Source organism: Cupriavidus lacunae, assembly GCF_003353055.1.
Taxonomy (GTDB): domain Bacteria; phylum Pseudomonadota; class Gammaproteobacteria; order Burkholderiales; family Burkholderiaceae; genus Cupriavidus; species Cupriavidus lacunae.
This window is the reverse complement of sequence record NZ_QKWJ01000001.1, coordinates 339,936-396,818: the sequence shown is the minus strand read 5'-3', so window position 1 is coordinate 396,818 and position 56,883 is coordinate 339,936. Positions and strand designations below refer to the sequence as shown.

Annotated in this window: 51 protein-coding genes (2 of these 51 running past the window's edge); 22 read left to right on the top strand and 29 right to left on the bottom strand. The window is 66.4% G+C overall.

Annotation, left to right across the window (positions count from 1 at the left end):
- A protein-coding gene (locus tag DN412_RS01815; protein ID WP_115012930.1) for an FAD-binding oxidoreductase crosses the window boundary here: on the bottom strand, window positions 1-279 show its 5' portion. It extends 1,152 nt beyond the left edge of the window; 279 of the gene's 1,431 nt are visible here — the first part of the coding sequence; the start codon lies at window positions 277-279; the stop codon falls past the left edge of the window.
- Between the two features lie 321 nt (window positions 280-600).
- Here DN412_RS01815 and DN412_RS01810 point away from each other — a divergent pair, with 321 nt between their 5' ends.
- From DN412_RS01810 to DN412_RS01795, 4 genes are all read left to right on the top strand, one after another.
- Window positions 601-1,155, top strand: coding sequence for a cob(I)yrinic acid a,c-diamide adenosyltransferase (locus DN412_RS01810; RefSeq protein ID WP_115012929.1), 555 nt, complete (start codon window positions 601-603; stop codon window positions 1,153-1,155).
- 200 nt (window positions 1,156-1,355) lie between these two features.
- Window positions 1,356-3,302, top strand: a complete 1,947-nt coding sequence (gene dnaK, locus DN412_RS01805) for a molecular chaperone DnaK (protein ID WP_115012928.1) — start codon at window positions 1,356-1,358, stop codon at window positions 3,300-3,302.
- A gap of 155 nt (window positions 3,303-3,457) precedes the next feature.
- Window positions 3,458-4,594, top strand: coding sequence for a molecular chaperone DnaJ (gene dnaJ / locus DN412_RS01800; protein ID WP_078197789.1), 1,137 nt, complete (start codon window positions 3,458-3,460; stop codon window positions 4,592-4,594).
- Between the two features lie 108 nt (window positions 4,595-4,702).
- Entirely contained in the window at window positions 4,703-6,631 is a 1,929-nt protein-coding gene (locus DN412_RS01795; RefSeq protein WP_115012979.1) for a chorismate-binding protein, read from the top strand.
- A gap of 9 nt (window positions 6,632-6,640) precedes the next feature.
- Here DN412_RS01795 and DN412_RS01790 read toward each other — a convergent pair whose 3' ends face one another.
- From DN412_RS01790 to DN412_RS01750, 9 genes are all read right to left on the bottom strand, one after another.
- Window positions 6,641-7,339, bottom strand: coding sequence for an energy-coupling factor ABC transporter ATP-binding protein (locus tag DN412_RS01790; RefSeq protein WP_115012927.1), 699 nt, complete (start codon window positions 7,337-7,339; stop codon window positions 6,641-6,643).
- A complete protein-coding gene (locus tag DN412_RS01785) occupies window positions 7,336-8,034 on the bottom strand; it encodes an ABC transporter permease (protein WP_115012926.1) in 699 nt (232 codons plus the stop codon). The genes DN412_RS01790 and DN412_RS01785 overlap by 4 nt, the downstream gene beginning before the upstream one ends.
- Window positions 8,035-8,038: 4 nt before the next feature.
- On the bottom strand, window positions 8,039-8,860 hold the full coding sequence (gene panB, locus DN412_RS01780; protein WP_115012925.1) for a 3-methyl-2-oxobutanoate hydroxymethyltransferase: 822 nt from the start codon (window positions 8,858-8,860) through the stop codon (window positions 8,039-8,041).
- A 101-nt stretch (window positions 8,861-8,961) separates the two neighbouring features.
- Window positions 8,962-9,603: a deoxynucleoside kinase gene (locus tag DN412_RS01775; RefSeq protein WP_115012924.1), complete on the bottom strand. Its 642-nt coding sequence runs from the start codon at window positions 9,601-9,603 to the stop codon at window positions 8,962-8,964.
- Window positions 9,604-9,659: 56 nt separating this feature from the next.
- Window positions 9,660-10,199, bottom strand: a complete 540-nt coding sequence (gene folK, locus DN412_RS01770) for a 2-amino-4-hydroxy-6-hydroxymethyldihydropteridine diphosphokinase (protein WP_115012923.1) — start codon at window positions 10,197-10,199, stop codon at window positions 9,660-9,662.
- The gene (pcnB, locus tag DN412_RS01765; protein WP_115012922.1) at window positions 10,200-11,750 is read right to left on the bottom strand and encodes a polynucleotide adenylyltransferase PcnB; all 1,551 of its coding nucleotides are present in this window, start codon (window positions 11,748-11,750) and stop codon (window positions 10,200-10,202) included.
- A gap of 1 nt (window position 11,751) precedes the next feature.
- Entirely contained in the window at window positions 11,752-12,426 is a 675-nt protein-coding gene (locus DN412_RS01760; RefSeq protein ID WP_115012921.1) for a histidinol-phosphatase, read from the bottom strand.
- A gap of 101 nt (window positions 12,427-12,527) precedes the next feature.
- A complete protein-coding gene (gene hda, locus DN412_RS01755; protein WP_078197780.1) occupies window positions 12,528-13,235 on the bottom strand; it encodes a DnaA regulatory inactivator Hda in 708 nt (235 codons plus the stop codon).
- Window positions 13,236-13,279: 44 nt separating this feature from the next.
- Window positions 13,280-14,350: an AI-2E family transporter gene (locus DN412_RS01750; protein ID WP_115012920.1), complete on the bottom strand. Its 1,071-nt coding sequence runs from the start codon at window positions 14,348-14,350 to the stop codon at window positions 13,280-13,282.
- 193 nt (window positions 14,351-14,543) lie between these two features.
- Here DN412_RS01750 and purM point away from each other — a divergent pair, with 193 nt between their 5' ends.
- The 5 genes from purM (at window position 14,544) to DN412_RS01725 (ending at window position 21,723) form a co-directional block, all read left to right on the top strand.
- Window positions 14,544-15,596, top strand: coding sequence for a phosphoribosylformylglycinamidine cyclo-ligase (gene purM, locus DN412_RS01745; RefSeq protein ID WP_115012919.1), 1,053 nt, complete (start codon window positions 14,544-14,546; stop codon window positions 15,594-15,596).
- Between the two features lie 1,132 nt (window positions 15,597-16,728).
- Window positions 16,729-18,060 (top strand): MFS transporter, encoded by a 1,332-nt coding sequence (locus DN412_RS01740; RefSeq protein WP_115012918.1) that lies wholly within the window; start codon window positions 16,729-16,731, stop codon window positions 18,058-18,060.
- A 38-nt stretch (window positions 18,061-18,098) separates the two neighbouring features.
- Window positions 18,099-19,535 carry a dihydropyrimidinase gene (gene hydA / locus DN412_RS01735; RefSeq protein ID WP_115012917.1) on the top strand — a complete coding sequence of 479 codons (1,437 nt, stop codon included), beginning with the start codon at window positions 18,099-18,101 and terminating at the stop codon, window positions 19,533-19,535.
- A gap of 12 nt (window positions 19,536-19,547) precedes the next feature.
- Window positions 19,548-20,969 carry an amidase gene (locus DN412_RS01730; RefSeq protein WP_244222531.1) on the top strand — a complete coding sequence of 474 codons (1,422 nt, stop codon included), beginning with the start codon at window positions 19,548-19,550 and terminating at the stop codon, window positions 20,967-20,969.
- Between the two features lie 10 nt (window positions 20,970-20,979).
- The gene (locus DN412_RS01725) at window positions 20,980-21,723 is read left to right on the top strand and encodes an aspartate/glutamate racemase family protein (protein ID WP_115012915.1); all 744 of its coding nucleotides are present in this window, start codon (window positions 20,980-20,982) and stop codon (window positions 21,721-21,723) included.
- Window positions 21,724-21,761: 38 nt separating this feature from the next.
- Here the strand turns inward: DN412_RS01725 and DN412_RS01720 are convergent, their stop codons facing one another.
- The 4 genes from DN412_RS01720 to mutL form a co-directional block, all read right to left on the bottom strand.
- Window positions 21,762-22,508, bottom strand: a complete 747-nt coding sequence (locus DN412_RS01720; protein ID WP_078197774.1) for a GntR family transcriptional regulator — start codon at window positions 22,506-22,508, stop codon at window positions 21,762-21,764.
- A gap of 100 nt (window positions 22,509-22,608) precedes the next feature.
- Entirely contained in the window at window positions 22,609-23,109 is a 501-nt protein-coding gene (locus DN412_RS01715) for a GNAT family N-acetyltransferase (RefSeq protein ID WP_115012914.1), read from the bottom strand.
- 81 nt (window positions 23,110-23,190) lie between these two features.
- Complete coding sequence (gene miaA / locus DN412_RS01710; RefSeq protein ID WP_115012913.1) at window positions 23,191-24,159, bottom strand: tRNA (adenosine(37)-N6)-dimethylallyltransferase MiaA; 969 nt, start codon at window positions 24,157-24,159, stop codon at window positions 23,191-23,193.
- A 34-nt stretch (window positions 24,160-24,193) separates the two neighbouring features.
- Window positions 24,194-26,182 (bottom strand): DNA mismatch repair endonuclease MutL, encoded by a 1,989-nt coding sequence (gene mutL / locus DN412_RS01705; protein ID WP_115012912.1) that lies wholly within the window; start codon window positions 26,180-26,182, stop codon window positions 24,194-24,196.
- 164 nt (window positions 26,183-26,346) lie between these two features.
- Here mutL and DN412_RS01700 point away from each other — a divergent pair, with 164 nt between their 5' ends.
- Window positions 26,347-27,000, top strand: coding sequence for a VTT domain-containing protein (locus DN412_RS01700; protein WP_115012911.1), 654 nt, complete (start codon window positions 26,347-26,349; stop codon window positions 26,998-27,000).
- Window positions 27,001-27,024: 24 nt separating this feature from the next.
- On the opposite strand, the gene DN412_RS01695 is transcribed toward DN412_RS01700, so the two are convergent.
- Window positions 27,025-27,873, bottom strand: coding sequence for a SirB1 family protein (locus DN412_RS01695; RefSeq protein WP_115012910.1), 849 nt, complete (start codon window positions 27,871-27,873; stop codon window positions 27,025-27,027).
- Window positions 27,874-27,933: 60 nt separating this feature from the next.
- Window positions 27,934-29,484, bottom strand: coding sequence for a murein biosynthesis integral membrane protein MurJ (gene murJ, locus DN412_RS01690; RefSeq protein ID WP_115012909.1), 1,551 nt, complete (start codon window positions 29,482-29,484; stop codon window positions 27,934-27,936).
- 334 nt (window positions 29,485-29,818) lie between these two features.
- Between murJ and rpsT the strand changes: the two genes are divergently transcribed.
- Complete coding sequence (rpsT, locus tag DN412_RS01685) at window positions 29,819-30,085, top strand: 30S ribosomal protein S20 (RefSeq protein ID WP_010815010.1); 267 nt, start codon at window positions 29,819-29,821, stop codon at window positions 30,083-30,085.
- Window positions 30,086-30,198: 113 nt separating this feature from the next.
- Here rpsT and DN412_RS01680 read toward each other — a convergent pair whose 3' ends face one another.
- Window positions 30,199-30,498 (bottom strand): DUF3579 domain-containing protein, encoded by a 300-nt coding sequence (locus DN412_RS01680; protein ID WP_078197768.1) that lies wholly within the window; start codon window positions 30,496-30,498, stop codon window positions 30,199-30,201.
- 1,323 nt (window positions 30,499-31,821) lie between these two features.
- Here DN412_RS01680 and ltrA (DN412_RS01665) point away from each other — a divergent pair.
- From ltrA (DN412_RS01665) to ppnP, 3 genes are all read left to right on the top strand, one after another.
- Entirely contained in the window at window positions 31,822-33,525 is a 1,704-nt protein-coding gene (gene ltrA, locus DN412_RS01665; protein ID WP_115012907.1) for a group II intron reverse transcriptase/maturase, read from the top strand.
- Window positions 33,526-33,720: 195 nt separating this feature from the next.
- A complete protein-coding gene (argF, locus tag DN412_RS01660) occupies window positions 33,721-34,644 on the top strand; it encodes an ornithine carbamoyltransferase (protein WP_078197766.1) in 924 nt (307 codons plus the stop codon).
- A gap of 81 nt (window positions 34,645-34,725) precedes the next feature.
- Window positions 34,726-35,037 (top strand): pyrimidine/purine nucleoside phosphorylase, encoded by a 312-nt coding sequence (gene ppnP / locus DN412_RS01655; protein ID WP_010815007.1) that lies wholly within the window; start codon window positions 34,726-34,728, stop codon window positions 35,035-35,037.
- Window positions 35,038-35,070: 33 nt separating this feature from the next.
- Here ppnP and murB read toward each other — a convergent pair whose 3' ends face one another.
- On the bottom strand, window positions 35,071-36,081 hold the full coding sequence (gene murB, locus DN412_RS01650) for a UDP-N-acetylmuramate dehydrogenase (RefSeq protein WP_115012906.1): 1,011 nt from the start codon (window positions 36,079-36,081) through the stop codon (window positions 35,071-35,073).
- Between the two features lie 125 nt (window positions 36,082-36,206).
- Between murB and DN412_RS01645 the strand changes: the two genes are divergently transcribed.
- The gene (locus DN412_RS01645; RefSeq protein ID WP_115012905.1) at window positions 36,207-36,692 is read left to right on the top strand and encodes a YajQ family cyclic di-GMP-binding protein; all 486 of its coding nucleotides are present in this window, start codon (window positions 36,207-36,209) and stop codon (window positions 36,690-36,692) included.
- A gap of 61 nt (window positions 36,693-36,753) precedes the next feature.
- Here the strand turns inward: DN412_RS01645 and DN412_RS01640 are convergent, their stop codons facing one another.
- The 3 genes from DN412_RS01640 to DN412_RS01630 form a co-directional block, all read right to left on the bottom strand.
- Complete coding sequence (locus DN412_RS01640; protein WP_115012904.1) at window positions 36,754-37,212, bottom strand: DUF192 domain-containing protein; 459 nt, start codon at window positions 37,210-37,212, stop codon at window positions 36,754-36,756.
- Window positions 37,213-37,402: 190 nt separating this feature from the next.
- Window positions 37,403-37,597: a hypothetical protein gene (locus tag DN412_RS01635; protein ID WP_078197762.1), complete on the bottom strand. Its 195-nt coding sequence runs from the start codon at window positions 37,595-37,597 to the stop codon at window positions 37,403-37,405.
- Between the two features lie 85 nt (window positions 37,598-37,682).
- Window positions 37,683-38,366: a pseudouridine synthase gene (locus tag DN412_RS01630; protein WP_115012903.1), complete on the bottom strand. Its 684-nt coding sequence runs from the start codon at window positions 38,364-38,366 to the stop codon at window positions 37,683-37,685.
- A gap of 273 nt (window positions 38,367-38,639) precedes the next feature.
- Between DN412_RS01630 and icd the strand changes: the two genes are divergently transcribed.
- Both icd and DN412_RS01620 read left to right on the top strand, forming a co-directional pair.
- A complete protein-coding gene (gene icd, locus DN412_RS01625; protein ID WP_115012902.1) occupies window positions 38,640-39,890 on the top strand; it encodes an NADP-dependent isocitrate dehydrogenase in 1,251 nt (416 codons plus the stop codon).
- Between the two features lie 148 nt (window positions 39,891-40,038).
- Window positions 40,039-40,500 (top strand): VOC family protein, encoded by a 462-nt coding sequence (locus tag DN412_RS01620; protein ID WP_115012901.1) that lies wholly within the window; start codon window positions 40,039-40,041, stop codon window positions 40,498-40,500.
- Window positions 40,501-40,764: 264 nt separating this feature from the next.
- Here DN412_RS01620 and DN412_RS01615 read toward each other — a convergent pair whose 3' ends face one another.
- Window positions 40,765-40,971, bottom strand: coding sequence for a cold-shock protein (locus DN412_RS01615; protein ID WP_063240199.1), 207 nt, complete (start codon window positions 40,969-40,971; stop codon window positions 40,765-40,767).
- Between the two features lie 514 nt (window positions 40,972-41,485).
- Between DN412_RS01615 and clpS the strand changes: the two genes are divergently transcribed.
- The 4 genes from clpS to DN412_RS01595 all read left to right on the top strand — a co-directional run bounded on the left by clpS (window position 41,486) and on the right by DN412_RS01595 (window position 46,205).
- A complete protein-coding gene (gene clpS / locus DN412_RS01610) occupies window positions 41,486-41,812 on the top strand; it encodes an ATP-dependent Clp protease adapter ClpS (RefSeq protein WP_010814998.1) in 327 nt (108 codons plus the stop codon).
- On the top strand, window positions 41,809-44,103 hold the full coding sequence (gene clpA / locus DN412_RS01605; protein WP_078197758.1) for an ATP-dependent Clp protease ATP-binding subunit ClpA: 2,295 nt from the start codon (window positions 41,809-41,811) through the stop codon (window positions 44,101-44,103). The genes clpS and clpA overlap by 4 nt, the downstream gene beginning before the upstream one ends.
- 174 nt (window positions 44,104-44,277) lie before the next feature.
- Window positions 44,278-45,312 carry a tripartite tricarboxylate transporter substrate binding protein gene (locus DN412_RS01600; RefSeq protein WP_115012978.1) on the top strand — a complete coding sequence of 345 codons (1,035 nt, stop codon included), beginning with the start codon at window positions 44,278-44,280 and terminating at the stop codon, window positions 45,310-45,312.
- A gap of 44 nt (window positions 45,313-45,356) precedes the next feature.
- Entirely contained in the window at window positions 45,357-46,205 is an 849-nt protein-coding gene (locus tag DN412_RS01595; protein ID WP_115012977.1) for a VOC family protein, read from the top strand.
- Between the two features lie 54 nt (window positions 46,206-46,259).
- Here the strand turns inward: DN412_RS01595 and dut are convergent, their stop codons facing one another.
- The 7 genes from dut to ltrA (DN412_RS01560) form a co-directional block, all read right to left on the bottom strand.
- Complete coding sequence (gene dut / locus DN412_RS01590) at window positions 46,260-46,760, bottom strand: dUTP diphosphatase (protein WP_115012900.1); 501 nt, start codon at window positions 46,758-46,760, stop codon at window positions 46,260-46,262.
- A gap of 67 nt (window positions 46,761-46,827) precedes the next feature.
- The gene (locus tag DN412_RS01585) at window positions 46,828-47,853 is read right to left on the bottom strand and encodes an LLM class flavin-dependent oxidoreductase (RefSeq protein ID WP_115012899.1); all 1,026 of its coding nucleotides are present in this window, start codon (window positions 47,851-47,853) and stop codon (window positions 46,828-46,830) included.
- A 15-nt stretch (window positions 47,854-47,868) separates the two neighbouring features.
- Window positions 47,869-49,071 carry a bifunctional phosphopantothenoylcysteine decarboxylase/phosphopantothenate--cysteine ligase CoaBC gene (gene coaBC / locus DN412_RS01580; RefSeq protein ID WP_115012898.1) on the bottom strand — a complete coding sequence of 401 codons (1,203 nt, stop codon included), beginning with the start codon at window positions 49,069-49,071 and terminating at the stop codon, window positions 47,869-47,871.
- A gap of 130 nt (window positions 49,072-49,201) precedes the next feature.
- A complete protein-coding gene (lspA, locus tag DN412_RS01575; protein ID WP_115012897.1) occupies window positions 49,202-49,732 on the bottom strand; it encodes a signal peptidase II in 531 nt (176 codons plus the stop codon).
- Entirely contained in the window at window positions 49,732-52,626 is a 2,895-nt protein-coding gene (ileS, locus tag DN412_RS01570; protein ID WP_115012896.1) for an isoleucine--tRNA ligase, read from the bottom strand. The genes lspA and ileS overlap by 1 nt, the downstream gene beginning before the upstream one ends.
- A gap of 122 nt (window positions 52,627-52,748) precedes the next feature.
- Complete coding sequence (locus DN412_RS01565) at window positions 52,749-53,744, bottom strand: bifunctional riboflavin kinase/FAD synthetase (RefSeq protein ID WP_115012895.1); 996 nt, start codon at window positions 53,742-53,744, stop codon at window positions 52,749-52,751.
- 121 nt (window positions 53,745-53,865) lie between these two features.
- Window positions 53,866-55,566, bottom strand: a complete 1,701-nt coding sequence (gene ltrA, locus DN412_RS01560; RefSeq protein WP_115012894.1) for a group II intron reverse transcriptase/maturase — start codon at window positions 55,564-55,566, stop codon at window positions 53,866-53,868.
- Window positions 55,567-56,022: 456 nt separating this feature from the next.
- On the opposite strand from ltrA (DN412_RS01560), the gene DN412_RS01550 reads away from it, so the two are divergent.
- A protein-coding gene (locus DN412_RS01550) for a hybrid sensor histidine kinase/response regulator (protein ID WP_115012893.1) crosses the window boundary here: on the top strand, window positions 56,023-56,883 show its 5' end (the start). It continues 954 nt past the right edge of the window; only the first 861 of its 1,815 coding nucleotides appear in the window; it begins with the start codon at window positions 56,023-56,025; the stop codon falls past the right edge of the window.

The following is a 56,883-nucleotide window of genomic DNA, read 5'->3' as shown; positions in this document are numbered from 1 at the left end:
CAGCAGGTGGCCTTCCAGCGACGAGCCGGCGCCGTAAGGGATCAGCGGCACGCCATGCTGGTTGCACAGCCGCGCCACCGCGGCCACTTCCTCGGTGCTGTGGGCAAAGACCACGGCATCGGGCAGCGCCGGCGGGAACGGGGATTCGTCGCGGCCGTGGTGCTCGCGCACGCCGGCGGAGGTGGTGAAGCGCTCGCCGAAGCGTGCTGCAAGGGCTTCGCTGAAGGCGGGCGGCAGCGGACGGCGGGCGAGCGTGGCGGGCGGCGTGGGGTGGTTCATGCGGGTCTCCGGCGGGTCGGCGCGATGGTGGTGCTGTGCAGTCCGGGGCAAGCTCCGGAATGGCTGGCAGGGGGCGCGACCCGGTGATCGAATGGACGATGAAAGGGGGATACCGGCATTCTACGCCGCGCGGCGGTTCATGCACCCTGGCCGGCTGGCGGCCGGCAGGTACTGGCCGATAGCCGCACAGCCAGCGCCAACACACAAGGGCGTGGCCCGCCGGCACGCTCCGGCGCGATAATGCGCCTTTCCCCCTGGCGCTTCGCATTGCGGGGCGGACCACGAGCAAACGCTTGCCAACACGCTTACGAGGAGACCGGCATGGGCAACCGCCTGTCCAAGATTGCGACCCGCACCGGCGACGCCGGCACCACCGGCCTGGGCGACGGCAGCCGCACCGGCAAGGACAGCCTGCGCATCGCCGCCATCGGCGACGTCGACGAGCTGAACTGCCACGTCGGGGTGCTGCTGACCGAGGACCTGCCCGAGGACGTGCGCGCCGCGCTGCTGCATATCCAGCACGACCTGTTCGACCTGGGTGGCGAGCTCTCCATCCCGGGCTACACCTTGCTCAAGCCCGAGCAGGTGGCGCAGCTCGACACCTGGCTGGCGGACTACAACGCCAACCTGCCGCGGCTGGCCGAATTCATCCTGCCCGGCGGCAGCCGCGCCGCGGCGCAGGCCCATGTCTGCCGTACCGTGTGCCGGCGCGCCGAGCGCGCGCTGGTGGCGCTCGGCGCGGCCGAGGCGCTGAACGAGGCGCCGCGCCAGTACCTGAACCGGCTCTCCGACCTGATGTTCGTGCTGGCGCGGGTGCTGAACCGGGCGGGCGGCGCTTCGGACGTACTGTGGCAGCGCGATCGCGACGCGTCCTGAGGTATTGAATGGGCCACTTTCGGTGGCCAGGCGGCGCCGGCGGCTCAAGCCCCGGCGGCGGATGCCGTTGAGAAGGGCGAGAAACCGAGAAAATTACTCGGATTTGCCGGTTCTGCCCTTGAAAAGCCCCCGGACGGCCACATTTCGGCCTCAGGTTGAATTGCAGCCGCGCGGATAGCGAGGCTCAAGAGGAGAGAATAATGGGTAAGATCATCGGTATCGACCTCGGTACCACCAATAGCTGCGTCTCGATCCTGGAGGGCAACACCCCCAAGGTCATCGAAAATTCCGAAGGCACCCGCACCACCCCGTCGATCATCGCCTACATGGAAGACGGCGAGATCCTGGTCGGCGCGCCGGCCAAGCGCCAGGCGGTGACCAATCCGCGCAACACTCTGTACGCGGTCAAGCGCCTGATCGGCCGCAAGTTCGAAGAGAAGGAAGTCCAGAAGGACATCGGCCTGATGCCGTACTCCATCGTCAAGGCCGACAACGGCGACGCATGGGTGTCGGTGCGCGACCAGAAGCTGGCGCCGCCGCAGGTTTCCGCCGAAGTGCTGCGCAAGATGAAGAAGACGGCCGAGGACTACCTCGGCGAGCCGGTGACCGAAGCCGTGATCACCGTGCCGGCTTACTTCAACGACTCGCAGCGCCAGGCCACCAAGGACGCCGGCCGCATCGCCGGCCTGGACGTCAAGCGCATCATCAACGAGCCGACCGCGGCCGCGCTGGCGTTCGGCATGGACAAGAACGAGAAGGGCGATCGCAAGATCGCCGTGTATGACCTCGGCGGCGGTACCTTCGATATCTCGATCATCGAGATCGCGGACGTCGACGGCGAGAAGCAGTTCGAAGTGCTGTCGACCAACGGCGACACCTTCCTCGGCGGCGAGGACTTCGACCAGCGCATCATCGACTACATCATCAGCGAGTTCAAGAAGGACCAGGGCGTGGACCTGTCCAAGGACGTGCTCGCGCTGCAGCGCCTGAAGGAAGCCGCTGAAAAAGCCAAGATCGAACTGTCGAGCTCGCAGCAGACCGAGATCAACCTGCCGTACATCACGGCGGATGCCTCGGGTCCGAAGCACCTGAACCTGAAGATGACCCGCGCCAAGCTCGAATCCCTGGTGGAAGAGCTGATCACGCGCACCATCGAGCCGTGCCGCATCGCCATCAAGGATGCGGGCGTCAAGGTGAGCGAGATCGACGACGTGATCCTGGTCGGCGGCATGACCCGCATGCCCAAGGTGCAGGAGCAGGTCAAGGAGTTCTTCGGCAAGGAAGCGCGCAAGGACGTGAACCCGGATGAAGCCGTGGCCGTCGGTGCCGCGATCCAGGGCTCGGTGCTGTCGGGCGACCGCAAGGACGTGCTGCTGCTGGACGTGACGCCGCTGTCGCTGGGGATCGAGACCCTGGGCGGCGTGATGACCAAGATGATCACCAAGAACACCACCATCCCGACCAAGCATGCGCAGGTGTTCTCGACCGCCGACGACAACCAGCCGGCCGTGACCATCAAGGTGTACCAGGGCGAGCGTGAAATGGCGACCGGCAACAAGCTGCTGGGCGAGTTCAACCTGGAAGGCATTCCGCCCGCACCGCGCGGCACGCCGCAGATTGAGGTCTCGTTCGACATCGACGCCAACGGCATCCTGCACGTGGGCGCCAAGGACAAGGCCAGCGGCAAGGAAAACCGCATCACCATCAAGGCGAACTCGGGCCTGTCGGAAGACGAGATCCAGCGCATGGTGAAGGACGCCGAGGCCAACGCCGAGGAAGACAAGAAGGCCCGCGAGCTGGCTGATGCCCGCAACCAGGCCGACGCGCTGATCCACTCGACGAAGAAGGCCCTGACCGAATACGGTGACAAGCTGGACGCGGGCGAGAAGGAAAAGATCGAAGCCGCGATCAAGGAACTGGAAGACGCCGCACGCGGCGGCGACAAGGCCGAGATCGACGCCAAGGTCAACGCGCTGTCCGAAGTCAGCCAGAAGCTGGGCGAGAAGGTCTACGCCGACATGCAGGCCAAGGCTGGCGAAGGTGCCGCGCCGGGTGCTGCCGGTGCTGCCGGCGGCCAGCAGCAGGCCCATCCGCAGGACGACAACGTCGTGGACGCCGAATTCAAGGAAGTCAACGACAAGAAGTAATCGGGCCGGCGGAGAGTGATCTCCGCCTCCCCCGACGCCGGGCGACGGACATCGGACCAGGTGGGTAACCACCGTCGGATGCCTCGCTCGGCTTTTTTGCTATTCGCCAGGCCTGCGCCGGACGCGCATGCCAGGCCAATCAGGTAAGAGCCACCATGGCAAAACGTGACTACTACGAAGTGCTCGGGGTAGGCAAGAACGCGAGCGACGACGAGATCAAGAAGGCTTATCGCAAGCTCGCGATGAAGTACCACCCGGACCGCAATCCGGACAGCAAGGAATCCGAGGAAAAATTCAAGGAGGTCAAAGAGGCCTACGAGATGCTTTCCGACGCCGAGAAGAAGGCAGCCTACGACCAGTATGGCCACGCCGGCGTGGATCCGAACATGGCTGGCGGCTTCGGCGGCGGCCAGGGCTACGGCGGCTTTGCCGAGGCCTTCGGCGACATCTTCGGCGACATCTTCGGCCAGCAGGCCGGTGGCCGCCGCGGTGGCGGCGGCCCGCAGGCCTACCGCGGCGCCGACCTGCGCTACAGCATGGAAATCTCGCTGGAGCAGGCCGCTCACGGCCACGAAGCGCAGATCCGCGTGCCGCACTGGGACGATTGCGACCACTGCCACGGCAATGGCGCCGAACCGGGCTCGAGCGTGGAAACCTGCCCGACCTGCCACGGCGCCGGCCAGGTGCGCGTGTCGCAGGGCTTCTTCAGCATGCAGCAGACCTGCCCGAAGTGCCACGGCAGCGGCAAGTTCATCCCCAAGCCCTGCACCAAGTGCCACGGCCAGGGCAAGCTGAAGTCGCAGAAGACGCTGGAAGTGAAGATTCCGGCCGGCATCGACGAAGGCATGCGCATCCGCTCGTCGGGCAACGGCGAGCCGGGCATCAACGGCGGCCCCCCGGGCGACCTGTATGTGGAAGTCCACATCAAGGCGCACCCGATGTTCGAGCGCGACGGCGACGACCTGCACTGCCAGATGCCGATCTCGTTCGCCACCGCGGCGCTGGGCGGCGACCTGGAAGTGCCGACGCTGAGCGGCAAGGCCACCTTCCCGGTGCCTGAAGCCACCCAGTCCGGCAAGACCTTCCGCCTGCGCGGCAAGGGCATCAAGGGCGTGCGCTCCGGCTATCCGGGCGACCTCTACGTGCATGTGAACGTGGAGACGCCGGTCAAGCTGACCGAGGCGCAGAAGGAAATGCTGCGCCAGTTCGACCGCTCGGTGCATGAGGGCGGCTCGCGCCACAGCCCGCAGGAGCAATCCTGGCTGGACAAGGTGAAGAGCTTCTTCAGCTGACCGGGTTTGCAGTATCGGACCGGCCACGTGCGAGCGTGGCCGGTCTTGTTTTTGGCGCGCGATAATGCCAGGGTTGTCCCCGCCGCTTCTTTTCTGACGATTTTCCCCGTGGTAGCCAGCATCCAGCCCCCGCCCTCACCCCCGGCCCCTCTTCCGCATGCGGGAGAGGGGAGCATCCAGCCAGGGGGAGGAGACGTCTTCGTTCTGCTTGACGACGCCACGGCCCCGGCGGCGCAAGCCGCATCACGCCTCTACACCGGCTTCATCCGCGCAGACGTGTTGCCCGCCGGCAGCGATATCGCGCAGCTCGACACGATGCTCGCCGACGGCTGGCGCCGGGGCTGGCATGCGACCTTGTTCACCCCCTACGAATTCGGCGGCGCGCTGGTCGATGCCCCGGTGCATACCGGCAACGCCATGCCGTTCCACGACGGCGCGCTGCGCCTGCTGTGGTTCCGTGACCTGCGCCGGCTCGATGCCGCCGGGGTCACGGCGTGGCTGCAGTCCAGGGCAGACCCGAAGCCCGCAGGCCTGATGGATGTCACATCCGACACCTCCCGCGCAGCCTTCGATGACGCCATCGCCCGCATCCACCAGTGGATCGAGGCCGGCGACACCTACCAGGTCAACTACACCCAGCGCCTGCGCTTCGGCGCGTTTGGCGATCCGGTCGCGCTGTACGCCGCGCTGCGCGCCGCGCAGCCGGTGCCCTATGGCGTGCTCGCGAGCCTGCCGGATGGCGCCACGGTGCTGTCGCTGTCGCCCGAGCTGTTCGTGCGCCACGACGGCCACGGCCATTTGCTGACGCGGCCGATGAAGGGCACCGCGCCGCGCTCCGGCGACGCCGCGCGCGATGCGCAGGCCGCTGCCGCGCTGGCCGCCGATGCCAAGAACCGCGCCGAGAACGTGATGATCGTCGACCTGCTGCGCAACGACCTGGGCCGCGTCGCGCAGCCCGGCAGCGTGGCGGTGCCCGAGCGCTTTGCGGTGCAGCCGTTCGGCGCGGTGCTGCAGATGACTTCCACCGTGACCGCGACCGCGCGGCCCGGCACCGGCTTTGGCGCGCTGATGGCGGCGCTGTTCCCGTGCGGCTCGATCACCGGCGCGCCCAAGCGGCGCACCATGCAGATCATTGCCGAACTGGAGCGCGCGCCGCGCGGGCTGTACACCGGCGCGATCGGCTGGATCGATGCGCCGTCCGCAGATGCCATGGCAGGCCCGTTCGCGCTGTCGGTGGCGATCCGCACGCTGGTGCTGGCGCCGCCCGCGGCCAGCGGCCTGCGCGCCGGCGAGATGGGCGTGGGCGGAGGCATCGTCCATGACAGCGTGGCGGCGGAGGAGTTTGCCGAATGCGGCTGGAAGGCGCGCTTCCTGACGCGGCACGATCCCGGCTTCACACTGTTCGAGACCATGCGCGTGCAGGAGGGCAAGTGCCTGTACCTGGCGCGGCATCTGGCACGGATCGGGGCCTCGGCACAGGCGTTCGGCTTTGCCTTCGATATGGATGCGGCGCGCGCGGCGGTAGCCGCACAAGTGGCGCAACTGGGTGCCGGCACATGGCGCCTGCGCCTGAGCATGGACAAGGCGGGCACGCTGGCATTTGCCAGCGGCGCGGTGGCGCCGATGCCGGCGGGGCCGGTCGGGATCGACATCGCCCCGGAACCGCTGCCCGTTGCCGACCCGCTGCGCCGCCACAAGACCAGTGCGCGCGCGGTGTTCGATGCGGGCTGGCAGTCCGCCGAGCGCGCCGGCGGCTTCGACCGGCTGTTCTTCAACGCGCGTGGCGAACTGCTGGAAGGCGGGCGCAGTTCGGTCTTCGTGCGGATCGATGGCCGCTGGCTGACGCCGCCGTTGTCGGCCGACATCCTGCCCGGCGTGATGCGCGCGGTGGTGCTGGACGAGGGCGGGGCGGCGCTGGGCGCGCCGGGCGAGACGGTGGAGGAAGCGGTAGTCACGCGCGCGATGCTGGCGCGCGCCGAGGCCATCGTTCTGGTCAACGCGCTGCGCGGCGTGCTGCCGGCCACGCTATCGGCTTAGTCGCAGCCGCTATGGGTGGTGCGTGTCCAGCACGCCGTCGCCCAGCTTCCAGCGCACCACGCCCGGCAGGTTGATCAGCTCGCGGTCGTGGCAGATCATCACCACGGTGCGGCCTTCGGCGGCGAGGTCGCCGACCAGCCCGATCACCTGCTCGCGCGCATGGCCGTCCAGGCTCGAGGTGGGCTCATCCAGCAGCAGCAAGTCCGGTTCCAGCACCTTGGCGCGCGCCAGCGCCACGCGCTGGATCTCGCCGCCGGACAGGTATTCGGGCGCGGTGTCCTGCAGGTGCGACACGCCGGCCCAGCCCAGCGCCTCGCCCACGCGGCGGGCGATGTCGTGGCGCGGCAGGCCGCGCGCGTGCAGGCCGTAGGCGATGTTCTCGCGCACCGAGGTGCGGAACAGGTAAGGATGCTGGTGCAGGTAGGCGATGCGCCGGCGCAGCGCCGGCGGCAGCGGGGTCAGCGCTGCGCTGTGCGCGTGGCCCTGGGCATCGGTCCACTGCACGGTCGCGCCGGGCGCGGCCTCCAGCCCCGCCAGCATGCGCAGCAGCGTGGTCTTGCCGGCGCCGTTCATGCCGGTCATCACGATCGCGGTGGCGCGCGGGATCATTAGCGTGTCGATGGCAAAGAGCTTGCGCAGGCCGATGGTGCGCGCCAGCCCGCGCACGGTCAGCAGCGGGCTGTGGTCATGGGCAGCGGAGGGTGTCATCGGCGGAAGCCTCCGGCACCCTGCAGCCAGGCCATGCCGATATTGACCAGCAGCGCCAGCGCCACCAGCACGATGCCCAGCGCGATGCCCTGCGCGAACTCGCCCTTGCTGGTTTCCAGCGCGATGGCGGTGGTGATGGTGCGGGTCGAGCCTTCGATATTGCCGCCGATCATCAAGGCCGAGCCGACCTCGGCAATCACGCGGCCGAAGCCGGCGACCACCGCGGCCATCAGCCCGAAGCGCAGTTCGCGGATCACGGTCAGGAAGGTGCGCCAGCGGCCGGCGCCCAGCACCCAGGCGGTCTCGCGCAGGCGCACGTCGGCCCCCTGCAGGGTCGACAGCGCAAACGCCAGCACCACCGGGAAGCCGATCACCGCCTGCCCCAGCACCATGCCCGACGGCGTGAACAGCAGGTGCAGGCTGCCCAGCGGGCCCTGGCGCGTGAGCAGCAGGTAGAGGACCAGCCCGACCAGCACGGTCGGGAACGACAGAAAGGCCTGCGCCACCACCACCACCGCGCGCCGGCCCGGGAACTGCCGCGTGGCGATCAGCCAGGCCGCGGCAATGGCCGGCATCGTGGCGATGGCCAGCCCCAGCACCGCCACCATCAGCGAGGTCCAGACAATGAACCACAGGCCGGCGTCGCCGCTGGCCAGCAGGCGGAAGGCGTCGGCGGTGGCGCTGCCGATCTCCACCGGATCAGGCGGAGAAGGTGTGCTCGGCGGCGGGGAAGCTGCCGTCCTTGACGGCGGCCACGTAGGCGCGCACGGCTGCCTCGATCGAGGTCTGGCCATCCATGAAATTGCGCACGAACTTGGCCTTGCGGCCCGGGTAGATGTTGAGCATGTCCTGCAGCACCAGCACCTGGCCGGTGCAGTCCGCGCCCGCGCCGATGCCGATGGTGGGCACCGTCAGCAATTGCGTGATCTCGCCGGCCAGCGTCGCGGGCACTGCTTCCATCAGCACCACCTGCGCGCCGGCGGCCTGCAGCGCCAGCGCATCGCGCTTGAGCTGGGCCGCGCCGGCGTCGGTCTTGCCCTGCACCTTGAAGCCGCCCAGCGCGTGCACCGACTGCGGCGTCAGGCCGATATGCGCGCACACCGGGATGCTGCGCTCGACCAGGAACTTGACGATTGGCGCGAGCCAGTCGCCGCCTTCGAGCTTGACCATCTGCGCGCCGGCCTTCATCAGCGTGACCGCGCTCGCAAACGCGGTCTCAGGCGTCGGATAGGTGCCGAACGGCAGGTCCGTCAGCAGCAGCGCGGTCTGGTTGCCGCGCGCCGCGCATTCGGTGTGGTAGGCCATCTGTTCCAGCGTGACCGGCAGCGTGGTCTGCTGGCCCTGCATCACATTGCCCAGCGAATCGCCGACCAGGATCATTTCCACGCCGCAGTAGTCGAGCAGCGCGGCGAAGGACGAGTCGTACGCGGTCAGCATGGCGATTTTCTCGCCGGCGTCACGCATCGCCTGCAGTTTGGGAATCGTGATGGTCTTGCGGGAGGGATCGAGGAGGTAGCTCATGGCAGTGCCCGTGTAGGACGGTCTTGCCGGTGCCGGGAGGGCCGCCCGCACGGCAGCGACAGCCGTCGTTATTGTGTTGGGTCTGGCAGGCGGTGAGCCTGTCAGGGCGCAGCGAGATTGAGAAAGGCCTTGCGGCCGCGCATGTTTTCGATGCGCGACAGTAGTGTACGGAAATCGTCATCATTGTCCACCGGATTGAAGTGGGCGGTGTCGACGACCAGCACGGGCGCCTCGTCGTACCGGTGGAACAATTCGCCGTAGGCGCCGGCCAGGCGCTGCAGATAATGTTCGTCGATACCGGCCTCGCCGGCCTCGCCGCGGCGCGCGATGCGCTCGCGCAAGAGCGACGGCGTGGCCTGCAGCACGATCACCAGGTCGGCGCGCTGGGGCGGCAGGTCCAGGCGGGCGGCAATGGCGTCGTAGAGCGCCAGTTCGTCCGCGGACAGTGTCAGCGCGGCGTGGAGCCGGTCCTTGGCGATCAGGAAGTTGGTGACCATGCGCTGGCCGGCCATGACCCCCGCCTGCCATTGCTGCAGCTGCACCGCGCGCTGGGTCAGGCACCACAGCTGCAGCGCCAGCGCGTGGCGCGCGGGATCGCGGTAGAAGGGCTCGAGGAAGGGGCTGCGGCGTGCGCTGTCGGGCAATTCCTGGGCGTGCAGCGTGCGCGCCAGGCGCTGGGCCAGCGAGGTCTTGCCGGATCCGACGGGGCCTTCGACGACAATGCGGCGCAGGTGATCGAGCATGGCGCTCCGGGCGTCAGTGGGTGGGGTGGCAGCGCCGCGGGTGCCGCCGGGCGGGTTCAGCCAGGGGTGCCGCCATCGCCGGTCTCGCCAGCGGCGGCCTGCATGCGCAGGCACTTGCAGGTGGACACCTTGTCGATGCGCTGCGCGCCCACGCCAGCCAGGTAGTCGGCGGCGCGGCCGCGGCCGGGGATAGCCAGCGCGGCGTCCAGCTCCAGCAGCGGCACCAGCGTGAAGGCGCGCTCGGTCAGGCGCGGATGCGGCACGGTCAGGTGTTCGTCGTCGTGCTGCTCGTCGCCGAACAGCAGCAGGTCCAGGTCCAGCGTGCGCGGCGCGTTGTGGAACGGGCGCTCGCGGCCGAACTGGTCTTCGATGTGGTGACAGATGCGCAGCAGCTGCGCCGCGGTGAACGAGGTCTGCACCTTGACCACCGCGTTGTAATAGTCGTCGCCGCCAGCATCGACCGGGGCGGTGCGATAGAGCGAGGAACGCGCCAGCACCGTGATGCCGACCTGCTGGGCCAGGCACACGATGGCGTCCTTGATGGCCTGGCGGGCGTCCCCCAGATTGGCCCCGATGCCGATGAAGGCAAGCGTCATTTAAGTTTCCTCCGGCTGGCCGGGGCCGGCATGCGCTGCCTCGCCCGCGTCCGTGTCGCTCCGGGAGGACACTTTATCCGATTTCCGCGGACCGCGCCGGCGGCGCTTCTTGCGTGCCGGGCCTTCGCCCTCGGCGCCCTGGGTGCCCTGGCCGCTTTGGCCACCTTGGCCACCCTGACCGCCCGCGCCACGCGCGCCGCGCACCGCGTCGATCAGGTCCTCGCGCTCGCCCGGGTCGGCGTCCTGGAAGTCCTGCCACCAGGTGGCCAGTTCCTCGGGCAGCTCGCCCGACTGGCAGCGCAAGTGCAGGAAGTCGAAGCCGGCACGGAAGCGCGGCGACTCCAGCAGCCGGAACGGCATACGGCCCACGCGTTTCTCGAAGCGCGGCTGCATGCCCCAGATATCGCGCATGTCGGTGACAAAGCGGCGCTGGATCGCCAGCTGGCCGGTCTGCTTTTCCAGCACCATGTCCATGGCGGTGTTCAGCGCGGCAATGGCGTGCTCGCCTTCGTCGCGCAGCTTGGTCCAGCGCTGCAGCACGTGGTGCCAAAGCAGCGCGGCAAACAGGAAGCCCGGCGAGACCGGCTTGCCGGCCTGCACGCGGCGGTCGGTGTTGTCCAGCGCCAGCTGCACGAAGCGCTGGCCCATGGGCTGCTCCAGCGCCACGTCCAGCAGCGGCAGCAGGCCCTGGTGCAGGCCCGCCTTGCGCAGTTCCTGCAGCGAGGCCCAGGCGTGCCCGGACATCAGCAGCTTGAGCATTTCGTCGAACAGGCGCGCGCTCGGCACGTTGTGGATCAGCGAGGCCAGGCCGGCGATCGGGTCGCGCGTGGCCTCGTCGATCTCGAAGCCGGTCTTGGCGGCAAAGCGCACCACGCGCAGCATCCGTATCGGGTCTTCGCGGTAGCGCGTGACCGGGTCGCCGATCATGCGCAGCGTGCGCGCGCGGATGTCTTCCATGCCGTGATGGTAGTCATGCACGGTCTGCGCGGCCGGGTCGTAGTACATCGCATTGATGGTGAAGTCGCGGCGTTCCGCGTCTTCGGCCTGCGAGCCCCACACGTTGTCGCGCAGCACCCGGCCCGAGGCATCGATCGCATGGGTCTTGGTGTCGAGCTCGGCGCGCTTCAGGCGGCGGCCTTCGGGCAGGGTCTCGCTGGCGATGGCGTCGACCAGCGCGCGGAAGGTCGAGACCTCGATGATTTCCTGCTCGCGCCCGCCGTAGAAGGTGACATGCACGATCTGGAAGCGCCGGCCGATGATGCGCGAGCGCCGGAACAGCGCCTGCACCTGGTCGGGCGTGGCGTTGGTGGCGACGTCGAAATCCTTGGGCTTGATGCCGAGCAGCAGGTCGCGCACGGCGCCGCCCACGATATAGGCCTGGTAGCCGGCCTGCTGCAGCGTTGAGGTGACCTTGACGGCATTGCGCGACAGCAGCGCAGGGTCGATCTGGTGTTCGTCGGCGCCGACAATGCGCGGCGTATGGGCACGGCCGGTGCGGCGCTGCTTGGGGCCGGGTTTGCCCAGCAGCCGGGTGATGAGCTTCTTGATCACGTCAGAACAGATCCATGATGCGCCAGCCTGCCGCGGCGGCGTGGTGGCGCAGGCGATCGTCCGGGTTGGTGGCGATCGGCTCCGAGACTTTTTCCAGCAGGGGCAGGTCGTTGGCCGAGTCGCTGTAGAAGGTGGTGTTTTCGAAATGGTCCCACTGCGCGCCCTGGCTCTTGAGCCAGGCCTCGACGCGGGTGATCTTGCCTTCGCGGAAGCTGGGCACGCCCTCGACCTCGCCGGTGAACTGGCTCCCGGGCTTGCCGTCGACGGTGGCGGGCTCGGTCGCGATCAGGTGCTTGATGCCGAAGGTCGCGGCGATCGGCGCGGTGACGAAGCTGTTGGTGGCGGTCACCACCGCGCACAGGTCGCCGGCTTCCAGGTGCTTGCAGACCAGCGCGCGCGCCTGCGGCGTGATCACCGGGTCGATGACCTCGTGCATGAAGCGCGCCCGCATGGTATCGAGCCGGTCGCGCGGGTTGGCCGCCAGCGGCGCCAGCGCAAAGCGCAGGAAGGCCTGGATGTCGAGGGTGCCGGCCTTGTAGTGGCCGTAGAACTCGTCGTTCTTCTGCCGGTAGGTTTCCTCGTCGACGACGCCCAGGCGGACCAGGAAGCGGCCCCATTCATGGTCGCTGTCGGTCGGGATCAGGGTGTGGTCGAGGTCAAAGAGTGCCAGATTCATGGGCGGCGATTTTACCTTAAGGCGAGAGGTCGGGCGGGAGGGCCAGAGGGCCGGAGTGCGGCCTGGCCGCGCTGGACACGGTTTGTGCCCCGTTGCCGGCGCTAATCCCGGAATTCAGCAAACATTTCACGCAGCAGCGGCAGTGTCACCGGCCGCTTGCGTTCCAGCGAGTAAGTGTCGAGCGCGTCCAGCAGTGCCATCAGGCTCGGCATGTCGCGGTAATGCCGCGTCACCAGCCAGTGCGTGATCTCGGGCGACAGTTGCAGGCCGCGCTCACGTGCCGCTTGCAACACAGCGGCCTTCTTGTCGTCGTCAGACAACGGTGCAACCTGGTATACCAGGCCCCAGCCCAGGCGTGTGCGCAGGTCTTCGCGCACCGGCATCGCGCGCGGCGCCAGGCCGCCCGCCACCACCAGCGCGGTGCGCACATGGGCGCGCACCTCGTTGTAGAGCGAGAACACCGCGATCTGGCGCGCTTCGTCGAGCAATTCGACGTCATCCACGGTATAGAGCTGGCACCACGGGTCGAACAGGAAGTCCGACAGCGGGTGGTGCGGGCTCAGATAGCGGCAGCGGATGCCGTGCTGCGGCCCGGCCTCGCACACCGCGTGCAGCAGATGGGTACGGCCGCAGCCGACCTCGCCCCACAGGTAGACCAGGCGATCGCTGGCGCGCTCCTGGGCGAGCGCGGCCGGCAGCTCGCGCAGGCGCTGCAGCGCCTCGCGGTTGGACGCCACCACGAAATTCTCGAAAGTCGAAGGCGGCGGGCTGCCCAGCTCGAGCGACAGTTGCTTGGGACGCGGGAACATGACGTATGGCTAACTTGCGGGTGTGGGCAGCAGGGTGGCAGCCGTTATTTTCGGTACAGGTCGCTGGCCAGGTAAACCCGGCGCAGCTGGCGCGCGCCAACCAGCAGCACGGCGCAGGTCGGCAGCGCCAGCAGCACGCCGAAGAAGCCGAACAGCTGGCCGAAGGCGAGCAGCGCGAAGATCACCACCAGCGGGTGCAGGCCGATGCGCTCGCCCACCAGTCGCGGCGTCAGGTAAAAGCTCTCGATGAACTGGCCGAAGCCGTAGACCACCGCCACCGCGGCCAGCCCGTACCAGTTGCCGAACTGCAGCAGCGCGGCCAGGACCGCCATGACCAGCCCGACGCCAAAGCCAATATACGGGATAAATACCGCCAGCCCCGTGAAGACCCCGACCGGCACGCCGATATCGAAGCCGGCGACGGTCAGCCCGATCGAGTAGATCGCCGCCAGGATCACCATCACCAGGATCTGGCCGCGCAGATATTGCGACAGCAGCGCGTCGGTCTCGTTGATCAGCTCGCGCACCTTGGGCACCCAGCGGCGCGGCACCACGCCCTCGATGCGGCGCATCACCATGTGCCAGTCCATCATCAGGTAGAACATGACGATGGGCACGATAAAGACGATGCCCGCCACGGTGATCAGCGCCGAACCCGACATCTTGATGTAGTTCAGCAACACCACCAGCAGGTCTTCCGGGCTGGCCGCAAAGCGGTCCGACAGCATGTTGCGCAGGCCGGGGAAGTCAAAGCGTATGCGCACGCCGAACTCGGCCAGGCGCGGCGAGACCACGGAGTTGAGTTTCTTCAGCAGGATCGGCAGCTGCTCGCGCACCTGCGGGATCTCGCGCTGCAGCACCGCGATCAGCAGCAGCATCAGCATCACGCAGATCACCGTCAGCAGCAGGATCATCAGCGTCACGCCCACCGCGCGCGGCACGCGGCGGCGCTGCAGCCAGTCCACGCCGGGGTTCAGGATATAGGCGAAGATGAACGCGAACAGGAACGGCGTCAGCACCGGCGCCAGCGCGATGATGGCGGCGAACAGCGCGATGGCCACGACGATCCACAGCAGGATGCGCTTGGCCTCTTGGTTCAGCAGCGGGGCATTCATCAATGGTTGGGGGGAGGGGCGGCAGCGCGGTTCTCGGCGCGATCTCGCCGGAAACTGGAAGCAAGGGGCCTCTATCCGTTAAAATTGCGATTCTACTGGACTCGCGCCCGCCTTCCGATGCCAAGCGACGGAAGCTGCGGCGGCCCGAGCGCCGAATTCCTCACTTTATTTCCTCCAGGACAAGCAGGTTCCCATGAGCGCATCCCCGACCGCCGGCCAGGCAGGCCTTTCCTACCGCGACGCCGGTGTTGATATCGATGCCGGCGACGCGCTGGTCGACCGCATCAAGCCGTTTGCCAAGCGCACCATGCGCGAGGGCGTGATGGCGGGCATCGGCGGGTTCGGTGCGCTATTCGAGCTGTCGAAGAAGTTCCAGGAGCCGGTGCTGGTGTCGGGCACCGACGGCGTGGGCACCAAGCTCAAGCTCGCCTTCCAGCTCAACCGCCATGACACCGTCGGCCAGGACCTGGTCGCCATGAGCGTCAACGACATCCTGGTGCAGGGTGCCGAGCCGCTGTTCTTCCTCGACTACTTCGCCTGTGGCAAGCTCGACGTGGACACCGCCGCCACCGTGATCCAGGGCATCGCCCGCGGTTGCGAGCTGGCCGGCTGCGCGCTGATCGGCGGCGAGACCGCCGAAATGCCGAGCATGTACCCGGACGGCGAATACGACCTGGCCGGCTTTGCCGTCGGCGCGGTCGAAAAGAAGAAGATCATCGACGGCAGCGCCATCACCCCGGGCGACGTGGTGCTGGGCCTGGCTTCGTCGGGTGCGCATTCCAACGGCTATTCGCTGGTGCGCAAGATCATCGAAGTGGCCAAGCCGGACCTGAATGCCGACTTCCATGGCCAGCGCCTGCAGGACGCGATCATGGCGCCGACGCGGATCTACGTGAAGCCGCTGCTGTCGCTGATCGAGACGCTGCCGGTCAAGGGCATGGCGCATATCACCGGCGGTGGCCTGACCGAGAACGTGCCGCGCGTGCTGGCGCAAGATGTTACCGCCGTGCTCAAGCGTGACGCCTGGACGCTGCCGCCGCTGTTCCAGTGGCTGCAGGCGCAGGGGCGCGTGGCTGACGACGAAATGCACCGTGTGTTCAACTGTGGCATCGGCATGGTGGTGATTGTGGCCAAGGAAGATGCTGAGCGGGCTATCCGCCACCTGCAGGCGGCTGGTGAGGCCGTGTGGCAGATCGGTGAGATTCGCGAGCGGGCTGAGGGGGAGGCGCAGACTATCGTGGTCTGACGCGTTATCCGCGGTTTTGCTGGGAGAGCGGCGCATGCCTTTGGGTGTGTGCCGTTTTTGTTTTTGGGCTTGGCGCCATGAGGTTGGTTTGTGGCGCTTGGTGGGGGTCCTGGTTGTTGGCTTGGGTATGTAGGTCGGGTTCCCTGTTGTCGTAGGATTAACCGCCTGGTTCCGCCCTGCTGGGCGGGTCACTTTTTGTCCGAGCGACAAAAAGTAACCAAAAAACGCGTCGCCTCAGGCGGCTGGCCATCAATTTGGTGGTGGGGGTGGTTCGGGCGGCGGTGCTTGCCGTTTGGCGTGGTTGCCGGTTCGACCCTGCTACGCATCCTGTCTGTGCCCACATCGACGGACTATTGGACGAACCCGACTTTAGGCGGTTGGCAGCCTGCTAAGCACCGCGTCGGTGGGACGCCTTCGGCTGCGCTTCGCGCCGGCCCTAACGTGGCAGACGAACGACCACGTCCTGATTTGGGGCTTTGGCCCGGCATCACGACAGCCCCGTGCGAGCGCAGCGACGCACTCTGTGCCAGTGCCTTCGACCTACGATACTGAGTGCGCGCAGCGCAGCCGAAGGCGTCCCACCGATGACCTCGTTAGCAGGCTGCCAATAACCTAAAGTCGGGTTCGTCCAATAGTCCGTCGACGTAGGCACCGGACAGGGAGCGTAGCTGGGTCGAACCACCCACCCCATCGAACGGAAATCACCACCGCCCGAATCACCCCCGCCGCCAAATTGGTGGCCAGCCGCCTGAGGCGACGCGTTTTTTGGTTACTTTTTGTCGCTCCGGACAAAAAGTGACCCGCCCAGCAGGGCGGAACCAGGCCGTCAAACCTACGACAACATCGAACCCGACCTACATAACCAAGCCAACAACCAGGACCCCCACCAAGCGCCAAAAACCACCCCCAAGCCCCCAACCTCCCCCCACCATGGTGCACCGCACCAACTCCCCTCCATGCACCCACACCAAAACTAACAAACAAAATTAAACTTGATTGTATGGCGGTTTATGGCCTAATGTACTGAGCAAAGGCGCCGCACATGCATGCAGCGTCCGGAGACAACGCCCAAATGCGACGCCGGGGACCACCAGCGCACCAGGGCAGGCCAGGGACCATCGGAGGATCCACCATGCAAGCAGTCGGCATCGACACAGCGGCCAAGCACGGCGCATCGCCCCAGAAGCAATCCATTGCGCGCGTCGCCGGGGCCAGCCTGGCCGGCACCACGCTCGAGTTCTACGACCACTTCATCTACGGATCGGCCGCCGCGCTGGTCTTCCCCAAGTTGTTCTTCCCCCAGAGCGATCCGCTGACCGCGACGCTGCTGTCCTTTGCCAGCTACGGCGTGGCCTTTGTGGCGCGGCCGCTGGGTGCGGCGATCTTCGGCCACTTCGGCGACAAGATGGGCCGCAAGTCCATCCTGATCATCACGCTGCTGATGATGGGCCTGGCCACCTTCGGCATCGGCCTGCTGCCGACCTATGCCGCGGCCGGCGCGCTGGCGCCGCTGCTGCTGGTGCTGCTGCGCGTGGTGCAGGGCCTGGCCCTGGGCGGCGAGTGGGGCGGGGCGGCGATCATGGTCAATGAGCTGGACCCGGAAGGGAAACGGCGCGGCATCCTCGGCAGCCTGGTGCAGCTGGCGGCGCCGATCGGCCTCTTGCTGGCCAACGGCGTGTTCGCGCTGGTGACCTGGCAGGTCTCGGAAGACGCCTTCCTCAGCTGGGGCTGGCGTGTGCCGTTCCTGCTGTCGGCGCTCCTGGTCGGGGTCGGTCTCTATATCCGCGCCAACGTGCGTGAATCCGGCATGTTCGAGAAGCTCGAGGAATCGCATGCCGAGGCGCGCGCGCCGATCATGGAAGTGCTGGGCAACTACAAGAAGCAACTGCTGATCGCCTTCGGCGCGCGGCTGGGTGGCGATATCGCCTTCTATGTGTTCACGCTGTTCCTGCTGTATTTCGTGCCGACCAAGCTGGGCCTGCCCAAGAGCATCGCGCTCAATGCCGTGCTGCTGGGCGCGCTGGCGCAGATCCTGTTCATTCCGATCGCCGGCCTGCTGGCGGACCGCATCGGGCGCCGCCCGGTGCTGATGATCGGCGGCATCGGCGGCGCGGTGTGGGCCTTTGCCTTCTTCGCGATGATCAAGACCGGCAGCCCGGCGCTGATCATGCTGGGCTCGTTCGTCGGCATGGTGCTGGTGTCGTTCATGTTCTCGCCGCTGGCGTCGTTCCTGCCCGAGCTGTTCGCCACCCGGGTGCGCGTGACCGGCGCCTCGCTCGGCTTCCAGTTTGCCGGTGTGTTCGGCGGTGCCCTGGCCCCACTGATCGCGGTGGGCCTGCTCGACCGCTTCGGCAGCACCACGCCCGTAGCCATTTACCTTGCGGCTGTGTGCGCGCTGATTGCGGTGGCTGCCGCTGCCGCGCGTGAAACCGCACGCATGCATTTGTCCGACGCGGACCGCTAAAGCGCGGCCGCCTTCCTTATCTTCTTGTGAACAGTATCGTGAAACAGTTCGACCTGATCATCCGCAACGGCACCGTGGTGACCGCCAGCGACACCATGCAATGTGATATCGCCATCACCGGCGGGCGCATCGTGCAGCTTGGCCATGACCTGGGCGAGGCCGCGCAGACCATCGACGCCAGCGGCAAGCTCGTGCTGCCGGGCGGCGTCGACGCGCATTGCCACCTGGACCAGCCGATGCCGGACGGCCTGAAGATGGCCGATGACTTCCGCACCGGCTCGGTCTCGGCGGCGTGCGGCGGCACCACCACGGTGATCCCGTTTGCCGCGCAGGAGAAGGGCCATTCGCTGCGCGCGGCGGTCGCCGACTACCACCGGCGCGCCGGCGGCCAGGCCGTGGTCGACTACGCCTTTCACCTGATCGTCGCCGACCCGACCGAGGCGGTGCTGAACGACGAGCTGCCGGGCCTGATCCGCGAAGGCTATTCGTCGTTCAAGATCTACATGACCTACGACGACCTCAAGCTGAACGACCGCGAGATCCTCGAGGTGCTGTCGGTGGCGCGCCAGGAAGGCGCGCTGGTGATGGTGCATGCCGAGAACTCGGACTGCATCGCCTGGCTGACCGAGAAGCTGGAAGCGGCGGGCAACACCGCGCCGAAGTTCCACGCGCTGGCGCGGCCGATGGCGATCGAGCGCGAGGCCACGCACCGCGCCATCACCTTCTCAGAGCTGGTCGACGTGCCGATCCTGATCGTCCACGTGTCGGGCAAGGAAGCGGTGGAGCAGATCCGCTGGGCGCGCAACCGCGGCATGAAGATCTTTGCCGAGACCTGCCCGCAGTACCTGTTCCTGACCGCCGAAGACCTCGACCAGCCCGGCTACCACGGCGCCAAGTGCGTGTGCAGCCCGCCGCCGCGCGACCGCAGCAACCAGGAAGTGATCTGGGACGGCCTGGCCGACGGCCTCTTCACCATCTTCTCGTCCGACCATGCACCGTTCCGCTACGAAGACGCGCAGGGCAAGAAGCCTGGCGGCGAGGAAGTCCCATTCCAGTACATTCCCAACGGCATTCCCGGACTGGAGACGCGCCTGCCGCTGCTGTTCTCGGCAGGCGTGGTGGGCGGCCGCATCTCGGTCAACCAGTTCGTTGCGCTGACCTCGACCAACCCCGCCAAGCTCTACGGCCTGCATCCGCGCAAGGGCACCATCGCCATCGGCGCCGATGCCGACCTGGCGATCTGGGACCCGCAGCGCGAAGTGACGATCCAGAACGCCGGCCTGCACCATGCGGTCGACTACACCCCTTATGAAGGCCTGCGCGTGACCGGCTGGCCGGTGACCACGCTGGTGCGCGGCAAGGTGGTGGCGCACGAGGGCGAGGTGCTGGCCGAGCCTGGCCACGGCCAGTTCCTGCCGTGCGGCCTTCCCGAAATGGCCCGGCCGCGCTATCGCACCTCGGGCGGCAGCCTGTAAGGACGGCTTTGCGTGACTGATGCTTTGACCGACACTGCAGAGATGGAACTGACCAACCGCCTGGACGCCGCCGCCATCGCGGCTCGCGTCGCGGCCGGCCGCCTCGATCCCGCCGAGGCGGTCGCGGCCTACCAGGCCCGCATCGCGGCGCGCAACGACCAGCTCAATGCCGTCTTTGAACAACGCCAGGAGCTGGTCGATGCCGATCTCGCGCAACTGCGCGCGCGCCTGGCGCGGGGCGAGCGCCCGCTGCTGGCGGGCGTGCCGGTGATCGTCAAGGATGTGATCTGGAGCCTGGGCCGGCGCGTGACCCAGGGCTCGCAGCTGTACCGCGACTTCATCGCGCCCGCCGACGCGATCGCGGTCGAGCGCCTGCGCCAGGCCGGCGCGATCGTGCTCGGCATGGGCAATACTTCGGAGTTCGCCTGCAAGGGCCTGACCACCAACAAGGTCTACGGCCTGACGCGCCATCCGCTCGATGCCACGCTGACCGCGGGCGGCTCGTCCGGCGGCTGTGCGGTGGCGGTGGCGGCCGGCATGGCGCCGCTGGCGCTGGGCACCGATGGCGGCGGCTCCAGCCGGCGCCCGCCCGCGCATGCCGGCGTGGTCGGCTTCAAGCCTTCCTACGGCGCGATTCCCGATTCGGTCGGCTTTCCCCATGCCTTCAATGGCATCCAGGTGATTGCGCCGATCACGCGCACCGTGGCCGATGCCGAGCTGATGTTCGAGGCACTGGCCGGTGCCGATCCTCGCGATCCCGATACGCTGGGCTTCTCGCTGGGCGCGCCGCGCCCGCTGCATACGCTGAAGATCGCGGTCAGCCCGCGCCTGGGCCTGGACACGCCGGTCGACGACGATGTCGCGCAGGCCTTCGAACAGGCCGTGGCGCGGCTGCAGGCCGCGGGCCTGACCATCGAGCGTGCCGACCCGGCCTGGCCGAAGGGCGCCGACGAGGCCGCGCTGATGTCGCTGCAGCATGTCGGCCTGGCCAATCTCTATGGCGATGCGTGGCGGCGCGACCCGGATGTGTTCGATCCCGACATCGCGCGCCAGATCGCGCGCGGCCTGGCGTGGAGCGGTGCCGAGGTGGCGCGCGCCCGCGAGGCCAGCCACCAGATCGCGCTGGCTGTGGCCGGGTTCTTTACCCGCTATGACCTGCTGCTGTGCCCGACCACGCCATGCGTGGCCTGGCGCAACGACCGGCTGGGGCCGGAGCGGATCGGCGGCGTGGCGGTGGAACCGCGTGCCCATGCGGTGTTCACGCCCTTCTTCAACCATGCGCTGGCGCCGGCGATCTCGGTGCCCTGCGGCAGCGGTCGCGACGGCCTGCCTGTGGGCCTGCAGATTGCCGGCCCGCGCGGCGCCGACCGCAACGTGCTGGCGGCCGCGAAGCTGGCCGAAAGTGTGCTGGCGTCCTTGCTAAACCCTGCCTGATAAAACAGATATGCGAATCCTAGTTCTGAATCCCAACACCAGCGAAGGCATCACCGCGCGCCTGATGGCCGCGGCCACCGAAGCCGCCGCGCCCGGCACCGAGCTGGTGCCGCTGACCGCCAGCCGCGGCGTGCCGTATATCGCCACGCGTGCCGAGGCGCAGATCGGCGGCGCCATCGCGCTGGAAATGCTGGCCGAACATCACGGCCAGTTCGACGCGGCCATCATCGCGGCCTTTGGCGACCCCGGCCTGATGGGCGCGCGCGAGCTGTTCGACCTGCCGGTGGTGGGCATGGCCGAGGCGGCGATGCTGTCGGCCTGCATGCTGGGCCGGCGCTTTGCCATCGTCACCTTTGCGCGGGCGCTCGGGCCCTGGTATGAGGAGTGCGTGGACATGCACGGCCTGCGCGGCCGGCTGGCCGGCATCCGCATGCTCGATGGCAGCTTTGCCTCGGTCTCGGACGTGCAGGAAGAGAAGGAAGCCGTGCTGGTGGAACTGGCCAACCGCGCCGTGGTGGAGGACGAGGCCGACGTGGTGATCCTGGCCGGCGCGCCGCTGGCCGGCCTGGCCGCGCGCGTGCGCGACCGCATTGCGGTGCCGGTGGTCGACCAGATGGCCGCCGCCGTCAAGCAGGCCGAGGCGCTGGTCGCGCTGCAGCCGCGCAAGGCCACCGCGGGCACGTTCCGCCGCCCGGACGCCAAGCCCACGCTGGGCTTGCCCGCGGCGCTCGCCGCTCGCATCGAGCACCGCTAAGCGGCGCCCCTGTCCTTTCCCAACGGTAACGCCGCGGCTCAGACCGCGGCGAACACCGCTTCCAGGTCGACCTTCTCTTCAGCCGGCAGCTCCAGCCGCAGCGTGCTTTCGACATGGCCGAGGTGCTCGGCCATCAGCCGCGCGGCGCGCTCGCCGTCGCCGGCTTCCAGCGCATCGACGATATCGTCGTGCTCGTGGTGCGGGCACGACGGCACGCCCGGAGCGTCATAGAGCGCGATGATCAGGCAGGTCAGCGAGCACAGCTCGCGCATGTACTTGCCCAGGTACTGGTTGCCGGTCATTTCCGCCAGCTTGCAGTGGAACTCGCCCGACAGCCGGATGATGGCGCGGCGGTCGTTGCTGTCGCGCGCCTGCGCTTCCTGGCGCGTGGTCTCGCGCAGCGCGCGCACCCCCTTGGCGCCGATCGCGCCGGCGAGGTCGCGCACCAGCGCGGGCTCCAGCAGGTGGCGCGAATGCAGCACCTGGCGCGCTTCGGCCACGCTCGGGCTGGAGACGAAAGTGCCGCGGTTGGGATGCACCGTCAGCACGCCCTCGTGCGCCAGCCTGGCGAAGGCCAGCCGCACCTTGGTGCGGCTCACGCCAAATACGCCACCCAGCTTTTCCTCGACCAGCTTGGTGCCCGGCGGCAGCCGGTGCTCCCAGATCGCGGTCAGGATGCGGTCGGCGATTTCCTCGACCGATGACCCGCGCGCGCTGTCCGCGTCGGTCTCAGCGATACCGTCGGCGGCGGGCGTGGCGGGTTGTTCGGCTTTGGTTCGTGGCATGGCGGTTGGCTTGGCGGTCCGGAAAAAAGACAGTCGGTGTCGTTATTGTATGGCGGCTTGCCATCAAGTGTATAACACCGGCGATGGACCGGCTGCCGGTTTATGGCGCGCCGAGCTTGTCCAGCGCCGCGCCGGTTACGCGGCAGATGCGCCAGTCGGGCAGCACGTCGGCGCCCATGGCCTTGTAGAAGTCGATCGACGGCTGGTTCCAGTCCAGCACCGACCATTCGAAGCGTCCACAGCCGCGCGCGACCGCCAGTGCCGCCAGATGCTTGAGCAGCGCCTTGCCCAGGCCGTGGCCGCGCCAGGCCGGATCGACATACAGGTCTTCCAGGTACAGCCCGGTCCTGGCCAGGAAGGTCGAGAAATTGTGGAAGAAGAGGGCAAAGCCGACGGCTTGCCGGCCGCTGCCAGTATCGACTTCGACCAGCACCGCCTCGGCATGCGGCGTGGCGCCGAACAGGGCATCCTGGATCTTCTGCGGCGTGGCTTCGACGATATGCGTCAGCTTTTCGTACTCGGCCAGCGCCAGGATCAGGCTGAACAGTGTCGCGCTGTCGGCGGCGGTGGCGGGGCGGAGCGTGAAGGCGGGCTTGGACATGTGTGAGGCTCGCGTGCGAGGGACTGGATCGGCAATTATCGCCTGTCCGTCACTTGTTGCGCGAACTTGCATGCAATCGGGTCAGTGCCCGAAGTCCGCCAGCTTGCGCACCTGGTCGACATAGCCCGGTGCCAGGCAATCCACCACCAGCCGCTCGGGCGTGCTGCGCAGCCAGGTCAGCTGGCGCTTGCAAAGTTGGCGCGTCGCGGCAACGCCGCGTTCGCGCATGGTGGCGAAATCGGCTTCGCCGTCCAGGTATTCCCACACCTGCCGGTAGCCGACGCAGCGGATCGACGGCAGGCCGGGATGCAGGTCGCCGCGCGCGCGCAGCCGCTCGACTTCCTCGATAAAGCCGTTGGCCAGCATGGCGTCATAGCGCTGCGCGATGCGCGCGTGCAGCGCCAGCCGGTCCGACGGCTCCAGCGCGATCACGCGGAAGCGCTGGTCCGCCGCGCCGGCAAAGGTGCGGCCCTCGGCCTGGCGCGCCAGCAGCGCCGACATCGGCTGGCCGGACAGGCGGTGGATCTCCAGCGCGCGCTGGATGCGCTGCGCGTCGTTGGGCGCGAGCCGGGCCGCCGTGACCGGGTCGACCTCGGCCAGCCTCGCATGCAGCGCCGGCCAGCCGCGCTCGGCGGCAAGCTGGTCCAGCTCGGCGCGCAGCGTGGCGTCGGCCTGGGGCAGGTCGTTGAGCCCTTGCGTCAGCGCCTTGTAGTACAGCATGGTGCCGCCGACAATCAGTGGCACATGGCCGCGCGCGCGGATCTGCACGATCAGCCGTTCGGCATCGGCAACGAACTGCGCGGCCGAGTAGCTGTCGGCCGGGTCGATGATGTCGATCAGGTGGTGCGGGGCGGCAGCCAGTTCTTCGCGCGTGGGCTTGGCGGTGCCGATATCCATCTCGCGGTACACCAGCGCCGAATCCAGGCTGATGATCTCCACCGGCGCGTCGGCCGCCAGCGCCAGCGCGGCAGCGGTCTTGCCCGACGCGGTGGGGCCGAGCAGGCAGACCACGGGCGGATGCGCGGCGGAATCGTGGGGTACGGCGGACATCAGGAGCCTTGGATGAATGGTGCGGGCTTGCCGCTTATTGCCCGCGCAGGAACAGCCGGTCCAGCTCGGTCACGGTCAGTTGCACCCAGGTCGGGCGCCCGTGGTTGCACTGGTCGGCGCGCTCGGTCTGCTCCATCTGGCGCAGGAGCGCGTTCATTTCCTCGACCGTGAGCTTGCGGTTGGCGCGCACCGCGCTGTGGCAGGCGAGGGTGGCCAGCAGTTCATTGCGGCGCTCGGCCAGCACGCGCGAGCCGCCGTAGGCATGCAGGTCGCGCAGCACGTCGCGCGCCAGCGCCTCGGCATCGGCCTGCTGCAGCAGCGCCGGCACCGCGCGCACGGCCAGCGTGGTGGGCGAAACCGGCGCGATATCGAAGCCCAGCAGCGTCAGGGTCTCCTGGTGTTCTTCGGCCACGCCGATCTCGACCGGGCTGGCGGGCAGCGTGACCGGAATCAGCAGTGGCTGCACGGCCAGGTCGCGCGCGTCCAGGCCGGCCTTGATCTGCTCGTACAGGATGCGCTCGTGCGCGGCGTGCATGTCCACCAGCACCAGCCCGCGCGCGTTCTGTGCCAGCACGTAGATGCCGTGCAGCTGGGCGATGGCGTAGCCGAGCGGGTGGTCGTCGGGCGCGTCGGCACGATCGCCAGCATCGGCAAACTCAGGACGCATCGCCGGCGGCAGCCGGTCCAGCAGGCCGGGCGGGTCGTCGGCGCGCGCCGCCTGGGCATCGGCCAGCCAGGCTGGCGGTTGCGCCGGGGTGCCGGGGAACGCGCCGTAGGGGCGTGCCGTCGGGGCCGTCGCCTCGCGCACCATGCCCAGGTAGGCCTGGCGCGGCTGGGCGATACCCAGTTCGGTCTGGCGTGCCGCGGAATAGTTGATCCATTGGCCACCACCGCTGCCGCCGCCCTGGCCCGGCCGCGCTCCGCCCGCTGGCGTCACCGCGCCAGGCCGCATCGTGATTTCGCCGTCGGCGTCGGTATGCAGGCTGTCGCCGTTTTCGCCGGCCTGGCGCGCCAGGCAGCGCTGCACCGCATGGTAGACAAACTGGTGGATGGCGCGCGATTCGCGGAAGCGCACTTCGATCTTCGACGGGTGCACGTTGACGTCGACCATCTCCGGCGGCAGGTCCAGGCACAGCACGTACGACGGGAAGCGGTCGCCGTGCAGGACGTCCTGGTAGGCGCTGCGCACGGCGTGGTTGAGCAGCTTGTCGCGCACGAAGCGGCCATTGACGAAGAAGTACTGTTGGTCCGGCCGCCCGCGCGAGGCGGTGGGCAGCCCGGCAAAGCCGTACAGGCTCAGGGTATCGGCCTGCTCGTCCAGCGCCAGCCGGGCCTGGGCAAAGTCGTTGCCCAGCACCTGGGCGGTGCGGGTGGCCACGTCGCCGGCATTCCAGTGCTCCAGCGGCTTGCCGTTGTGGTGGACCGAGATCGTTACGTCGGGCCGTGCCAGCGCCACGCGCCGGACCATCTCCAGGCAGTGTCCCAGTTCGGTCTGCTCCGTCTTGAGGAACTTTCTGCGCGCTGGCGTGTTGAAGTAGAGGTGCTGCACGTCGACGGTGGTGCCGACCCCGCCCGAGGCCGGCTGCACCGTGCCGGTATCGGCGCTGACCTGCGTGGCATGGGCATCGGCCGCGGTGCGGCTGGTCAGGGACAACTGGGAGACGGAGGCGATCGAGGCCAGGGCCTCGCCGCGGAAGCCCAGTGTCAGCACCGATTCCAGTTCGTCGAGCGAGGCGATCTTGCTGGTGGCGTGGCGCATCAGCGCGACCGGCAGTTCCGGCGCAGGGATGCCGCAGCCGTTGTCGGTGATGACGATGCGCCGCACGCCGCCTTCCTCCAGCCGGATGCCGAGCTGCGTGGCACCGGCGTCGAGTGCGTTCTCCAGCAGTTCCTTGACCACCGAGGCCGGGCGTTCCACCACTTCGCCGGCGGCGATCTGGCTGATGAGCTGGTCCGGCAGCGGCCGGATCGGGCGCGGCTGCTGGGTGGTGCGCAGGGCGGTGCTGGAGGCGGAGGCAGGCATCCGGCGATTATACGTGGACGCTCGCACGGAGTCGGGCGCGCAAAGGCGTCGCAGGTGACGGATTGGCGCGGCGGCTCTTGTATGATTCAGCCCAGGGCGGCCCAGGCCGCATCGGACAAACGCATTCAACCAAACCATCAACGGGGAACGACTTGGATCTCGCTTTGCAGCTCATCGACATGCTGGTGCACGTCGACAAATACCTCGGCACGGTCATCGACCAGTACGGCTACTGGGTCTATGCCATCCTGTTTCTGATCGTCTTTGCCGAAACCGGGCTGGTGGTCCTGCCGTTCCTGCCGGGCGACTCGCTGCTGTTTATCGCGGGTGCCTTCTGCGCAACCGGCGCCATGAACGAATGGGCGCTGATCGGTCTGCTGCTGGTGGCAGCCATCTCGGGCAACACCGTCAACTACCTGGTGGGCAGCTGGATCGGGCCCAAGGTGTTCGACCACAAGTGGCGCTTTCTGGACCAGGATGCGCTGCGCCGCACCCACGACTTCTACGAGCGGCACGGCGGCAAGACCCTAGTGATGGCGCGCTTCGTGCCGATCGTGCGCACCTTCGCGCCGTTCGTGGCCGGCGTGTCGCAGATGACCTTCGCGCGCTTCCAGATGTTCAACGTGGTCGGCGCCGTGGCCTGGGTGGCTGGCCTGGTCTTTGCCGGCTACTTCTTCGGCAACCTGCCGTTTATCCGCCAGTACCTGAACCTGATCGTGCTGGCCGGCATCGGCGCGGCGGTAGTGCCGCTGGTGCTGGGCGGGCTGTGGAAGCTGGTGCGCGGCAACCGCCGCCGGCCCACGCGCGTGGAGCGCTGAGCCCCCGACCTGCCGCAGGCCTCTTCAGTTGAGGCTGCGGCTCATCATCCGCAGCGCGGGCATGCGCTCGCGGATCTGGCCGATATCGGCCGCATCGGGCCGGGCCTGGACATAGGCTTCCAGGTCGGCCAGCGCGGGGCGGAAGCACTCCAGGTTGGCATAGGCCAGGCCCCGGTCGCGCACTTCCTCGATCGAACCCGGCAGCAGGATCACCAGCCGGTTCTGCACCGCCAGCAGCCGCTGCCAGCGCGACTCCTGCAGGTAAATGGCCTTCAGGTTGCGCAGCATGCGCGCGATGATCTCGCGGTGGCTCGCCGCGCGCAGGAACAAGCCCAGCGGTACCTGGCTGGAGTCGCTGATGCCCTCGCGCTCCAAATGCGGATCCAGCATTTCCTGCAACTGGTCCTTCGACAGGGTCTCGCCGGTGAGCGGGTCCAGTATCACTTCGCCCGCCGGGATGGTCATGCGCAGCAGGAAATGGTTGGGGAACGACACGCCCTTGAGCGGCAGCCCGATCTGCTGGCCCAGCTCCATATGCAGCACCGCGAGCGAGATCGGGATGCCGCGGCGCTGGCGCAGCACCACGTTCAGGTAGGAGTTGTCGGGGTCGTAGTAGTCGTTCGCGTTGGCGCCGAAGCCGAGATCGCGATAGAAGAAATGGTTCAGCAGGCGCAGACGCTGGATCGCTGGCGTGCCTTCGGCGATCCGGCGCTTCAGGCGCAGGGCCAGCACGTCGAGCGCCGCAAGCTCCGCCTGCAGGTCCAGGTCGGGGTAGGCGTCCTGCGCAATGGAGAGTGCGGTTTCAGTCAGCGGGATGCCGTTTTCGTCGGCCACGAGGCTGGCGAAATAATCCAGGACTTTGGTGGATGTCATGTCGGTTTCCCGGTGCAGCCGTCGGCACCGCGGGCAGCGGGGGTCACCATTGCCGGTCCATCAGCCGGCCCGGCGCCTGAAGGCAGAGTAGCGCAGTCCCATGAGCCACAGTGTACCGAAGTAGACCACCGCTGCAAGTACCAGGCACGACGCCAGCAGCGCGATGCGCAGGAGCGGCGTCGCGCCCAGCCCGATCCAGTCGAAGTTGCGCGCGAACCAGAGCAGCATGCCGGACAGCAGCAGCACCGAGGCGCCCAGCTGCGCCAGGAACAGCCACCAGCCCGGCGCGGGGCGGTACAGGCCGCGCCGTCGCAGGCCGAAGAACAGCAGCAGTGCGTTGATAGTGGCGCCGGCGCTGATCGACAGCGCCAGCCCGGCATGGCCGATCCACGGCACGAACAGGTAGTTGCAGCCCTGCGTGATCACCAGCACCAGCAGCGCGATCTTTACCGGCGTGCGGATGTCCTGGCGCGCATAAAAGCCGGGCGCCAGGATCTTGATCGCGATCAGCCCGAGCAGCCCGGTGCCGTACGAGACCAGCGCCTGGCGCGTCATCTCGACCGCGTGGGCGTCGAACTTGCCGTAATTGAACAGCACCGCGGTCAGCGGCGCGCCGAACACAAACAGCCCCACCGCGCACGGCACCGCCAGCAGGAAGGTCAGGCGCAGGCCCCAGTCGAGCAGGCTCGAGTACTCGGCAAGGTCACCCGAGGCGTTGGCCTTGGACAGGCTCGGCAGCAGGATCGTCCCCAGCGCCACGCCCAGCAGCGCGGTCGGGAATTCCATCAGCCGGTCGGCATAGGTCAGGTACGAGACGCTGCCAGCGGCCAGCCGCGAGGCGATATTGGTATTGATGATCAGGCTGATCTGCGCCACCGAGACGGCCAGCAGCGCCGGCCCCATCTGCCGCAGGATGCGGCGCACGCCGGGATCGGACCACGCGGCGCGCAGGTTGAAGCTCAGCCGCGGCATCACGCCCAGGCGCCGCAGCGCCGGCACCTGGATTGCCAGCTGCAGCACGCCGCCGATCAGCACGCCCCAGGCCTGGGCGTAGATCGGCTGGTCCATGTGCGGGCCGACGAACACGGCCGCCACGATCAGGCACAGGTTGAGCAGCACCGGCGTGAACGCCGGCACCGCGAACTTGCGCCAGGTATTGAGGATGCCCGACGCCAGCGCCACCAGCGAGATCAGGCCGATGTACGGGAACATCACCCGCGTCATGAACACGGCCGCGACGTAGGTATCGGCCTGCCCGCGGAAGCCGGTGGCCACCACCGTCATCACAAGCGGCGCACCGATCACCCCCAGCAGCGACACGCCCATCAGCACCCAGGTCATGACCGTGGCGACGGCGTCGATCAGCGCCTTGGTCGGCTCGTCGCCGCGCCTGGCGTGGTACTCGCCCAGGATCGGCACGAAGGCCTGCGAGAACGCGCCTTCGCCGAAGATGCGGCGCAGCAGGTTGGGGATGCGGAAGGCCACATTGAACGCGTCGGTCATGTCCGACGCGCCGAAGGCGCGGGCGATCAGGATCTCGCGCACAAGGCCGGTGACGCGCGAGAGCATCGTCAGGCTGCTGATGGTGGCGAGCGCTTTGAGCAGATTCAAGGTACGGACGGGTGCTGACAGGTGCGGAAGGGTGGATCGGTGCGGACGCACCGCATGCCGGGACGCCTCTGAGACGCGGTCCGGGCGATAAAGTTGCCGGCGCGCCACGTGTCCCCGCACAATGTGGCGCTTATTATACGGATGGGCCCGGCGGATCGGCCCTGCGCCGGCAAAGTCCCTGCGGCCTTGCTATGTGCGCCGCCATCTGTGTATAATCGTCGATTCACAAGGACAGTTGCGTTCCGGATTCGTGTGTCAGTGCATCCCGGGTCGCTTGATATGACTTAATTGTTGTGTCCCCCGCGGCACGCATCTGAATTCAGGATATTTTTACATGGCAAATTCCGCACAAGCTCGCAAGCGCGCCCGCCAGGCCGTTGCCCAGAACGCTCACAACTCCAGCCTGCGTTCGCGTCTGCGCACCGCCGTCAAGGCCGTCCGCAAGGCCATCGACGCTGGCGACAAGGCCGCTGCCGCCGAGATCTTCAAGAACTCGCAAGCTGTGATCGACAGCATCGCCGACAAGAAGATCGTGCACAAGAACAAGGCTGCACGTCACAAGTCGCGCCTGTCGGCCGCCATCAAGTCGATGGCTGCCTGATTGCTGCACGGGCTGCCCAGGCGGCCCGGCAGAGGCGGGTGCCCCGGCATCCGCCAATAAAAAAGCTCGTCATCCGACGAGCTTTTTTGCTTTCCGGCGCCAGGCCGGCGGGGTTATTCCAGCGAGCAGGCCTCGACCAGTTGCAGGTTGTTGTCGCGCGCGAAGTTCAGCACGAAGTCCAGTGCCTTGGGTTCGATGTCGCGCAGCCGCACATCCACCACCACGCATTTGACGCTGCCGGCGAAGATCGGCCGCACATAGGGCGAGTAGGTCAGGCGCGGATCGCCGCTGTCGCCCTCGGGGCGGAATTGTGCCATCACGCCGCACAAGCGTTCAGCCCAGTCGCTTGGGCGGAAGGTCTTGCCTTCCTTGGTAATGCCTTGGATAAAGTATTCGCGAACGTTGGGGTTCATGAGGCTGGACACTGCGGGTGAGGCGGATGACTCGACGGTAAACCCGCTGGACGGGAGCCCGTTTGACGCGGCCGGGGCGCGTTTGGTTCGCGCTGTTTCCAGCCGGAAGGCGGGGCGTCGGTGTCTGGCGGGGGCACTTTTGATGCCGGCGGCGGGCAGCGGCATGGGTATGCCGGGCCCCGCGTGAATCAGCGGGTATTATATCTTATATAAGAGTTGCGCATAAGGGCGAAATCCTGTCAGGAAGCTGTCAACGGGACGGCGGGGTGGTCCGGGCCGGGTTGATCCGGACTCGCCAAAGCAGAAATAATCCCTTATGATTCTTGCCGTTGTGCGACACGTTGTGTCATCGATATGAGGGCGACTTTCGCTCTCCATTGGTCAGCCTTGCTGACCCCTGCTAAAGCAGTGGGCTTGTCCCTCTGCGATGTTTTGCTTTGCTGGCCTACCAGCCAGTCACCGCCCGAAGGCGCTTACCACGCCCTCGGGCGTGGTTTGTTGTAGTTCTGTGGACTGTTGTTTGGTCCGCAATCAGTCTTAACGCCTGATGGGCGGATGCTATCCACCCACAAGGTGAGGCATTTGCAATTCCGGCCAGTAGGTCGGCAGATAGGAATCGAGCGGATGACCGCTCTGCGCGCTATGGTTCGGTCGTGCTCAGTCGTGAGACTGCCGCGATAGAGAACCTGCTATGCGACTAGCAGTAGCCTAAAGAGACATGCGTCACTGGTAACGGTGGGGTGTGAAGCTCTCCTGACAATGTAGCCCCCGCAAGGGTGCCGACTGGCCGTGAGGTCAATTGGCAGAGGCTCCGAGCAGCAACGGGGTCAAGGAGCTAGGCTGGCTGGTATGGGTAACGTAAGTGAATCGCTGATAAACATCGTAAGAATCAAGGTGCTGAAGCTGCTACGGCACTAGCCAAAATGGCATGTGGTCGGATGTTCCGTTGACTGCTCGGAACACGTCGCCCTTTAGACCACCGGTGAATAGGCGGACCCTAACCCAGTCCTGTAACGCGCAGGGAACGTGGTAAGCCCGTATGGCTGCCGGGGTGCAGTATGGCTCGGGCAGGCGAACCGTAAGGAACGCTGTTGGCTGTGCGGGTATGGGAGGTTGGAGGAAGCGAACGCCGGGCTGTAATGGTTCGGATAGGGGTTGAGACATCACCTCACGCGAAAGCGGGCAGACTTCCAACTGGTCTTTCGTCGCAGGACGACTGGCTAACCCGCTTGAAACCGAAATTTCTTCCCCTGGGGGCAATATGCCCCTCAGGGGGCATGTTGTCTCTACGTTTTGGGGAAGACCTCAAGATAGGAGAGCAGCATGGAAGCATTGATCCGCGAGGATGAATCTGCGCTCTCCGGCGCACCGCAACGCTGGGATGCCATCAATTGGCGCCGAGTGGAACGGAACGTCCGGGCAATGCAGATCCGAATTGCGAAGGCAACACAGGAAGGAGACTGGCGTAGGGTGAAAGCCCTGCAACGGTCTCTGACCCGCTCGTGGTCCGCCAAGGCATCGGCGGTACGACGAGTGACGGAGAACCAAGGTAAGCGAACGGCGGGTGTCGATCGCGAACTGTGGGACTCGCCTGAAGTCCGGTGGGAAGCCATCGGGCGGTTGAAGAGCCGGGGGTATCGACCATTGCCATTGCGGCGGGTCTTTATTCCTAAGGCCAACGGGAAGAAGCGCCCACTAGGCATTCCGACCATGTTGGACCGAGCCATGCAGGCGTTATATCTGCTGGCGCTGGAGCCGGTGTCCGAAGGGACGAGCGATCCGAACTCATATGGGTTCAGGGCCAATCGTTCTACGGCGGATGCCATGTCCCAGCTATTTCTCAACCTGTCCAGGAAGGCCTCGGCCCAATGGATCTTGGAAGCGGATATCAAAGGCTGCTTTGACCATATCAGCCACGACTGGCTGGAGCGCAATGTCCCAATGGACAAAGCGATCCTTCGGAAGTGGTTGAAAGCTGGCGTGGTATTTCAGGGCCAGTTTCAGGCGACCGAAGCTGGAACGCCGCAGGGAGGCATCATTTCCCCGACGTTAGCAAACGTGGCGCTGAACGGGTTGGAACGGCAACTGGTGGAATCCTTACAGGAAAAACTGGGCGTCGCCAAAACGAAGAGGCTGAAAGTGAATGTGGTACGGTATGCGGACGACTTCGTGATCACCGGTAGCACGCCGGAGGTATTGGAGAACGAAGTGAAGCCGTGGGTGGAACAGTTCCTAGCGGTTCGAGGGCTGACGCTATCAACGGAGAAAACGCGGATCGTCAACATAGCCGACGGCTTTGACTTCCTTGGGTGGAATTTCCGGAAGTACTCGGAGAAGCTGCTCATCAAGCCAAGTAAGAAGAACGTGCAGACGTTCTACCGAAAGGTGAAAGAGGTCATCAGCAAACACAAGACGGCAAGGCAGGAGAAGTTGATTCACTTGCTGAACCCGATGCTAAGGGGCTGGGCGCAGTATCACAGCCCAGTTGTGGCGAAAGCGGCGTTCACTCGCTTGGAGCATGAAGTTTTCAAAGCTCTATGGCGGTGGGCAAGAAGGCGACACATGAAGAAGGACGCGGATTGGATCACCAAGAAGTACTTTGCATCCGTCGGCGACCGGAATTGGGTGTTCGGGACTGCGGTAGCGAAAGATGCTGGCGACGAAGGTTGGGTGGAGTTGTACTCGCTTGCGGGTACTCCCATCCGACGCCACACAAAGATCAAAGGGGATTACCATCCCTTTGACCCGGCGCAGGAGTTGTATGGCGAAACATTGCGGCAGGAACGACTGCATTACAGCATGTCGCACCGAAAGCAATGGATTAAGCTGTATATGTCCCAGCAGGGCTTGTGTGCGTTGTGTGAGTGCAAGATGACCGATGAGACAGGGTGGCATGACCACCACATCCAATACCGCATGCATGGCAGGTCGGATGCTCTAGGGAATCGAGTGCTACTACACCCGAATTGCCACGTCCAAGTACACAACCACGGGCTAACCGTTATGAAACCGGCCTCCTCTCATTGAGAGAGGAGATTTTGCGGAGGCTTGAGCCGTATGCGGGGAAACTCGCACGTACGGTTCTTAGGGGGGGATGGGCCAGCAATGGCTTGTCCCTACCCTCCAAATTGCGTAAGCGACGCGAAAAGGCGGCTCCGCGGCGCGCTTGGGTCATGAACACTTCATGACGGCGCGTCCCCACCGAGCCGCCTTCTTTGTTTTATGAGCTCAACCCCGATCAAGCATTACCTCCAGTTCAGCGACTTCACTCCCGACGAGTACGAGTACCTGCTGGACCGCGCGCGGATCCTGAAGGCCAAGTTCAAGAACTACGAGACCTGGCACCCGCTGCACGACCGCACGCTGGCCATGATCTTCGAGAAGAATTCGACGCGTACGCGCCTGTCGTTCGAAGCCGGCATCCACCAGCTGGGCGGCCACGCGGTGTTCCTGAACACGCGCGACTCGCAGCTGGGCCGCGGCGAGCCGATCGAGGATGCGGCGCAGGTGATCTCGCGCATGGTCGACATCATCATGATCCGTACCTTCGGCCAGAACATCATCGAGCGCTTTGCCGCGCATTCGCGCGTGCCGGTGATCAACGGCCTGACCAACGAATACCACCCGTGCCAGGTGCTGGCCGACGTCTTCACCTACATCGAGCAGCGCGGCAGCATCCGCGGCAAGACCGTGGCGTGGATCGGCGACGCCAACAACATGGCCTACACCTGGATCCAGGCCGCCGAGCGCCTGGGCTTCACCTTCCATTTCTCGGCGCCGCCGGGCTACCAGCTCGATCCGGCCATGGTGCCGGCGTCCGCCGCCAGCCTGGTCAAGGTCTTCGACGATCCGCTCGCGGCCTGCCAGGGTGCCAGCCTGGTCACCACCGATGTCTGGACCAGCATGGGCTTCGAGGCCGAGAACGACGCCCGCAAGCGCGCCTTCAAGGACTGGATGGTCACCACCGCGATGATGGACCGCGCCGAGCCCGACGCGCTCTTCATGCACTGCCTGCCCGCGCACCGCGGCGAGGAAGTCGAGGCCGCCGTGATCGACGGCCCCAAGAGCGTGGTCTGGGAGGAAGCCGAGAACCGCCTGCACGTGCAGAAGGCGCTGATGGAATACCTGCTCTGCGGCCGCTATTGAGCGGGGCGCGGCGCTGAACAGAGAGGGGCCGCGATGGCCCCTCTTTTTACGTCCTTCGTACAGAACCCCAAGGAGATGGAAGTGAGCCAGTTCGACAACGTGTCGGTCGTCAAGAAAGCCAACTTGTACTTTGACGGCAAGTGCGTCAGCCACACCGTGCTGTTCCCGGACGGCACCCGCAAGACGCTGGGCGTGATCTTCCCGGCCGCGCTGACCTTCAACACCGGCGCGCCCGAGATCATGGAAATCAACGCCGGCACCTGTCGCGTGCGCCTGGCCGGTTCGGAAGACTGGCAGACCTATGGCGCGGGCCAGCAGTTCAGCGTGCCGGGCAACAGCAGCTTCGATATCGAAGTGCAGGAAACGCTGGACTACGTCTGCCACTTCGCGTGACAAACGCGGCGGGCCAGTCCTGGCCCGCCTGCTTTACAGCACCACGGGCTCGGGCTCGATGCGCACGCCGAAGCGCGCCTGCACCGCATCGGCGATGCGGTTGGCCAGCGCCAGCAGCATGGCGCCGGTGCCGCCGCCGTGGTGCACCAGCACCAGCGCCTGCTTGCCGTAGACGCCCACCGGCCCATCGGTCACGCCCTTGAAGCCGCAGCGGTCGATCAGCCAGCCGGCGGCCAGCTTGTAGCTGCCGTCCGGCTGCGCGTAGCTGACCAGGTCCGCGTGGGCCTGCAACAGCGCGTCGCGCTGTGCCGCGCTGACCAGCGGGTTCTTGAAGAAGCTGCCGGCATTGCCAACCAGCGCCGGGTCGGGCAGCTTGCGCGAGCGGATCGCGACCACAGCGTCGCGAATCGTGGCCGCATCGGGCGCAGCCCGGCCATCGAGTTCCCGCGCCAGTTCCCCGTACGACAGCACTGGTTGCCACGCCTTGGGCAGGCGCAGCGTCACCGCCGTGATGATGTAGCGGCCGGCGCCGGAGCGCTTGAACAGGCTGTCGCGGTAGCCGAAGCCGCACGCCCGCAGGTCCAGCCAGACGAATGCGCCGGTGTGGCGATCATAGGCGCGCACGCCTTCGAAACGCTCGCGCAACTCCACCCCGTAGGCGCCAATGTTCTGGATCGGCGCCGCGCCCGCGGTACCGGGGATCAGCGCCAGGTTTTCCAGCCCGGGCATGCCGTCGGCGATGGTGCGGTTGATCAGCGCGTTCCAGTTCTCACCGGCGCCGGCGGTGACCAGCCAGGCATCGCCGTTCTCCTCCGGCTGGTAGCCGGGGATTTCCATCAGCAGCACCAGCGCGTCCAGGTCGCCCGTCAACACTACATTGCTGCCGCCGCCCAGCACCACCAGCGGCAGGCCTTCGGCACGCGGGTCGGCCAGGGCCTCGGTCAGGTCGGCTTCGCTGCGCACATGCACCGCAAAGCGCGCGCGCGCGTCGAATCCGAATGTATTGTGGCGACGCAGGGGATAGAATTCGTGGAAATCTGCCATGCAAGGGAAAGGTGATGCGGCCGCCGCTGGTGGACAGGCGACCCGGAACTGCGAGGTAGGCTGGATTATACGGAAGGCGCCGTGCGCGGCCGGCTTCCGGGCATACGGATCACAAGGAGAATGCAATGCCGTCGTTTGATGTAGTGTGCGAAGCGAACATGGTCGAGGTGAAGAACGCCGTCGAGCAGGCCAACAAGGAAATCTCGACGCGCTTCGATTTCAAGGGCTCGGACTCCCGGGTCGAGCAGAAGGAAAACGAACTGACCGCGTTTGCCGACGACGATTTCAAGCTGAGCCAGGTCAAGGACGTGCTGATCAACAAGATGGCCAAGCGCAACGTGGACGTGCGCTTCCTGGACTATGGCAAGATCGACAAGATCAGTGGCGACAAGGTCAAGCAGGTAATCACGATCAAGAAGGGCGTGACCGGCGACCTGTCCAAAAAGATCGTGCGTATGATCAAGGACAGCAAGATCAAGGTGCAGGCCAGCATCCAGGGCGATGCCGTGCGCGTGTCGGGCGCCAAGCGCGACGACCTGCAGAGCGTGATGGCCATGCTGCGCAAGGACGTGTCCGAGGCGCCGCTGGACTTCAACAACTTCCGCGACTGAGTCGCGCTTACCAAGCCTTGCGCGCCGGCATTCCTGCCGGCGCCGCCCGCAGCCGCCGCGCTCAGCGCGGCTGCGGCAGTCCGCCGATTTTCGCGCCGGCCTTGATGCCCTTCTGCGCGAACCATCCCTTGTTCATTTCCAGCGCATAGCGGATCGCCGCCTTCGGGCAATGGTTGTTCTCCGTGCGCGGCGCCATGTCCTCGATATTGACGATGGTGCCGTCGTCGGCCAGGAAGGCGATCGACAGCGGCAACTCGGTATTGCGCATCCAGAAGCAGTGGCCCGCCTTCTCCTCAAAGACGAACAGCATGCCGGCATTGGGTGCCATGGTCTGGCGGTACATCAGCCCCTGCTCGCGCGACGGCGGCGTGGCGGCGACTTCGGCCTGGATTGCGTACATGCCCGCGGTAAGCGGCACCACCGGCAGCGCGGCCTGCGCGTGCGCGATCCCGGCGCTCAGCGCGAGCATGCTGGCAAGGGAGGAGCATCGTGACAACAGCGTGTTGGACAGGAAGGACATGGTGTTCAGTCTGAAATGGCGCGGGCAGTGGCAGCCGCAAGCATAACGCACGCGCGGCGCGCTGATGTGCGGCTCACGGCATGCAGCCCCCGACTATCTGAAACCGGCAATAAAAAAGGCAGGCGCCTGGCGGCAGCCTGCCATTTCTTTCCCGCCTCGCGCACGCACGCGGCAGGGAAGGTGCCAGCAATTACTGGGCAGCCGGAGCCGAAGCGGCGGCAGCCTTCTTCTTGCTGTGCTTCTTGTGGGTGGTCTTCTTCTTGGCAGCCTTCGGGGCTTCCTTGGCCGCGGGCGCTGCGGTGTCGGCAGCAGCAGGTGCCGAAGCCTGGGCGAAGGCGCCGGTGGCGAACAGGCCAACAACCAGAGCAGCGATCAGTTTTTTCATGGCGTATTACCTCGAAGGATATGAACAGTCGGAAAAGGGTGACGCGTGATAGGACGTGTCCCCGACAAGAACGAGGCCGCTACCGTCAGGGTTGACCCGCGATTTGTTTTTTTTTGTAACGAGAGCGGCGCTTGGTCTCATCCGTCCGGCTGGTTTTCGATACATGGGGCCGCCGTGCCGGGTCCGGCCGGGCGCGCGGGGCCGCGGGGCCCAGTCCCAGCTGGTCGGGCAACACCTCACAGCTTGCACCGGGCGCCAGCCCCAGGGCGCGCAGGTCGAGCGGGCCGATCCCGACCCGCACCAGGCGCAACGTGGGAAAGCCGACCGCGGCGGTCATGCGGCGGACCTGCCGGTTCTTGCCCTCGCGGATCTTCACCTCCAGCCAGGCGGTCGGGATCGCCGCGCGAAAGCGCACCGGCGGCTGGCGCGGCCACAGCCAGTCGGGCGCGTCGATAGCGCGCACCCTGGCGGGCTGCGTCACGAAATCGCCCAGGTCGACCCCGGCGCGCAGCCGGGCCAGGGCGGCGGCATCGGGAATGCCCTCCACCTGCGCCAGATAGGTCTTCTCCAGCTTGTGGCGCGGGTCGGCGATGCGCGCCTGCAGCGCGCCGTCGTCGGTCAGCAGCAGCAAGCCCTCGCTGTCGGCATCGAGCCGCCCGGCGGGGTAGACGCCAGGCGCGCTCACGCACGCAGCCAGCGTCGGTCGCGTCGGGTGTTCCGAGAACTGGCTCATGGTGCCAAATGGCTTGTTCAGGGCAATCAGGGTCATGGGGCGCAAGTATGCCGCAGCGGCGCCCCCGGCCGGAGGATCGGGGTGGGGCGCGATTGGCGGATGATGAAAATTTGCTGCATAATACGAAATTAGTCTTGTGTCTTATATAAGACTGAGAAGACCAGACGCAGCGCGGAGTGGCGCAAGCGTGACGCAGTGCAGCACGGGCGCGCATTGAGGCCCGCTACAATGCCACAGCGCCATCTCCCCGAATCTCGCCGTCCGGCCACGAACCGGCGGCAGTTACAACCGTTCCGCACTGGAGACGTCATGTACCAACACATCAAGGTTCCGGCCGGCGAAAAGATCACGGTCAACCAGGACTTTTCGCTGAATGTCCCGGACAATCCGATCATTCCTTACATCGAAGGCGACGGTACGGGCCTCGATATCACCCCGGTTATGATCAAGGTGGTCGATGCGGCCGTGGCCAAGGCCTACGGCGGCAAGCGCAAGATTGCCTGGATGGAAATCTACGCCGGCGAGAAGTCGACCAAGGTCTACGGCCCCGACGTGTGGCTGCCGGACGAAACCCTGGACGTGCTCAAGGAATACGTGGTCTCGATCAAGGGCCCGCTGACCACGCCGGTGGGCGGCGGCATCCGCTCGCTGAACGTGGCGCTGCGCCAGCAACTGGACCTGTACGTCTGCCTGCGCCCGGTGCGCTACTTCAAGGGCGTGCCCTCGCCGGTGCGTGAGCCGGAAAAGACCAATATGGTGATCTTCCGCGAAAACTCGGAAGACATCTACGCCGGCATCGAATGGGCGGCCGAGAGCGACCAGGCCAAGAAGCTGATCGCCTTCCTGCAGAACGAGATGGGCGTGAAGAAGATCCGCTTCCCGGCCACCTCGGGCATTGGCATCAAGCCGGTCTCGCGCGAAGGCACCGAGCGCCTGGTGCGCAAGGCGATCCAGTACGCGATCGATAACGACAAGCCCTCGGTGACGCTGGTGCACAAGGGCAACATCATGAAGTTCACCGAAGGCGGCTTCCGTGACTGGGGCTACGAGCTGGCGCAAAAGGAATTCGGCGCCGAACTGGTCGACGGCGGCCCGTGGTGCAAGTTCAAGAATCCGAAGACCGGCAAGGACATCGTGGTCAAGGACGCCATTGCCGACGCCTTCCTGCAGCAGATCCTGCTGCGTCCGGCCGAATACTCGGTGATCGCCACGCTGAACCTGAACGGCGACTATATCTCTGATGCACTGGCGGCCCAGGTGGGCGGCATCGGCATCGCGCCGGGCGCGAACATGTCTGACTCGGTCGCCATGTTCGAGGCCACCCACGGCACCGCGCCGAAGTATGCCGGCAAGGACTACGTCAATCCGGGCTCGGAAATCCTGTCGGCCGAAATGATGCTGCGTCACATGGGCTGGACCGAAGCCGCCGACCTGATCATCTCGTCGATGGAGAAGTCGATCCTGTCCAAGAAGGTGACCTACGACTTCGCCCGCCTGCTGGAAGGCGCGACCCAGGTTTCGTGCTCGGGCTTTGGCCAGGTGATGATCGACAATATGTAAGCATGGACTCCCGCTGCGGCGGGCGAACTGCAAAGGAAAACCCCGGTGCCGACTGCTCGGCGCCGGGGTTTTTTCTTGCTCGCGGCGCAAGTGTTGCCTAGAACTTCAGGGGTTGGACTGACGGGCCCCGCAGCCCGAGGAGACTGTCATGGACGATCCCTTCCGCCGGACCGCCTTCGGCGCGGCCATTTTCTACAAGGATCCGCTGGCGGCGCTGGACTGGCTGGAGCGGGCTTTTGGCTTCAAGCGGGTCATGGTGATCCGCGACCAGCAAGGCCAGCTGGTGCATTCTGAAATGCGTTTCGGCGACAGCTACCTGATGGTGGGCAGCGAGTGGGCGGACTTTACCGCCAGCCCGGCGTCGATCGGGGGCAAGAACACCCAGACCGTGCACGTGCACCTGCCGGACGGGCTGGACCAGCACTGCCAGCGCGCCCGCGCCGCCGGAGCGGTGATCCTGCGCGAGCCGCAGGATGAGTTCTATGGCGACCGCTCCTATACGGCCCGGGATGCCGAAGGCCATGTCTGGACTTTTGGCCAGACTGTGCGCAAGGTCACCAAGGAAGAGGCCGAGCAGGCCAGCGGGCTGAAGATCGAGGGCTGGGCCTGAGTTGTCCCTGAACCGCGGGCCGGGCATGCATGGCCAGAAGGGGGGCCGGAAGGACGACCGGAAGGATGGCCAGAAACCAGAAAGCCCGGCGCGAGGCCGGGCTTTCCGTCGGATGTGGTGCGTGCAGCTGATGCGAGCCCGTGCCCGCCGCGCCGCCGTGGCGGCCAGCGGGGCGCTGGCATCGGTCCCGTCCCGGGGGAGTTCCCCCCACACCCTGGTTGACTGCTCCGCGGCTCTGCGGCCCGGATGCGGTCGCGGCGCGCTTTAGCCGGCGTCCTGGATATTGGTGGCTTGCTTGCCCTTGGGGCCCTGGACCACCTCGAACGAGACGCGCTGGCCTTCCTTTAGCGTCTTGAAGCCCGACATCTGGATAGCCGAAAAGTGCGCAAACAGTTCTTCTTCGCCCTCGTCCGGCTTGATGAACCCGAAGCCCTTGGCGTCATTGAACCATTTGACGATACCGCTTGCCATATACTCCCCCAACGAAATAGCAGATTTCAAAGCGGGGAAGCCTTGCCAGCCAGACGGCACGGACTGCGGCGCCATAACCCGCCGCGTCCTGAAGTGCGGCCGGCGATGACGCGCGGCGAGGTGCAATCGCGAGGCGGCCAGTCTCGAAGCTGACTCGCCGCCGCTGCGGCCGTGGGCCTCCCTGCTCACGGATCACCCGCCTTGGCTGTTGCTTTGGCTCGCTGGCCTTCGGCAGGTGTGCGATCGATTCTTCTGGCAAAGCCGGATACTGTCAAGCTGGCGGATTCCCCACTGCCAGCAGGGTGTGGCAGGAATCGGACGGCACCTGGTGTTACCTTGGCGGTTAGCGCCGGGGCTGCGTGCGGGCAATATGCCCGGCGCCGGCCACGTGCCTTGCAATGCCTTCCGCGCGGGAATCCGCATCCTTTCACCATGGGAAACCGGTGATCCGGCTCTTGAATCCGGCGTCTTTTCCCCAAATTGCAGAGTTGCGAGTAAGGGTTAGAATAAAGCCATGGCTACACGGCTTGCGAATGTCCCACAACGCGAAGCAGGCACCATCCTGGAGAGGAAAGAGCAGGCGCTTAAACCGCCTGCCATGTTCAAGGTGGTGCTGCTTAACGACGACTACACTCCGATGGAGTTTGTAGTGATGATCCTGCAGCAGTATTTCAGCAGGGACCGGGAAACGGCGACGCAGATCATGCTTACCGTGCACCGGGAAGGAAAGGGCGTCTGCGGTATCTACACCAGGGATATCGCGGCGACTAAGGTCGAGCTGGTGTCAACGCACGCGCGGCAGGCGGGGCATCCCCTGCAGTGCGTGATGGAGGAAGCATGATTGCGCAAGAATTGGAAGTGAGCCTGCACATGGCGTTTGTCGAAGCCAGGCAGGCACGCCACGAGTTCATTACCGTGGAGCACCTGCTGCTGGCATTGCTCGACAATCCCACGGCAGCTGAAGTCTTGCGCGCCTGCGCGGCCAATATAGAAGACCTGCGCACCAGCCTTAAGAACTTCATCGCGGATAACACGCCGGTGGTGCCGGGTACCGACGAGGTCGATACCCAGCCCACGCTCGGTTTCCAGCGCGTGATCCAGCGCGCGATCATGCACGTCCAGTCCACTTCCAACGGCAAGAAGGAAGTGACGGGTGCCAACGTGCTGGTCGCGATTTTCGGCGAGAAGGATTCGCACGCGGTCTATTACCTGCAGCAACAGGGCGTAACGCGTCTGGACGTGGTCAATTTCATCAGCCACGGCATCCGCAAGGACCAGTCCGAGCCCGCCAAGCACGGCGATGCCGCCGGTGAAGGCGAGGGCGGCGACGGCAAGGAAAGCCCGCTCGAGCAATACACCCAGAACCTGAACACGCTGGCCAAGGCCGGCAAGATCGATCCGCTGATCGGCCGCGAGAGCGAAGTCGAGCGTGTGGTCCAGGTCCTGTGCCGCCGGCGCAAGAACAACCCGCTGCTGGTGGGCGAGGCCGGCGTCGGCAAGACCGCGATCGCCGAGGGCCTGGCGTGGCGCATCACCAAGAACGAGGTGCCGGACATCCTGGAAAAGGCGACCGTCTATTCGCTCGACATGGGCGCGCTGCTGGCCGGCACCAAGTACCGCGGGGACTTCGAGCAGCGCCTGAAGGGTGTGCTGAAGTCGCTCAAGGACAATCCGAACGCGATCCTGTTCATCGACGAGATCCACACGCTGATCGGCGCGGGCGCCGCATCGGGCGGGACGCTGGACGCCAGCAACCTGCTCAAGCCGGCGCTGTCGTCGGGCCAGCTCAAGTGCATCGGCGCGACGACGTTTACGGAATACCGCGGCATCTTCGAGAAGGACGCGGCGCTGTCGCGGCGCTTCCAGAAGATCGACGTGGTCGAGCCCTCGGTCGACCAGACCGTGCAGATCCTGCGCGGCCTGAAATCGCGCTTCGAGGAGCATCACGGCGTCAAGTACGCGGCTGCGGCGCTGACCGCGGCGGCGGAACTGTCGGCCCGCTTCATCACCGACCGCCACCTGCCCGACAAGGCGATCGACGTGATCGACGAAGCCGGCGCGGCGCAGCGCATCCTGCCGAAGTCCAAGCAGAAGAAGACCATCGGCAAGGGCGAGATCGAGGACATCGTCTCGCGCATTGCGCGCATCCCGCCGCAGAGCGTGAACCAGGACGACCGCAGCAAGCTGCAGACGCTCGATCGCGACCTGAAGTCGGTGGTGTTCGGCCAGGACCCGGCGATCGAGGCGCTGGCCTCGGCGATCAAGATGTCGCGTGCCGGCCTGGGCAAGACCGACAAGCCGATCGGCTCCTTCCTGTTCTCGGGCCCCACCGGCGTGGGCAAGACCGAGGTCGCCAAGCAGCTCGCCTTCATCATGGGCATCGAGTTGCTGCGCTTCGACATGTCCGAATACATGGAGCGCCATGCGGTGAGCCGCCTGATTGGCGCGCCGCCGGGATACGTGGGCTTTGACCAGGGCGGCCTGCTGACCGAGGCCGTTACCAAGAAGCCGCACTGCGTGCTGTTGCTGGACGAAATCGAGAAAGCGCATCCGGATATTTTCAATATCCTGCTGCAGGTGATGGATCATGGTGCGCTGACCGACAACAATGGCCGGCGCGCCGACTTCCGCAACGTGATCATCATCATGACCACCAATGCGGGAGCGGAGACCATGAACCGCGCCTCGATCGGCTTCACCAGCTCGCGCGAGCAGGGCGACGAGATGGCCGACATCAAGCGCATGTTCACGCCGGAGTTCCGCAATCGTCTGGATGCCATGATCAGCTTCCGTTCGCTGGACGAGGAGATCATCCTGCGCGTGGTCGACAAGTTCCTGATGCAGCTGGAAGAGCAGCTGCACGAGAAGAAGGTGGAAGCCAGCTTTACCGACAAGCTGCGCAAGTTCCTGGCACGCAAGGGTTTCGACCCGCTGATGGGCGCGCGCCCGATGCAGCGTCTGATCCAGGACATGATCCGCAAGGCGCTGGCCGACGAACTGCTGTTCGGCCGCCTGGTATCTGGCGGCAAGGTGGTGGTGGACCTGGACGAGCAGGACCTGATCAAGCTCGATTTCTCCGAGATCGAGCCGGAACCGCCCGAGGCGCCCGAAGAACAGCGCGCAGAAGCCTGAGCGATGATCGGCCGCGTTGCCTGCAACGTGGCCGATCATCGGGCAAAATACGGGGGCGGCAGTCATGCCGCCCCTTTTCTTTTGTTCCGGCGGCCGCCGGCCATGCCCGTCGGGGCACGGGTTTGCGGCCGTGGCTGGCCGCGCAACTGGCCAGAATTCCAGCCCGAAACCCTGATGTCCTCTGCCGAACGCACGCGGCGCCGCCGCCTGCTGCTCAAGATCCTGCCGCTGGGCGCCATGCCCGTCCCGATGCTTCATGCCGTTGCCGCCACTGGCGCCACTGGCGCCACTGCCGCGACCGCCGCCGACGGCGCCGCGGGCAGTCGCCCGATCGCGCTGGTACTGCCGTTTCCGCCCGGCGGCAGCGTCGACATCGTGGCCCGGCAACTGCAGCCCGGGCTGAAGGCGGCGCTGGGGCAGACCGTGGTGGTGGACAACAAGCCGGGCGCGGGCGGGCTGATCGCATCGAGCACCGTGGCGCGCGCAAAGCCGGACGGCAGCACGCTGCTGATGGCGTTCGACACGCACGCGATCAACCCCTTCGCCTACAAGCAGCTGCCCTACGACACGTTCCGCGATTTCACGCCGATTTCGCAGCTGGTGCGCTTTCCGCTGGTGATTGCGGCCAACCCCGCGCTGCCCGCGTCCAATGTGCGCGAACTGGTGGCGCTGGCCAAGGCCAGGCCCGATGGCGTGCGCTATGCCTCGTCCGGCATCGGCAGCCTGAACCAGCTGGCGGCCGAGGCGCTGGCGACCGAAGCCGGCGTGCATATGCTGCACGTGCCCTATAAGGGCGGCGGCCCGGCCGTGCAGGCGGTGCTGTCCAATGAGGTCGATATCTTCTTCAGCAGCTACGCCGCTGTGCAGGCGCACGTGGCCGCACGCACCGTCAAGGTGCTGGGCGTGACCAGCACCAGCCGCCTGCGCCAGTTGCCGCAGGTGCAGACGGTGGCCGAGCAAGGCCTGAAGGGCTTCGAGGCCTACTCGTGGATCGGCGTGTTCGGCCCGGCCGGCCTGCCGGCGGCGATGGTCACGCGCATCCACGACGCGCTGGTCGAATCGCTGCGCCAGCCACGCGTGGTCGATGCGCTGGCCGCGCAGGGTTTCGAGATCGTGGGCGGCAGCCCGGCCGACCTTGGCGACCTGGTACGCCGCGAGCATGACAAGTGGCATGCGGTGGCGCGCAAGGCCAATATCCAGTTCGAATGAGCGTGTCCGGCGCCAGCGTGCGCCGTGAAGCCGAGAGGATGCCGATGGCAACGCAAGCGGAAATGTTCGACCACGCCGTGGTGGTGTGCCCCGACCTCGATGCCGGGGCGCAGGCCTGGCGCCGGCTCGGCTTTACGCTGACGCCGCGCGGCTACCACACGCTAGGCTCGCAGAACCACTGCATCATGCTGCGGCGGGACTACCTTGAGCTGCTGCACGTGACCGCGCCCAATTCCAGCCGCCAGTACTACTGGGACGCCCAGGCGCACGGCGGCGGCTGCGCGGCGATGTCGTGCAAGAGCGCCGATGCCTTCGGCACCGCGGCGCGGCTGCGCGCTTGCGGCTGGCACACTTCCGACCCGATCGAGTTCTCGCGCCCGGTGCGGCTGGACGACGGCAGCGAGCACCCGGCCACCTTCCGCGTGACCGCGCTCGACGATGCGCCGGGCGCGCGCTACTTTTTCTGCGAGCACCGCACGCCCGAACTGCTGTGGCGGCCCGAGTGGACCCGCCATGCCAACGGCGCACAGAGCATCGCCACCATGTTCCTGGTGGTGGCGCCCGCGCTGGTGGACGCCGCCGCGCGCGCCTACGCGGAGCTGACCGGCGGCGAGCTGACGCAACTGAGCGAACATGTATGCAGCCTGGCGCTGGACGATGCCACGCTGGTGATCAGCACGCCGCAGGCACTGGCTTCGGCCACCGGCACCGCGCATATCCGGCGCGAAGGGCCGGGCTACGCGGCGATCCGCCTGCGCACCGATGACCTGGCGGCGGCGCGCGCCGGCTGGCGCGGGCAGGGCGTGCCGACCCACGACCTGGGTCCGCGCGAGACGCTGGTGCCGGCGGATGCCGCCAGCGGCGTGGCGCTGCTGTTCGAGCAGCAGGGCTGAACAGCAAACTGGCGCCCCACGGGGCGCCAGTGTCTTGCGTGGCCGCAGGCAGGGTCAGGCGCTTACCCTGGCGTGATGCACGCCGGTCGAGCCAAAGCCGCCCGCGCCGCGTTCGCTGTCTTCGCTGAATGCTTCCACCGTCGAAAACACCGGCCGCAGCACCGGCACGAACATCATCTGCGCAATGCGCTCGCCCGGCTGGATCACGATCGGCTCGGTGCCCGGCGCATTGCGGTTCCACACGCTGACCATGATCTGGCCCTGGTAGTCGGCATCGATCACGCCGATCGAGTTGCCCAGCACCAGGCCCTTCTTGTGGCCCAGGCCCGAGCGCGGCACGATGGTCGCGGCCATGTACGGGTTGCCCATGTGCACGGCGATGCCCGCAGGCACCAGTTGCGCGGGCGTGCCCGGTGCGATCGATACCGGCGCGTCGACGCAGGCGTGCAGGTCGATGGCGGCGGCCATCTCGCTCTGGTAGGCGGGCAGGCCCCATTCATTCAGGCGCGCATCGAGCACCTTGATTTCGACGGTCGGGTTCAGAGGCTGGGTCATGGGGAATCCTGGGGAAATCGGTTCAACGGAATAGGTGGCAGCCGCGCATGATACCGGAGGCGCAGGCTCAGGCCGCGCCGTCCAGCGCAAACGCCTGCGCCAGCAGTTCGTAGGTGCGCAGCCGCGCGGTGTAGCTTGCGGTGACGCTCAGCACGATCAGCTCGTCGGCGGCAAACTGCTCGCGCAGCGCTTGCATGCGCGCGGCCACGCGCTCGGGCGTGCCGCAGATCGTGCGCGGGCGCTCGCGCTCGATCACCAGCTGGTCGCGTTCGTTGGGGGTGTAGTCCGCGGCCTGCGCCAGCGACGGGATCGGCGCGTTGACGCCATAGGCCATCTGCAGGCGGCGCAGGTCCACCGCGCGCTCCAGCGCGGCGGCCTCGGCGTCGGTGTCGGCGCAGATCACGAAGATCGCGGCGGCGCTGTAGGGCCGGGCCTCGTAGCCGGGCGTGAAGTCGTGGCGGTACTGCTGCGCCACCAGGTGGCCGCTATGCGCGTTGATGAAGTGCGCGAACGCAAAGCGCAGGCCCAGCCGGGCGGCCAGCGCGCCGCCGTAGTCGCTGGAGCCCAGCACCCAGAGTTCGGGTCTGGTATCGACCACCGGCTGCAGCAGCACGCCTTCAGCCAGATGGCCGGGCGGGACTTCGCCGCGCAGCAGCACGGACAGGTCGCGCACCTGTTCCTCGAACTGGGCGCCGCGGTCGTACTGGCCCATCGCCACCGCCTGCGCGGTGCGCATGTCGCCGCCGGGCGCGCGGCCCACGCCCAGGTCGATCCGGTTGGGGAACAGGCCCTCGAGCATGCGAAACTGCTCGGCCACCTTGAACGGGCTGTAGTAGGGCAGCATGACGCCGCCCGATCCCAGCCGGATGCGCTGCGTGACGCTGCCCAGGCGGGCCAGCATCACTTCCGGCGCCGGGTTGCAGACGCCGTGCAGGCCGTGGTGCTCGGCGCACCAGTAGCGGGTATAGCCGAGCGCGTCGGCCATCTGCGCCAGCTCGACGGTGGCGGCCAGCGCATCGCGCGCGGTGTGGCCGGCGATCACCGGGCTCTGGTCGAGCACCGACAGGCGCAGCCGGGGTTTGCTTGCTTGCATCGCGATATCCGGGGCTCAGGGACGCGTGCGCCCGGGCAGGCGCTGGCCGATCGCCGCGACCAGCTGGCGCGCCAGCGACAGCTTGTCGGCGCGCGGCAGCCGCGTCATGCCGGCGGCGTCGAACAGCACGATCTCGTTGTCGTCCAGGCCGAAGGTGTGGTGGCCGATATTGCCGACCAGCAGCGGCACGCCCTTGCGCTGGCGCTTCTGCTCGCCGTACTGCTCCAGGTTCTCGCTTTCGGCGGCAAAGCCGACGCAGTAGGGCGCGTCGGACCGTGCCGCCACCGTGGCCAGGATGTCGGGGTTCTGCACGAACTGCAGCGTGGGCGTGTCGGTATCGTTGGCCTTCTTCAGCTTCTGCTGCGCGACCTCGGCCGGGCGCCAGTCCGCCACCGCGGCCACGGCGACAAAGACATCCACGCCGGGCAGCTGTGCGATCACCGAGTCATGCATCTGCTGCGCGCTGCGCACATCGGTGCGCACCACGCCGCGCGGGGTGGGCAGGCCAGTGGGGCCGGCCACCAGCAGCACCTCGGCGCCGGCCTCGCGCGCCGCGCGCGCGATCGAGAAACCCATCTTGCCGGACGACAGGTTGGTGATGCCGCGCACCGGGTCGATCGCCTCGAAGGTCGGGCCGGCGGTGATCAGCACGCGCTTGCCTTGCAGCGGCTTGGGCTGGAAGAAGGCGATGATGTCCTCGACCAGCTCTTCCGGCTCCAGCATGCGGCCGTCGCCGACCTCGCCGCAGGCCTGGTCGCCGCTGCCCGGGCCCAGGATCATCACGCCGTCGGCGCGCAGTTGCGCGGCGTTGCGCTGGGTGGCGGGGGCGGCCCACATCTGGCGGTTCATCGCCGGCGCCACCAGCAGCGGGCAGTCGCGCGCGATGCACAGGGTGCTGAGCAGGTCGTCGCACAGCCCGTTGGCCAGGCGCGCCATGAAGTCGGTCGAGGCCGGGGCAATGACGATGGCGTCGGCCTCGCGCGACAGGTCGATATGCGCCATGTTGTTGTCGATGCGGGCATCCCACTGCGACAGGAAGACCGGCCGGCCGGACAGCGCCTGCATCGTCACCGGCGTGATGAAATGCGTCGCCGCCTCGGTCATGGCCACCTGCACGGTGGCGCCGGCCTTGGTCAGCAGGCGGACCAGTTCGGCCGACTTGTAGCAGGCGATGCCGCCGGTCAGGCCGAGAACGATGTGCTTGCCGCGCAAATCCATGGTGAGGCTCGTCAAAAGGTGGGAATCGGCATGATACCGGCTGCGCGCCCTGGCTGCTGCCGGCACCGGCGCCGGATGGCAGCGGGGCCGCTTTCGCGGCCCCGGCATCACCTGCTGTGCTTAGTGGCGCTCAGTGGCGCCGCACCCGCCGCAGCTCGTCCACGATCAGCAGCACCGCGCCGACCGTGATCGCGCAGTCGGCCACATTGAAGGCTGGCCAGTGGTAGTTGCGCACGTAGAAATCCAGGAAGTCGATCACGTGCCCGTAGACCACGCGGTCGATCACATTGCCGACCGCGCCGCCCAGGATCAGCGACACCGCGAAGCAGAACATGCGCTGGCCGGTATGGCGGTACAGCAGCCACACGATGAACGCCCCCACCACGAGACCCAGCCCGGTGAAGAACCAGCGCTGCCAGCCGCCGGCATCGGCCAGGAAGCTGAACGCCGCGCCCTTGTTGTAGACCAGCACCAGGTTGAAGAAGCTGGTCACCGGGCGCGATTCACCATAGGTGAAGCTGCGCACGATGACGATCTTGAAGAACTGGTCGAGCAGCACCACCAGCAGCGCGAAGGCCATCCACAGCAGCGGGGTGGTGCCGCTGGTGGCCTTATTGTTGCGGCGTGCCGGACGCGCGGAACGGGACGTGGTCGATGCCATCAGGCATGGCTCCTGTGTTCACCGGCGCCGAACAGGTTGCTGTCGCAGCGCCCGCAGAGGGTCGGATGGTCCGGGTTGTGGCCGACATCGGCGCGGTAGTGCCAGCAGCGCTCGCACTTGGCATGGGCCGACGGGGTCACCGTGACCAGCAGGTCGCCGGCCTCGGGGGCATGCGTGACCTTGGCCGATGAGGTCAGCAGCACGAAGCGCAGGTCGTCGCCCAGGCTCTGCAGCGCTTCCAGCACCGGGCCGCCGGCCTGGATGGTCAGCTCGGCCTGCAGCGACGAGCCGATCTCGCCTTCCACGCGCACGGCTTCGAGCTGCTTGGTGACTTCCGCGCGCACTTCGCGCAGCGTGTGCCATTTCTGCAGCAGGTCGTCGGCGCCGTCGTCGACTTCGGGCACCGCGTAGTAGGTGCTGGTGAAGATGGTGTCGGTGTGCTCGGTGCCGTGGGCGAAGATCTGCCACGCTTCCTCGGCGGTAAACGACAGGAACGGCGCCATCCAGTGCAGCATGGCCTGGGTGATGTGGTACAGCGCGTTCTGTGCCGCGCGGCGGGCCTTGGAGTCCGGCGCGGTGGTGTACAGGCGGTCCTTCAGCACGTCGAGGTAGAAGCCGCCCAGGTCCTCGGAGCAGAAGGTCTGCAGCTTGGCCACCACCGGGTGGAATTCATACGACTCGTAGTGCGACAGCACTTGCTGCTGCAGCTGCGCGGTCAGCGCCACGGCATAGCGGTCGATCTCCAGCCATTCCGATGCCGGCAGCGCGTGCTTCGCGTGGTCGTAGTCGGACAGGTTGGACAGCAGGAAGCGCAGCGTATTGCGGATGCGGCGGTAGCTTTCCACCACGCGCTTGAGGATCTCGTCCGAGATCGACAGCTCGCCGGAATAGTCGGTAGAGGCCACCCACAGGCGGATGATCTCGGCGCCCATCTTGTTCGAGATGTCCTGCGGCGACACGGTGTTGCCGACCGACTTCGACATCTTGCGGCCTTCGCCGTCGACGGTGAAGCCGTGCGTCAGCAGCGCCTTGTAGGGCGGCTTGCCATACAGCATCGACGCGGTCAGCAGCGACGAGTGGAACCAGCCGCGATGCTGGTCCGAGCCTTCCAGGTACAGGTCGGCCAGGCGGCCATCGGGCGCATCGGCGGACGGATCGTACAGGTCGTCGCGGTGCGAGCCGCGGATCACGGTCCAGTGCGTGGTGCCGGAGTCGAACCACACGTCCAGCGTGTCGCGGTTCTTCTCGTACTGGCTGGCCTCGTCGCCCAGCAGCTCGGCCGGGTCCAGTGCCTGCCAGGCCTCGATGCCGTGCTGCTCGACGCGCCTGGCCACTTCTTCCAGCAACTGCGGCGTGCGCGGATGCAGCGCGCCGGTTTCCTTGTGCAGGAAGAAGGCCATCGGCACGCCCCACTGGCGCTGGCGCGACAGCGTCCAGTCCGGCCGGTTGGCGATCATGTTGTGCAGGCGCTGCTTGCCCCAGGCCGGGAAGAACTCGGTGGCGTCGATGCCGGCCAGCGCGGTCTCGCGCAGGGTCGGCGCGGTCTTGCCGTTTTCCTCGGTCGGGTCCACGTCCATGCCCGCGAACCACTGCGAGGTGGCGCGGTAGATGATCGGCGTCTTGTGGCGCCAGCAGTGCATGTAGCTGTGGGTGTACTTGTGCGAATTGAACAGGTTGCCCGAGGCCTGCAGCACCTCGACGATCTTCGGGTTGGCGTCCCAGATCGACAGGCCGCCGAAGAGCGGCAGCGTGCCGGCATAGACGCCGTTGCCCATCACCGGGCTGATGATGTCCGAATCGGCCATGCCGTGCGCCTTGCACGACTGGAAGTCTTCCACGCCGTAGGCCGGCGCGGAATGCACGATGCCCGAGCCGGTGTCGGTGGTGACGTAGTCGCCCAGGTAGACCGGCGACAGGCGGTCATAGCCCGCGTCCATCTTCGCCAGCGGGTGGTGGAAGCGGATTTCCGACAACGCCGCGCCGGTGGTGGTGGCCACGACCTTGCCTTCCAGGCCGTAGACCTTCAGTTGCTCCTCGACGCGCTCGGTGGCCAGGATCAGGTAGCCGCGCGGGGTGTCGACCAGCGCGTATTCCACCTCGGGGTGCACGTTCAGCGCCTGGTTGCTCGGGATGGTCCACGGCGTGGTGGTCCAGATCACGATCCAGCCCGGCTTCGCACTGATCTGGTCGAAGGGTACCTTGAAGGCGTGCGCCAGTTTGTCGGCTTCGGCGAACGGGAAGCCCACGTCGATCGACAGGTCGACCTTGTCCTTGTATTCGACCTCGGCCTCGGCCAGCGCCGAGCCGCAGTCGAAGCACCAGTTGACCGGCTTCAGGCCACGGAACACATAGCCCTTCTCCATGATCTTGCCGAGGGCGCGCAACTCATCGGCCTCGTTGCTGTAGTTCATGGTCAGGTAAGGGTGGTCCCAGTCGCCGAGCACGCCCAGGCGCTCGAAGTCCACCATCTGGCGCTTGATCTGCTCGGTGGCGTAGGCGCGCGCCTTGGCCTGGACCTCCTGCACCGGCAGGCCCTTGCCGAACTTCTTCTCGATCTGGATCTCGATCGGCATGCCGTGGCAGTCCCAGCCCGGCACGTAGACGGCGTCCAGCCCGGTCAGGCCGCGCGCCTTGATGATCATGTCCTTGAGCACCTTGTTGACGGCATGGCCGATATGGATGTCGCCGTTGGCATACGGCGGGCCGTCATGCAGCACGAACTTCTTCGCGCCCTTGCGCGCCGCGCGGATCTTCTTGTAGAGCTGCTTGTCCTGCCACTGCTTGACCCACTGCGGCTCGCGCTTGGGCAGGTCGCCACGCATCGGGAAGGGCGTGTCGAGCAGGTTGACGGGATATTTGCTTTTCTCGGGCTTGGCGCGTTTGTCGTCAGACATTTCGATTCTCAGGGCAATTCGGTTGGCGCGCGGCCGGCAACAGGCCGGCGGACGCACGTGAAGACTGGGGCAGGCGGCGTGCGAACCGGGGCCCGCGCAGCACGGTGCGGGGGCCCCGGCCGCTACCTAATTCGGTCGGTGGCGGAGGTGGCGAAGTCGCGGCCGCCGCTGCCTTCGGCGGCGCCCGGCGCGGTCAGGCCGAAGAAGGCGCGCGCATCGGCGCTGTCCTTGGCGATCGCGGCGGTGAGCTCGTCCAGGTTGTCGAAGCGCGCCTCGTCGCGCAGCTTCTTCATGAATTCCACCCGCACCAGCTTGCCGTACAGGCTTTCATTGAAATCGAACAGGTGGACTTCCAGCAGCACCCGGCCGGCGTCCTCGATGGTGGGGCGCACGCCGATGCTGGCCACGCCGGGCAGCGGCTGGTCGGCGATGCCGTGCACCTGCACCACGAAGATGCCGCTGACCGCCGGCCGCTTGTGCGAGATGCGCAGGTTCAGCGTCGGGAAGCCCAGGTCGCGGCCCAGCTTGCGGCCGTGGATCACGTGGCCGCTGATGGCATAGCCGTGGCCGAGCAGGCGCCGGGCATGCTCCAGGTCGCCGTCGGCGAGCGCCTGGCGCACCGCCGAGCTGGAGATGCGGATGCCGCCCTCGGACACCGAGCCCATCTGCTCGACATCGAAGCCGTAGCGGTGCCCGGCGTCCTGCAGGTAGGCAAAGTCGCCGGCGCGTTTGGCGCCGAAGCGGAAGTCGTCGCCCACCAGCACCCAGCGCGCGTGCAGGCCGTGCCAGAGCACGTTCTCGACGAAATCGTGCGGCGACTGGCCGGCAAAGTGGGCGTTGAAGTGTTCCACCACCACGCGGTCCACGCCGTTGCGGCGCAGGCTTTCCAGCTTGTCGCGCAGCAGCGCGATGCGGGTGGGGGCCTTGTCCGGCGTGAAGAACTCGCGCGGATGCGGCTCGAAGGTCATCACGCACAGCGGCAGGCCGCGCGCATCCGCCGCAGCACGCGCACGCGCGAGCAGCGACTGGTGGCCGCGATGCACACCGTCGAAATTGCCGATGGTGAGCGCGCAGGGCGCCCGGCTCTCGGCGTTGGGCAGGCCGCGGAAGACTTTCACGGGGACGGCGGGAAACGTTTCAGGGTAGGGTAGGAGCATACCATTTCTGGTGATGCTCCCCCCTAAGAACCGTACGTGCGAGTTTCCCCGCATACGGCTCAAGCCTCTCAAAGTAAATGAGTCAATCAAGTACCGGCTTTACAGCGATTCTGCCGTAGTGATGGACTTGAACATGACAACCGGGATGCACCAGCACTCGATTTCCTAGAGCATCGGAGCCGCCAAGAACGCGCGGCACGATGTGATGGTCATCCCATCCAGTCTCTTTGGTTATCTTGCTCTGACACACCGCACACAAGCCCTGCTGAGACATATACAGCTTGATCCATTGCTTGCGGTGTGACATGTCGTCGGACATGCGTGCCTGTCGCAATTTCTCGCCATACATCTCCTGCGCTGGGTCAAACGGATGGTAGTCCGCCCGAACCTTCTTGTGCCTCCTGATCTGCGTACCCGCAAGCGAATACAGCTCCAGCCAGAAAGGATCGCCCTTCTTATCCACAGTCGTGGTTCCAAACACCCAGTTCCGAGCCTCTATGGTGGCGAAGTACTTCTTCCGCACCCACTCGGCATTCTTCCCTCGATGTCGCCGTTTTGCCCACCTCCACAAAGCACAGAAGATCTGGTGCTCCATCTTGGTGAACGCCGCCGTTGCTACCACCGGGCGATGATACTGCGCCCACCCTCTTAGCATCGGATTCAGCAGTCTGATCAGATCATCCTGCTTTGCCGTTTTCTTGACACTGATGACTTCCTTCACTTTGCGGTAGAACGCTTGCACGTTCTTCTTGCTCGGCTTGATGAGCAGCTTTCCCGAGTACTTCCGGAAATTCCACCCTAGAAAGTCAAAGCCGTCGGCGATGTTGACGATCCGCGTTTTCTCCGTCGATAGTGTCAGCCCCCGTACTGCCAGGAACTTCTCCACCCACGGCTTCACTTCATTTTCTAACACCTCCGGCGTATTGCCGGTGATCACGAAGTCGTCCGCATAGCGCACTACATTCACTTTCAGCTTGTTGGATTTCACGACGCCGAATTTCGCCCGTAGGGACGCATCCAGTTGTCGCTCCAATCCGTTCAGTGCCACGTTTGCCAGAGTCGGGGAAATGATGCCTCCCTGTGGTGTTCCGGCGTCGGTCGCCTGAAACTGGCCCTGAAAAACCACGCCAGCTTTCAACCACTTCCGAAGGATTGCTTTGTCCATTGGGACATTGCGCTCCAGCCAGTTGTGGCTGATATGGTCAAAACACCCTTTGATATCCGCTTCCAGCACCCATTGAGCCGAAGCTCGCTTGGACAGGGACGCGAAGAGCTGGGACATGGCATCGTGAGTGGAGCGATTGATCCGAAACCCATAAGAGTTCGGATCGCTCGTCCCTTCGGACACCGGCTCCAGCGCCAGCAGATACAGCGCTTGCATGGCTCGGTCGTGCATGGTCGGAATGCCCAGAGGGCGCTTCTTCCCATTTGACTTGGGGATGTAGACACGCTTCAACGGCAGCGGTCGATACCCCCGGTGCTCCAACCTCCCGATGGCTTCCCATCGGTCTTCAGGCGTTTCCCACTCTACGCGATCGACTCCTGCCGTCCGCGCACCTTGGTTCATCGCCACTCGCCGTACCGCCGATGCTTTGGCGGACCACGAGCGGGTCAGGGACCTCTGCAAGGCTTTCACCCTGCGCCAGTCCCCTTCCTGTGTTGCCTTCGCAATTCGAATCTGCATTACCCGAACGTTCCGGTCGACGCGGCGCCAGTCAATGTCGCCCCATCTCTCTGGTACGCCGGAAGGCGCAGATTCATCCTCACGGATCAATGCTTCCATGCTGCCCTCCTATCTTGAGGATCTTCCCCAACATCGAAAGACAACATGCCCCTTGCGGGACATGTTGTCCCACAAGGGAAGAAAAGTTAAACAAGCGAGTTCAGTCAGCCGTCTTGCGACGAGTAGACCAGTTGGAAGTCTGCCCGCTTTCGCGTGGGATGATGTTTCAATCCCTATCCGGACCGTTACAGCTCCCAACAGGGTCGATGCTCCTTACGTTGGAGCTATCCGGACACGAGGGTGCGTGTCGCACTAAAGCGAGCATTATAAGGCGAATGGGTCGGGTTGCCGCTTCCGTCGCCCCAGGCTGGCGCCGCACTGCGGCTTTTGTGCCGCAACCGGCCCTCGCGCCATGGCGCGATGCCGCAAAAGGCGGCATGATATGGGCCACTTCGGCCACATTTCGGGCGCTGACTCGCGGCGCTCCCGATATCCGCCCATTCCAGGCCCCCTCACTTGAAAGCGCTGCCAACCCGGTTCTTTTCCCGGCTCCTGCCCCGAGTCCTGCCTCAGGCAACCGCCCAGCTCGACGTCGAAACGCGCGCCAAGCTGATGGCCATCGTGCATAAGAATGCGCCCACGGCGATCGTGGCCTCGGTGTTGCTGCCCGCGCTGACCACCCTCGGCTTCTGGAGCGACGTGAGCCACTCGGCGTTGCTCGGCTGGTGCGCGGTGATGCTGCTGCTGACGGTCGGCGGCCTGTGGTTCTACGTGGGCTACCAGCGCGACCATGCCTCGATGAGCCGTTCCGCGCACACGCGCAAGTGGTGGAACAATATGCGCGCGGTCGCCTTCCTGACCGGCATGACCTGGGGCAGCTCGGCGCTGCTGCATCTGTATACAGGCTCGGCGGTGTTCTCCAGCGTGCTGTACCTGCTGACCCTGGGGGTGCTGGCCGGCGGCGCGGTTTCGCAGGCGCCGGTGCCGTCGAACCTGGTCTATGCCGGCGTGCCGATCCTGGTGCCCAATATCCTGATGGCGGAATTCGCCTTCCCCGGCCATGGCGTCTATGTCCAGGTGCTGCTGGCGATCTATGCGCTGATGTTGTCGCGCCACGCCTTCACCCTGCAGGTCACGCTGGTGCGCGCAATCCAGCTGGAGGGCGACAGCCGGCGCCTGGCCAAGCAGTTCCAGCACGAAAAGGAGCGCGCGCTGCATGCCAGCGAGGAGAAGTCGCGCTTCCTGGCCGCCGCCAGCCACGACCTGCGCCAGCCGGTGCATGCGCTGGTGATGCTGGTGGAGGCGCTGCGCGCGCGCAACCAGTCGACGGCGCTGCATCCGCTGGTGGAGCAGGTGGCAGCGGGCACCCAGACCATC

What these genes read in the sequence shown, in the direction of transcription:
- DN412_RS01810 (WP_115012929.1), top strand. Translation starts at nt 601, where the DNA reads ATGGGCAACCGCCTGTCCAAGATTGCGACCCGCACCGGCGACGCCGGC.
- dnaK (WP_115012928.1), top strand. Translation starts at nt 1,356, where the DNA reads ATGGGTAAGATCATCGGTATCGACCTCGGTACCACCAATAGCTGCGTC.
- dnaJ (WP_078197789.1), top strand. Translation starts at nt 3,458, where the DNA reads ATGGCAAAACGTGACTACTACGAAGTGCTCGGGGTAGGCAAGAACGCG.
- DN412_RS01790 (WP_115012927.1), bottom strand. Translation starts at nt 7,339, where the DNA reads ATGACACCCTCCGCTGCCCATGACCACAGCCCGCTGCTGACCGTGCGC.
- panB (WP_115012925.1), bottom strand. Translation starts at nt 8,860, where the DNA reads ATGAGCTACCTCCTCGATCCCTCCCGCAAGACCATCACGATTCCCAAA.
- DN412_RS01775 (WP_115012924.1), bottom strand. Translation starts at nt 9,603, where the DNA reads ATGCTCGATCACCTGCGCCGCATTGTCGTCGAAGGCCCCGTCGGATCC.
- folK (WP_115012923.1), bottom strand. Translation starts at nt 10,199, where the DNA reads ATGACGCTTGCCTTCATCGGCATCGGGGCCAATCTGGGGGACGCCCGC.
- DN412_RS01760 (WP_115012921.1), bottom strand. Translation starts at nt 12,426, where the DNA reads ATGAATCTGGCACTCTTTGACCTCGACCACACCCTGATCCCGACCGAC.
- hda (WP_078197780.1), bottom strand. Translation starts at nt 13,235, where the DNA reads ATGTTCCCGCGTCCCAAGCAACTGTCGCTCGAGCTGGGCAGCCCGCCG.
- DN412_RS01750 (WP_115012920.1), bottom strand. Translation starts at nt 14,350, where the DNA reads ATGAATGCCCCGCTGCTGAACCAAGAGGCCAAGCGCATCCTGCTGTGG.
- purM (WP_115012919.1), top strand. Translation starts at nt 14,544, where the DNA reads ATGAGCGCATCCCCGACCGCCGGCCAGGCAGGCCTTTCCTACCGCGAC.
- DN412_RS01740 (WP_115012918.1), top strand. Translation starts at nt 16,729, where the DNA reads ATGCAAGCAGTCGGCATCGACACAGCGGCCAAGCACGGCGCATCGCCC.
- DN412_RS01725 (WP_115012915.1), top strand. Translation starts at nt 20,980, where the DNA reads ATGCGAATCCTAGTTCTGAATCCCAACACCAGCGAAGGCATCACCGCG.
- DN412_RS01720 (WP_078197774.1), bottom strand. Translation starts at nt 22,508, where the DNA reads ATGCCACGAACCAAAGCCGAACAACCCGCCACGCCCGCCGCCGACGGT.
- DN412_RS01715 (WP_115012914.1), bottom strand. Translation starts at nt 23,109, where the DNA reads ATGTCCAAGCCCGCCTTCACGCTCCGCCCCGCCACCGCCGCCGACAGC.
- miaA (WP_115012913.1), bottom strand. Translation starts at nt 24,159, where the DNA reads ATGTCCGCCGTACCCCACGATTCCGCCGCGCATCCGCCCGTGGTCTGC.
- mutL (WP_115012912.1), bottom strand. Translation starts at nt 26,182, where the DNA reads ATGCCTGCCTCCGCCTCCAGCACCGCCCTGCGCACCACCCAGCAGCCG.
- DN412_RS01695 (WP_115012910.1), bottom strand. Translation starts at nt 27,873, where the DNA reads ATGACATCCACCAAAGTCCTGGATTATTTCGCCAGCCTCGTGGCCGAC.
- rpsT (WP_010815010.1), top strand. Translation starts at nt 29,819, where the DNA reads ATGGCAAATTCCGCACAAGCTCGCAAGCGCGCCCGCCAGGCCGTTGCC.
- DN412_RS01680 (WP_078197768.1), bottom strand. Translation starts at nt 30,498, where the DNA reads ATGAACCCCAACGTTCGCGAATACTTTATCCAAGGCATTACCAAGGAA.
- ltrA (WP_115012907.1), top strand. Translation starts at nt 31,822, where the DNA reads ATGGAAGCATTGATCCGCGAGGATGAATCTGCGCTCTCCGGCGCACCG.
- argF (WP_078197766.1), top strand. Translation starts at nt 33,721, where the DNA reads ATGAGCTCAACCCCGATCAAGCATTACCTCCAGTTCAGCGACTTCACT.
- murB (WP_115012906.1), bottom strand. Translation starts at nt 36,081, where the DNA reads ATGGCAGATTTCCACGAATTCTATCCCCTGCGTCGCCACAATACATTC.
- DN412_RS01645 (WP_115012905.1), top strand. Translation starts at nt 36,207, where the DNA reads ATGCCGTCGTTTGATGTAGTGTGCGAAGCGAACATGGTCGAGGTGAAG.
- DN412_RS01640 (WP_115012904.1), bottom strand. Translation starts at nt 37,212, where the DNA reads ATGTCCTTCCTGTCCAACACGCTGTTGTCACGATGCTCCTCCCTTGCC.
- DN412_RS01635 (WP_078197762.1), bottom strand. Translation starts at nt 37,597, where the DNA reads ATGAAAAAACTGATCGCTGCTCTGGTTGTTGGCCTGTTCGCCACCGGC.
- DN412_RS01630 (WP_115012903.1), bottom strand. Translation starts at nt 38,366, where the DNA reads ATGACCCTGATTGCCCTGAACAAGCCATTTGGCACCATGAGCCAGTTC.
- icd (WP_115012902.1), top strand. Translation starts at nt 38,640, where the DNA reads ATGTACCAACACATCAAGGTTCCGGCCGGCGAAAAGATCACGGTCAAC.
- DN412_RS01620 (WP_115012901.1), top strand. Translation starts at nt 40,039, where the DNA reads ATGGACGATCCCTTCCGCCGGACCGCCTTCGGCGCGGCCATTTTCTAC.
- DN412_RS01615 (WP_063240199.1), bottom strand. Translation starts at nt 40,971, where the DNA reads ATGGCAAGCGGTATCGTCAAATGGTTCAATGACGCCAAGGGCTTCGGG.
- clpS (WP_010814998.1), top strand. Translation starts at nt 41,486, where the DNA reads ATGGCTACACGGCTTGCGAATGTCCCACAACGCGAAGCAGGCACCATC.
- clpA (WP_078197758.1), top strand. Translation starts at nt 41,809, where the DNA reads ATGATTGCGCAAGAATTGGAAGTGAGCCTGCACATGGCGTTTGTCGAA.
- DN412_RS01600 (WP_115012978.1), top strand. Translation starts at nt 44,278, where the DNA reads ATGTCCTCTGCCGAACGCACGCGGCGCCGCCGCCTGCTGCTCAAGATC.
- DN412_RS01595 (WP_115012977.1), top strand. Translation starts at nt 45,357, where the DNA reads ATGGCAACGCAAGCGGAAATGTTCGACCACGCCGTGGTGGTGTGCCCC.
- dut (WP_115012900.1), bottom strand. Translation starts at nt 46,760, where the DNA reads ATGACCCAGCCTCTGAACCCGACCGTCGAAATCAAGGTGCTCGATGCG.
- DN412_RS01585 (WP_115012899.1), bottom strand. Translation starts at nt 47,853, where the DNA reads ATGCAAGCAAGCAAACCCCGGCTGCGCCTGTCGGTGCTCGACCAGAGC.
- coaBC (WP_115012898.1), bottom strand. Translation starts at nt 49,071, where the DNA reads ATGGATTTGCGCGGCAAGCACATCGTTCTCGGCCTGACCGGCGGCATC.
- lspA (WP_115012897.1), bottom strand. Translation starts at nt 49,732, where the DNA reads ATGGCATCGACCACGTCCCGTTCCGCGCGTCCGGCACGCCGCAACAAT.
- ileS (WP_115012896.1), bottom strand. Translation starts at nt 52,626, where the DNA reads ATGTCTGACGACAAACGCGCCAAGCCCGAGAAAAGCAAATATCCCGTC.
- ltrA (WP_115012894.1), bottom strand. Translation starts at nt 55,566, where the DNA reads ATGGAAGCATTGATCCGTGAGGATGAATCTGCGCCTTCCGGCGTACCA.